The sequence below is a fragment of the Mycobacteroides sp. H001 genome, from assembly GCF_001440005.1.
GTDB lineage: Bacteria > Actinomycetota > Actinomycetes > Mycobacteriales > Mycobacteriaceae > Mycobacterium > Mycobacterium gwanakae.
Genome location: NZ_LJYH01000035.1, coordinates 1 through 57671, shown reverse-complemented (window position 1 = coordinate 57671; position 57671 = coordinate 1). Strand labels below are relative to the sequence as shown.

Genomic DNA, 57671 nt, shown 5'->3' with positions numbered 1-57671 from the left:
AGCGCACGGGACCGGCGTGCCCGGTCAAGCGGGCGCCAGCGCGGGGTTCGTCTGGGTTGGCCACATCCCACAATTGAACGGTGCGGTCATCGTCCGCTGTGGCTAACGTGCGACCATCCGGACTGAAGGCCGCCATGTAGGCGGTTCCGCCAGTAGGCAATGGTGTCGAACGTTGGTGAACATCAGTGGGATTCGACACATTCCACAATCTCAGGGTGCCGTCCCCGCTGGTTGAAGCCAGTGTTTTGCCATCAGGGCTGAACGCGACAGCGGTAACAAAACTGGTGTGACCGGTCAGCGGTGGCCCGCTCGGTGAGGGGCTGCTCGGCTCTGAGGTATCCCATAGCCGTACGGTGCCGTCGTCGCTGGCCGAGGCCAACAGCTTGCCATCCGGAGTGAACACCACTGTGTATGCCGCACCCTTGTGTCCCACCAAAGGTGTTGCCAATGGCATGTTTTGCGTGGCTTGGATCCGCAGGCGGACCTGCTGGTCATCGGGTCGCATTCTGCGGGCGACAAGCATCAGCTGGGCGGACAGTGCGGGATCATTGACCACGCGTTGGTCGGCAACGGATAGGACCTGTCGAAACAGTGCATCGGCATACTGGCGGCCAATGGCGCCGCGCGAACGCGCAGCGATCACTGCGGCGATGGAGGCCACCACGGTCAGCACCACCAGACCAATCACCGCAGTGCGTGCCAGCAGCATCAGCTGCCGCTTTCGTACACTTGAGGCAGCCGCGAACGCCGTTGCCGCAGGACTGGCGTCGTCATCGACGGACAGCCACACCAACGTGTTTTCTAGCCGCACACCCGATTGCAGGAAGGACGGATCGTAGTCGTGGTCCTTCCATGCGGCCGCGTCATCTTCAGCCCGTTGACGGATGGTCGCATACTCTCTGTCAGCCTCGACCCACTGCGCCAGCCGCGGCCACGCGCGCAAGACAACTTCGTGAGTGAAGGTCACCTCATCATCGGCGATTGTCAGCAGCCGTGCCGCCGATAAGACCTCTAAAACTTCCTCGGCAACTTCAGGTTCGGAGGTGCTGTCGACCAGAGTTTGGCGTGGTAGGCGCCGGCAGCTGTCACGTCCTGGATCTCCGATGCTGACCAGACGCATCAAGACACCGCGCGCGACGCGCCGTTGCCGATCGTCGAGGCGATCCCAGGCCCGCTCCCCCGTCTCAGCCACCGAGCCGCGCACACCACCGGCGGCCCGATAGCCGGCGACCGTCAATTGTCCTACGCGCCTCCGCGACCAGGTGCCGGCCAGCACGTGGGACAGCAGCGGAAGCCGCCCGGGTGCGTCTTCACCCTGGCCGACGCCGACATCGGTCAGGATCAAATCAACCAGCCCCGGTTCGATACGCAGCCCCGCGCCGGCTGCTGGCTGCACGACTGCTTCGCGGAGCTCCACAGAGGTCATGGGTTCAAGCACCATGCAGCGGGACTGCAACGCGCTGGCAAGCTCCGGGAACTCGACGCAGCGACCCAGCACATCTGATCGCACACCTGCGATCACTACCGCAGCCCGCCCGGTCAGCGTCGACGGCTGGCATATCTGGTGGAGCGTTGTAATAAATTGTGCCACATCGGCTCTGGGTACGCCGAGGGTGAAGAGTTCCTCGAACTGGTCGACCACGACCAGTAGTTGGCCTCTGTCCGCGCGGGCCTGTACATCGGCGCGCCCTAGCAGCTGCCGAAGTGCCGCAACCGGATCATCGCCCGGCGTCAATAAAGCAGTGGCACACCCGGCGTTGTCTCTCGGCTGTGTCCCCGATGCTTGAGGGTCTAGCGCCCCGGACCGGGCCGCGGGGATCAGTCCAGCCGACAGCACGGAGGACTTCCCCGCACCTGAGGGGCTGGTCAGGATGAAAATCCCCGGCTCGCCTGGGTCTGTTCTCGTTAGGAGACCGACGAGGTTGTCGACGGCACGGTGGCGGCCGTAGAAGCGAGAGCTGTCAGCCGAGCGGAACGGCGCTAGGCCCTGATATGGACATGCCGCGGACTCGACTACCACTTCGGCAGTGGCCGGGGCGCTAGCAGTCTCGCGCGCATCGGTCCACAACCTTTTCCAGTACTCAAGGGTGTACAAGCCGACTGCAGGGGGGGCGGGGGTCCGTTTTCGTGCTTCGGTGATCAAGGGTTGAAGCACAGCATCAATCGACTCGAACCGTTGCGGGAGTCGTCGGCCGCGACGCCAGTCACTGACACGCTGGATAGTTACTGGCGGTGCGCCGGGAGAACGGCGCTGCTGCACTGTGGTGGCCAAGGCTACCACCTTTTTCAGGGGCGGCTTCCCGGCGCAGACGAACAACAACGCAAGCGACTCAGCGAACGCTGCACGTGAAGTCTCAACATTTTCCGCCAGCGCAGCCATGCCCGATTCTTCGGGATCATCTTGGGAAGTGGACGTCGGCGACTCCATCAGCTCTGAGAATCGCCCAGGTCCGACGCTGCGATCTCCGGCTGCGGTGCGCACCACATGCCGATAAGCCCGCCAAACTCATCCCTGATCACGGCTCCGTTACCTCCTCGACCCTAGCTTTCCAGAATATCTAGTTACAGGAGCCCGCAGTGCTGGATACGGGGGCAGCACCGGGCGGTCGGCCGATGACCAGATCTGCGATACCTCGACTCGTGTCGCAAGGTGGCTAACCCCTCCATTGAGATCCCACGAACGTCGACCTGTCGGCCACTACTTCTAAAACTTCCGAAACCCTTTACATAGTGGTTCTATTTGCCCAGGTCGAAGACCTCGACCCGTGTCGTAGGTGGCTAAGTCCTCCCTCGGACACACACGACTGAAACGAGCGAAGCTGCTTTTTAGCCGCGACGCGACGTGAGATTGATCAACGGCAGATAGATGGTGTCGAACAGCTCCGCGAGCTTGTCGTCGTCAAACTGCTTGCGGGCGAAAAACAACTCATGGCGCATGAGCGCGAGAATGCTTGTCGCAACAGGCAATGGGATGTCTTCTGCGCCGATCTCACCGCGCTCGCGGGCCTCGGCCAATGCCTGCAGCACCGTTTGGTCGACCCATCCGGCAATTGCCGTGGTCATTTCTTCGGCCAACTCGTCGTCGGCCTCCGCCAATAGGCAGCGATAGTTCCCAATCCCGATGCGCTGCAGCTCCCGGAGCAAGGCCCCCAACAGTGCCAATACGTCTTCACGCAGGGAGCTGGCCGACGCGAGCCGGGTAGGTGGGTATCGCAGTGTCGGCAGCGCGTCGGCGACCATGTGCGCGCGTGATCGGTAACGGCGGTACAGCACCGGCTTGCTGGTCTTGGCTCGACGGGCCACCCCCTCAAAAGTGACCCCGGAGTATCCGTGCTCCTTCAGCTCCGCATACGTCGCGTCGCGGATTGCCGACATCAGCGCTTCGTCGCGCCGCCGTGTGCCGCCATCGGCCGGCGACGTTTCTGCGCTTTCCTTCACGCCTCCGGTAGACACGTTGCGTATCTTACGCGTGATACGATCGATCCATACAAGATACGATCCGTTTCTTATTGCACGGCCCTCGCCAGGACTGCCCGAGGAAAGGAAATCCATGAGCGTCGTTCTACCGACGGTGGCCGATTTGAGCCCCGCGCAACGGGAAGCATTCGAGCTGTTCCCCGCCAATCTGACCCGGGGCCTGGTGATGACGAAAAACAGTGCCAAGCCCTATCTCACACTGGGCCTCTCCTTCAGGGACGGCGGATTGTCCCCCGAGACCAGAGAATTGGTCATCTTGCGGGTCGGAGCGGTCACGCGCGCGCAGTACGAGATACACCACCATGCTCCCGAGGCACAGCGAGTCGGAGTGCCGACCGGGGTGATCGACGCGGTGGTGTCCGGAGCAGACTCGTTCGGCGATGAGCGCCTCGCTGCGCTCATCGGTTTCGTCGACGAACTCCTTGCCGGGATCGCGGGCCCACCCGCAAATACCGACGCCGTCCAGAAGTTCTACTCAGACAACGAAATCGCCGAAATCGTTTTGCTCACCGGGCATTACGTGATGACAGCACTCTTCCTCAAGACGCTGGGCATCACCGCCGACGGCGAGGATGCGACGCAGGACATCCTCACGACCGCCACGAACACATTGCGTGCAGAAGAAGGGCAGGAACTGATATGACACAGGACTGTGCGTTCCACAAGGGACTCGTCCAACTCGGCGGAGGCGCACACGTTTTCCTCTCCGGCGACGAGGGTTTCGGGCTCGCCAACGCGGGTCTGGTGGTCAGCGATGGCGAATCACTGGTCGTGGACACCCTTTACGATGTGCGGCACGCGCAGGAGATGCGTGATGCGTTCGGGCAGCACACCGCCAGCGCCCCGGTGCGATACGTATTCAACACGCACACCGACGGCGACCACTTCTTCGGTAACCAGGTATTCGCCAACGATGTCGAGATCATCGCCACCGAAGCCGCCAGTGCGCTCATGGTGCAAGAGCACGCCGATCTGACCGCCGAGCTCCTGGGCGGCAGCGCCGACCCGTCATCAGATATGCACGTGTTGGCCCCACTGGCCAAGCCCTTCCGCTTCGATGAAGTACGCGTCCGTCCCGCGGACACCACTTTCTCGGGCGAGAGGGCGCTTCGGGTGGGCAAGCTCGACGTCGAGTTGCACGAGCTCGGTCCGGCCCACACCGTCGGAGACGCGATCGCCTTCCTCCCCGAACACAAGGTGCTTTTCTCCGGTGACCTACTGACCCACGGCATCGTGAAAGTCGTCTGGTCGGGTTCGATCCCCAACTGGATCGCCGCGCTGGAGCGTATCCGCGCCTTTGGCGCCAAAACCGTTGTGCCCGGTCATGGTCCAGTGCTGGTCGGGGGCGAGATCGACGCGGCCATCGATCGCGGCATCGCGTTCTGGTCAGATTTACACGAGCAAGCGAACCGTCTCTACGACCAGGGCACCCCCGTCGAGGACGCGACAGCCCGCATGGACGTCACGAAATATCCTGAAGCGGCGGTCACCCTGCCGATCATCGTCGCGGCCATCTACCACGAACGCGACCCCGAAATCCCTTTCCAAAGCCTCACCCAGGCACTGGAATCCATCTCAGGACAGCTCACCAAGGCCGCAGCCGGCCCGAAGTAGAAGCGAGTCTGGGGTCAGCCTGCCGCGTTGGTACGCAGCGGCGGGCATTGCCCTTCGGCATCCGCGGTGAGCTCGTAGTGCCACTTCTCGTTGGCGAAGACCTGGCACAGGCCGAATTGCGTGCTGTGCGCCAGCATCCACCCGTAGGCCGATGCGGGGCCGATATCGACGGCCTTGCCCTGCACATGATGCGATTCGTCGGGAGTGGCCACCCACTGCCGTGCTACCGCCAGGCTTCCGTATGTCTGTACCGCGTCATCGAGTAACTGCTGCTGGAAAGCCCGCGACCGCCAGCCCGACGTGATCACAAGTGTCACACCGTCGGCCGCCGCGCTATTGGCGGCATCCTGGACAGCGCGCAGCAGCGGAGGGTCCAGCCTGATGACCGCTAGCGACGTGGTGTCGAATGGGCTTACCGGAGCGGACAATGCTCCCCCGTCCGGCTCCTCACCCAGCGTGCCGGACGAAGGAGGCTGCGGGACGGTCGTCTGGGCCGTCACCAAGACAATGCCGGCCACCGCATCCGAGTGTCCACCCGCAGCGGGCTCGGCGGCGTGGCATGCCGACAGTGCGAGCGTCGCGGCGATGGCCACGCCCACGACAGCGCTACGCGACATCTGGCAAGGTCCGGTCACGAGCGGTGTGGCTCGTCCTCATCATCGTCGTCGACGTCGAATTGCTCGTAGGTCTCTTCGGCCGAGGGGTGGTGGTGCGCCGCGGTGGCGACCTCCTTGAGGCTCACCGCGGCAGCGGCAGAGGAAGACGTCTCCGACACCCGTGGGATCACGGATGTCTCGCTTGGATCAGCTTCCGCCACATCGGCTTTCGCGTCACTCTCGGCAGAGTCGGCGGCAGGTTCCCCGGAATCTGCGCCTTCGGGCTCGTTCTCGCCTGCCTCGGCGTCCTGGTCGGACTCCTCGTCGGATTCCAGTGCACCGGCATGCCGGTCCCGGATCGCATCGACGATCATGAGCACCACGCCGACGGCGGCCGCGGCGATACAGACAAAGGCAAGAACCTCATTACTGGTGACCACCGCGGTCACCAGGGCCGCCAGACCGACTGCGGCCAATACCAGTGCGACGATCAGCATCGCGAATCACTCCTCATACGTGCCGCGAGCATAGACCGATCTAGATCAGTAGTTGTTCCCACGGTTGAACTGGCCGAAACCGGCTTCCTTGGATGCGTTTTCATTCGAGGCGCCCGCATCGACGGGTGCAGCCGAACCGCGCTGGCCAAGCTCCTCGAGCTGAGACTCCAGGTAGGTCTTGAGCCGGGTGCGGTACTCGCGCTCGAATGTACGCAACTGCTCCAGACGACCTTCCAGCACCGTGCGCTGCTGATTGATGGTGCCCATGATCTCCGAGTGCTTGCGCTCGGCATCGGATTGCAGGGCATCGGCCTTCTCCTGCGCCTGGCGCAGCTGGGTCTCGGAACGGGTCTGGGCATCCGAGAGTAGCGCCTCGGCCTTGGACCGTGCCTCGGTGACCGTCTTATCGGCGGTAGCGCGGGCCTCGCTGACAATCTGGTCCGCATTTGCGCGAGCATCGGCGAGCAGCTTTTCCGACTCGGACTTGGCGTTCCCGGTCAGACGGTCCGCGGTGTCCTGCGCCAGACCCAAGATCTTGGCCGCGCGGACATGGTGCTCCTCGGTCGACGCCGCGACGGGAGCGGCCGCCACAACCGGCGCCGGCGTGGGCTCGGGCTTAGCGGGCTCCGGCTTCTTCTCGGGCTTGGGCGCCTCGTAGACGGGGGCGGCGCCGCCACCCTTGCGGGCCTCGACCAGCTCCTGGTCCAGCTCCTGAACCCGCTGACGCAGATCCGAGTTCTCCTCGATCAGGCGGGCCAGCTCGTTCTCCACCAGGTCGAGGAAGGCGTCAACCTCATCCTCGTTGTATCCGCGCTTACCGATGGGTGGCTTACTGAACGCGACGTTATGTACATCAGCTGGTGTAAGCGGCATTGCCTGCCCCTATCAAGTCTCGACGTCTGGAATCGTATTGCAGTGTAAAGCGAACGTGGCGTCTCACTGTAACTGGCGTCCATCCTGTCACATCCGACCCGCCGGTCGCAGCAGAGCTTGTTAAGTATCCCTCTGACGTGCATAAAAATACTCTGAGGCTTTGGATATGACGCGCATTCGTATCCAGATCGATGTGAGTTGAATACCGAAATTCAGCGTCGCTGGAGGCTTAGCCAGCGGCCATCAGGAACGCCACCCGCATGCCAAAGAATCCGACCAAAAGCAACAAAGTAATGGACAAATCGAATCGCACCGCGCCAAGGGAGAGGGGCGGAATGAGACGGCGCAATAACCGCACCGGAGGGTCGGTGACCGTGAAGATGAGCTCCAGAATCACCACCGTGGCACCTCGCGGGTGCCAGTCACGGCTAATGGACTGAATCGTCTCGATCACTATGCGTGCGAACAGCAGCAAACAGAAAAGCAGAAGCGCATAGCCAATGATCTCAAAAAACAGTGCCAAGGGATCCCTCACCAACCAAGCGTGAAAACCACGCGCGGGCTTCTCTAACAACAGTCGCAGCCTACCGGCAGGCCCCACCGGACCGCCTGTCACACAACGAAACCCCTGGGCCATGCCACAGGTGCCACCACTAGCAACCAATGGTTGCATATCATTGAGCCGCCCCCTATGCTGAAACGCAACCGATAGTTGCGAGTAGGGAGAGACATGTCATACGAACGCATCGAGCGCGAGCTGTACATCGACGCCCTACCGGAGGTCGTCTTCTCCGTCATCAGCCGCCCGGAGCATATGAAGCAATGGTGGCCGGACGACGCCGAGTTCGCCCCGGCTCCGGGCGCCCGGGGCCAGATCTCCTTTCATGGCGAGGAAGCCGGTGAGGTCCATGTCTACGGCCTGACGCTCGTCGACGTGGAGCCGCCGCGGCTGTTCTCATTCCGTTGGTGTTATCCAGAAGGGCACTTGGCGAACGACGGGAATTCGCTACTGGTGACATTTGAGCTCACGCCCTCGGGCGCGGGCACGCGGGTGCGCATGACCGAAGTCGGCTTCCGGGAACAGGGACGCACCGAGGCCGAGGTCGTCGAACAGTACGAGTCGCATGAGGAAGGCTGGGCGCAGCACCTGCCCCGGCTGGCTCCCTGTGTGGGCGAGCTGGCAGGGCGGTCATGACTGCAGTAATCGACGACGACCTGTGGGCGGCGGTCGGCGATCCGACCCGGCGGCGGGTCTTCGACCTCATCCTCAACGACGGCGTGGCGACGGCCACGACACTGAGTGAGCGCCTGCCGGTCACCCGCCAGGCCGTGACCAAACATCTCGCGGTCCTCGACAAGGCGGGCCTGGTCCGCGCCACCTCCCAGGGGCGGGAGAAGCAGTATCGCGCCAACGGCGAGCAGGTCGCCCGCATCGCCGAGCAGCTCAGCGCCGTGGGAGCGGCATGGGATCGCCGACTGACACGAATAAAGCACCTCGCCGAGACCATAGAGAAGGCAACATCATGAAGACACCCCCGATCGTGTCGGCACCGGAATGGGACATGGCATACCAGCAGATGCTCGTCGAAGAGAAGGCATTCACCCGGGCGCGTGACGCATTGGCCGCCAAAAGACGGCGCATGCCCTGGACCGAGGTGAACGCCTCCTATCGGTTCGAGGGTCCGGAGGGGCCGATGAACCTCCTCGAGTTGTTCCAGGGGCGCCGTCAGCTCATCGTGTACCGCGCCTTTATCGATCCCGGTACCGGAGACTGGCCCGCACACGGCTGTACCGGCTGCTCGTTGATGGCCGACCACATAGGCAACCTGGCGCACCTGAACGCACGCGACACGACACTGGCCTATGTCTCGCGTGGGTCCCAGGCCGACCTGGAGCGGATCAAAAACCGCATGGGATGGAAAATCCCTTGGTACACAATAGTTCCCGAAAGCACCTTCGATCGGGACCTGGGCGTGCACGACTGGCACGGACACAACGCGTTCATCCGCGACGGCGACCGTGTGTATCGCACTTACTTCATCAACAACCGAGGCGACGAGGCGTTCAACAACACCTGGACCTTCCTCGACATGACGGCACTGGGCCGCCAGGAGACATGGGAAGACTCCCCGCCGGGCTACCCCCAATCCCCCGCGTACGAGTGGTGGGACTGGCATGACGAGTACGGATCACATGAACCGTCGCGATGGTTCGGCGACCCGGACCCCGACGACCCGCATGATCCGCGGCCTGTGAAGCCCTGCCACTAAAGCGAATTCGGGCGAGAAGATGCAGTTCGCATCTTCTCGCCCGAATTCGTCAGAGGTCTACTGGTAGGAGTAGAAGCCGCTCTCGGCGATCCGGCGGCGCTCCTCGGCGCTGACGTCGATATCGGCCGGAGACAGCAGGAAGACCTTCGTCGCCACCTTGTCGAACGAACCGCGCAACGCGAACGCGAGTCCGGCCGCGAAATCCACCACGCGCTTGGCATCGGCGTTGTCCATCGACACCAGGTCCATGATGACCGGGGTGCCGTCGCGGAACCGCTCACCGATGGTGCGTGCCTCGCTGTAGTCCTTGGGGCGCAGCGTGGTGATCTTGGACAACGGGCTGCCCTCTTCGAAGATCGCGGCGCGGCGCGGATCCATGGCCAGCGCGCCACGGGTGGGAGCGCTACCCCTCAATGAGCCCAAACGCGGTGCCGGACGGTCGAACTCACGCGGAGCAGGGTGCCGGGCGGCAAAGCGATCCTCCTCGGCGTAACCACCAGGACCACCGGAACGGTAGCCGGGCTCGTCGTAGCCGTACTCGGCATCGTCGGCGAACCGCTCGCCACGGCGCGGGTACCGGCGATCCTCGGCGGACGCGCGCCGGGGCGCATGCGCGTCGACGTCGTCGTAGTACTCGTCGTCGTAGTCGTCCATGGGAGCCATGCCGAAGTAGGCCTTGACCTTGTGCAGCGTGCTCATCGCGTGACCTTCCGTGCGTGGGCTATATGGAGTTCAGTTGTTCGCTCGGTCTCTACAGCTGTGTTGCAAATGTGACTGGAGTGACGATCTACCGTGACGTTAGCGGTCGTTGCCCCATCAGCGCCGTTCCGACACGCACACAAGTGGACCCATATTTAATGGCGGTCTCCAGGTCGTTGGACATTCCTGCCGATAAGTGATTCGCCTGCGGATAGCGCCGCTGAACGCGTTCGTGTTCTTGCTGGAGTCGACGAAAGGCCTGGTCGGCATCGGCCTCACGAGGAGGCAGAGCCATCAACCCGGCAAGCTCGAGATGCTCGCTGGCGACCACCTGCGCGCACAGCTCGTCGACTCCGGCCACGTCAGCGATATCCACTCCGCCCCGAGCGGTATCGCCATCGAGGCTGATCTGGAGGTACACGTGCAGTGGCTCGCTGCTGTCCCCCGCTGCGCGCGCTGTATCCAGCGCGGCGACCAGCCGCGAATTGTCCACCGAATGCACCGAATAGGCCCAGTGGGCAACCGATTTCGCCTTGTTGCGCTGCAGATTGCCCACCATGTGCCAGTGAATATCCGCATGGCCCACCTCCGCCACCTTGGCGGCAGCCTCCTGATCCCTCGATTCCCCGAACGCGCGGCAGCCCAACGAGTACAGCTCCTGGACGTCGGCCGCCGGGAAAAACTTGGTGACGGGCAGCAGTTCGATCTCTTGCGGGTCGCGATCAACAGCCTCGGCGGCAACGCGGACTCGCTCGCGCACCGCGGCCAGTGCGGTGCTCAGCTCATCGGCACGCGTCATCAACTGAGCCAGATCACCGAGGCCAGCCGGCCGGTACGCGGCTCACGGCGATAACTGAACAAATCCGGGTCCTCGACCGTGCAGCGCGGATCGATGTCGATTGCCCGCACACCCAATCCGGAAAGCTGCCGGGCGATTCCGGCCCGCAGATCCAGGCCCGGCGTGCCGGCGCCGGTCGTAGTGCGACTCCCCGGCAGCGCCGTCTCGACATCCGCGGCCATATCGGCCGGCACTTCGTAATACCGGCCGCTTACCGCCGGCCCGAGAAAGGCCGAGATACGGCCTACCTCCGCACCGGCTTCCACCATGGCTTCGACGGTGCGCGGCACGATGCCGAGTTTGGCGCCGACCCGACCGGCGTGGGCACCCGCGATGACTCCCGCGCTCGCATCGGCGAGTAGCACCGGGACGCAGTCCGCGGTCAGGACCGCGAGCGCGATACCGGGTTCGGTGGTCAACAGCGCGTCGGTGTCCGGGATAACCGATGTTCCGGGCCCCTCGACGCGGTGCACGTTGTCGCCGTGAACCTGCTGCATCCAGATCAGATGATCGTCCGGCAAGCTCAGCGCACCCGCGAGGCGTGACCGGTTAGCAGCCACCGCATCGGGGTCGTCACCAACGTGATCGCCGAGGTTGAAACTGTCAAAAGGAGCACGTGACACGCCACCGCGCCGGGTGGTGGTGACACGTCGAACTCGAAAACCCATACGTCAGAGGGTAGTTCGTCGGTTAAGTAGCAAGCCGTCAGCGCCGCATGAAGGGCGGCACATCGACATCGTCCTCATCGCCGCCACCGAGCGTCACCGTAGAGCCGTTGGTGTCCCTGGGCAGGCTCTGTGCGTCGATGGTGTCGAAAATGCTGGTCCCGTTGGAACCGTTGACCTGGCCGGCCTTCCCGGGAGCCACCGTGCCAGGCGCTGCCGTACCGCTGATCGGCTTGCGGCTGGGACCACCGGCGTCGAAACCTGCGGCGATGACGGTGACGCGCACCTCGTCACCGAGCGAGTCGTCGATGACGGTTCCGAAGATGATGTTGGCTTCGGGGTGCGCCGATTCCTGCACCAGCGAGGCCGCCTCGTTGATCTCGAACAGACCCAGGTCGCTGCCACCGGCGATCGACATCAGCACGCCCTGAGCACCTTCCATCGAGGCCTCGAGAAGCGGTGAGTTGATGGCGGTCTCGGCGGCCTTGAGCGCCCTGCCGTCGCCACGGGAGGACCCGATGCCCATCAGGGCGCTACCGGCGCCGGACATCACGCTCTTCACGTCGGCGAAGTCGACGTTGATCAGACCCGGCGTGGTGATGAGGTCGGTGATGCCCTGAACACCGTTGAGTAGCACCTCGTCGGCGCTGCGGAACGCGTCCATGAGCGATACCGCGGCGTCGCCCATCTGCAGCAGGCGGTCGTTGGGAATGACGATCAGGGTGTCGCAGCTTTCCCGCAACGAGCCGATACCGAGCTCGGCCTGGCCGCTGCGGCGCTTGCCCTCGAAGGAGAACGGCCGGGTGACCACGCCGATGGTCAGCGCACCGAGCTTGCGGGCAATGCTGGCCACCACGGGTGCGCCACCGGTTCCGGTGCCACCACCCTCACCGGCGGTGACGAAGACCATGTCGGCGCCCTTGAGGAGCTCCTCGATCTCGTCCTTGGCGTCCTCGGCGGCCTTGCGGCCCACGTCGGGGTCCGCACCCGCACCCAGGCCGCGCGTGGAATCGCGACCGACGTCGAGCTTGACGTCGGCGTCGCTCATCAGCAGCGCCTGCGCATCGGTGTTGATCGCGATGAACTCGACCCCCTTGAGGCCGTGCTCGATCATGCGGTTGACGGCGTTGACGCCGCCGCCCCCGATGCCGACGACCTTGATCACCGCGAGGTAGTTGTGTGGAGGCGTCATGGTCGCCTTCCTCCCTGGTTGCTGCCGTGGTCTGAGTAGCTGGAGCCTCTCTGCAAACTCTCAACCTCTACCTCAGGCTTAGAGTTATGTCAGGTTGTCCCGCTGAAACAGAACGGTAGGGGGCGCGGTTAGCCGCGCCCGGGAGGCGCGCCGATGGATCGCTGGATTTTCCCGTGGCTATTTCTGGAAACCGCGAGCAGTCCGGTCACCTACTTGACCGTGGGCAGGTCCGGGCTGGACACGTCGTACATGCGACCGGGCTGGGTAAGCAGGGCCCCCAGCTTTTCCGCCTTCTCCGCGGTGCGGTCGGTGGTCCCCCAGACGATGGTGCGACCGTCGTCGAGAGTGAGCGTGATCGACGACACCGACGGCGCAGCGATCTTGGCGACCTGTCGCGCCAGGTCGGGTGCCAGCGAGGTGAGAACCTGCAGTGCCGCCTTGGTCGTCGGGTCCTGCGGGCCTGGAGCCACCACGTCCAGCACCGGGATGCCAGGCGGCGGCGGTTCGTTGGCGAAGTCCACCCCGTCGCGGTCGATGAGGTGCGTCCCGTCGCCGCCCGCCCACGCCGCAACCGGGACCCGTTCGACGATGGTGACGCGCAAGGTGGACGGGTACTCGCATTGCACACGCGCGCTGGCCACCCGGCGGATGCTGGCCACCCGGTCCGCGGCGGCGGCGGTATCGATCTGCAGCAGCCGCGTGCCCTTGGCGATGTTCAGTTCTCGAAGGACGTCCTCTTGGGTGACCACCCCGGTGCCGGTCACCACGGTCTGGCGCACGGACATCAGGGGCGTGAAGTACAGGATCGCCCCCAGCCCCACCGCGATCACGGTGAGCAGCACCGCGAGCAGCAGGGTGTGCAAACCCTGAACCTTCCCGCGTCCCGCGCTCTTGCCCTGATCTACCTGCTTGCCCTTGGCGGCCGCCTTCGCCTCACGCCGCGCCTGTTCCAGGGCGATGGCGCGCCGCTGTGCGTCGCGGCGCTCCATCCGCTCGCGCCGGGCCCGCATCCGCGGCCCCTCGGCGGACTCGTCGGCGCCCGCCTGCTCGGCACTGGCATCCTCGTCGATCGCCTCGGCAGCGGAATCCCCGACCTCGTCAGACACTGGAGCGGACTCCGCCGCCTCCTCGGAAGTCTTGTCCGGCTCGCTCATTGACCGTTCCTCGGGGGCGGCCAGTCATTGGCACGCGCACGCAACGCGCGCACGATCTCCTTGCCCTGCAGCGTGACATCGCCCGCACCCATCGTGATCACCAGGTCCCCCGGCGCCGTGGCCGCGGCGACATGCGCAGCCACCGTCGACAGATCGGGCAGGTAATGCACCGGCACCCCGGAGATCTGCTCGACGATCAACGCACCGCTGACACCCGGCAGCGGTGCTTCGCGCGCGCCGTAGACATCGAGCACGAACACCAGATCGGCCACACTGAGCGCCTCGGCGAACTCTGTTGCGAAAGATGCTGTGCGGGAGTACAAATGGGGCTGAAAGACGACGACGGAGCGTCCAAATCCCTGTTGCGCGACGATCCCGGAAACCGCCTGCAGCACCGTGCGGACCTCGGTGGGATGGTGCGCATAGTCATCAAAGACCCGGACGCTCTCGACCTGACCGACCAATTCGAATCGGCGGCGCACACCTTCAAATCCGGCCAGCCCATCGAGCACATCCTCGACAGAGGCCCCGATCTCGGCGGCCGCCACCACAGCGGCCAGCGCGTTCAGGGCCATGTGCCGACCCGGCACCGACAGTCGCATGGTGCGCGAGGTCTTCTCGCCCGCCAGCTGGATCTGCGCGAACGCTCCGGTGTCCTTGAACTGCCAATCACGCAGCCACCCGGCCACCGGGACACCCGCGGCGTCGGCCTGTTCGGCGCTGCCGTAGCCACGTACTCGTAGGCCGCGCTCGTGGGCCCGGCGTGCCAACGCCGCGGACCCCGGATCATCCAGACACACCACCAAGACCCCTTCGGGACCTAAAGTTTCGGTGAATTCGTCGAATACCGCGGTATAGGCCTCGACACTGCCGAAGTGATCGAGATGGTCTGCCTCGATGTTGGTCACGACGATGAGATCCGGCCGGTACTGCAGCAGCGAACCATCACTTTCGTCGGCCTCGGCCACGAACACGTCCCCACTGCCGTGGTGGGCGTTGGTGCCGGCCTCGTTGAGTTCACCACCGACCGCGAACGATGGGTCGTATCCGCAATGCTGCAGCGCCACAATGAGCATGGAGGTGGTGCTGGTCTTGCCATGTGTTCCGGTCACCATGAGGGTGCGGTATCCGGCCATCAGGTCCGCGAGCACAACCGGGCGCAGCAGGACCGGTATTCCACGCCGATGAGCTTCCACCAGTTCAGGATTCGTCTTGGGAATGGCCGCGTGGGTGGTGACCACCACGGTGGGACCGCCCGGCAGCAGATCCAAGGCGTCGCCGTCGTGGCCGATATTGACCAGGGCACCGCGGGTACGCAGCGCGAGCACGCCACGAGATTCCTTGGCATCGGAGCCCGAAACCTGCGCTCCCCTGTCCAGCAGGATCCTGGCGATCCCCGACATTCCGGCACCGCCTATGCCGACCATGTGCACGCGGCGCAGATGCTCCGGGAGTGGGCCGATGTTCATCGCGATGCACTCCGTCCCTGAGATCGCTGCTGTCGTGCGACTTCGAGCGCCACCTGAGCCACCTGCCGTGCGGCGTCCGGATGTCCCGACAGCGCGGCGGCCGACGTCATCTCGGCAAGCTTGCCGGAATCGGAGGCGATTTCGATCACCATGTGTGCCAATGTCTCCGGAGTGAGGTCACGGTCGGCGACGATCACACCACCTCCGGCCTCGACGACCGGCAGCGCGTTGAGCCGCTGTTCGCCGTTGCCGATGGGCAGGGGCACGTAGATGGCGGGCAACCCGACCGCCGAGACCTCGGCGACGGTCATCGCGCCGGATCGGCACACGGCGATATCGGCCGCGGCGTAGGCCAGGTCCATGCGGTCCAGGTATGGCAGAGCCACATATTTGGGGGCACCCGGAACATCCCGCGGACCGCCCTGTGGCAGCTCGATCGTATTCTTCGGCCCGTGTGCATGCAGCACCGAAACACCGGCAGCGGCAAGGTCATTGGCTGCGGCCGAGACGGCATTGTTCAGGGACACCGCGCCCTGGGACCCGCCGAATACCAAGAGCACGAGAGCATCGTCGTCGAATCCGTAGTGAGCACGCGCCTCCTGCCGCAATGCGGTGCGATCCAGCGCTGTGATCGATCCACGAACCGGCACCCCGACCACCTCGGCATGGCGCAGTCCCGAATCCGAGACGGCCGACAGCACGCGCTGCGCGCTGCGCGCCCCGACCCGATTGGCAAGGCCGGCACGTGCGTTGGCCTCGTGAATAACCACCGGAACACGAGGACGGCGCAGCGGTCCTCGACGAGCCGCCAGATAGGCGGGCAGCGCCACGTAACCCCCGAAACCGATGACCACGTCCGCTCCGACGTTGTCGAACACCGCCCGGGTCTGCCGCACTGCCCGGCGCACCCGCAACGGCAGCCGCACGAGGTCACCGGTGAGGCGGCGCGGGAGCGGCACCGGCACGATCAGTTCCAGGTCGTACCCACGGTCGGGCACCAGCCGCGTCTCCAGGCCACGCTCGGTACCCAATGCGGTGATCCGCACCGACGGGTCGATCTCACGCAGTGCGTCGGCAACCGCCATGGCGGGTTCGACGTGTCCCGCGGTACCGCCGCCGGCCAGTACCACCGAAAGCGGCCGAAGTTCGTCACTCACTCCGGGAGCATCCTTTCGGTCTGGCGGCAATCACATGTTCAGCAGCTATCGATGGCTTCGGGCCCGTGAACTCCCGGCCCGGGATTGCTCACGGGACCGGCCGCTCGCGCGCGCGCCCGAGGCCCTGCGCACCTGCTGTACCTGCCTATGATGCCCTGCGTCGCTATCGGTACGTGCACGTGGCTTGCGCTTGCCCCCCTGCGCCGATTCTTGCTGCCATGTGCGCTCGGGCCGCCGATCGGCAGTCTCGGCGCCTCGTCCGGCCGACTTGGCGCGCAGTCGATCGCGTGCGGTGTCGATGCGCGGCGCCACATACGGCTCCGGCGCCGGGAGCCGCAGCAGCCTGTTCATCCGGTCACCCGAACCCGCACGCAGTGCGGCGACGGCCTCGGGTTCGTGGCGCGCCGCGTTAGCGATCAGACCGATCATGAAAAGGGCTGTGGCCGTGGCAGTACCACCCGAAGAAATCAGCGGCAGCTGGATACCGGTCACCGGCAGTAGGCCGATCACGTATCCGATGTTGATGAAGGACTGACCGATGACCCACATACCGGCGGTGGCGGTCAGCATCCGCAGGAACGGATCGGCACTGCGTTTGGCGATGCGCATGGCGGTGTATGCAAAGACGCCGAACAGCGCCAGCACCCCCATGCAGCCGACAAATCCGAGTTCCTCGCCGATGATCGCGAAGATGAAGTCGTTGTGGGCGTTGGGCAGGTAGTGCCATTTCGCCGAACCCTGCCCCAGACCCTGGCCGAAGAAACCACCCTGGGCCAGCGCGAATCGAGCCTGACGCGACTGATAACCGGTGGCCTGCGGGTCCGCCGACGGATCCAGCCACGCCTTGACCCGATCAGAGCGGTACCCGGCGGAGACGGCAAGGATTGCCGCGGCCAGTACGGCGGCGATCACCGAACTGAGGAACACCTTCAGCGGCAGCCCGGCATACCAGAGCAGCGCCAGCAAGATGATGCTCATGGACACCGTCTGCCCCAGGTCGGGCTGAATGACGATGAGCACGAGGGCGATGAGCGCGGCCGGCACCAACGGAACCAGCATCTCGCGCAGCGAGGCCTTCTCCATGCGGCGCGAAGCCAACAGGTGCGCACCCCAGATCGCGAAGGCGATCTTGGTGAGCTCCGAAGGTTGCATCGACATGCCGCCGTAGACGAACCAGCCACGAGAACCGTTGGAGTACGTGCCGATTCCGGGCACCAGCACCAAGGTGATCAAGACGATGGTGAAGACGAATGCCGGGAACGAGTACTTGCGCATCACCCGGATCGGCGTGCGCAGCGCGATGTAGAAACCGACCAGACCCACGCAGACCCAGAGCACCTGCTTGCCGAACACCGCCCACGCAGACCCGTCCACGTCATAGGACTCAACGCCCGAAGCGGACAACACCATGATGAGGCCCAGTGTGGTCAACAGCGCGGCCGTCGCGATGATCAGGTGAAACGAGGTCATCGGCCGGTTCAGCCAGGCACCCAAACGAGTCCGGGCCACCAACCCAGCGGTCTTCGCGTCGGACGATTTCTTGGCAGGCTTGGCCGCCGTCTTCGCCGCAGCGCGGTTCTCGGAGCGGAAAAACCTGGTGAACGGAGCGGTCAGGGTCGACACGGCGCTATTACCTAACCGGTAAGTGCGCGCACCGCCGCGGCGAATCGATCGCCACGCTCGGAGTACCCGCTGAATTGGTCGAAGGATGCGCCGGCCGGAGCCAGCAGCACGGTGTCGCCAGGCAGGGCCACAGCGCTGGCGTGCCGGACGGCCGCGGCCATGACCCGGGTACCCAGATCAGCGCCACCCCCATCCGCCTCATCAGTCACATAGACCACATTTGCCTCTTGCACCCCAGCATCCTCGCGCGTCACAACCGCAACAACGGGTACATCCGGCGCGTGTCGCGCCAAAGCCTCAGCAATCACACCCCGATCGGTGCCGATCAGCACAACCGCACCGAGCCGGTCGGCACATTCGCGCACCAGATCATCGACCGCCGCTCCCTTGAGCAACCCCCCGGCAATCCAGATGACGCGCCGATAGGCCGCGATGGACGCCGCGGCAGCGTGCGGATTGGTGGCCTTCGAGTCGTCCACGTACGAAACATCGTGTCGCTGCGCCACCAGCTCGGCACGGTGCCGCCCCACCTGGAATGCCTCCAGCGCCCTCGCAACAGCCTCCGCGGGCGTACCCACCGCACGCGCCAGCGCGGCGGCCGCCAGCGCGTTGAGCACACCGATCGGACCCGCGACCGGAAGCTTGGCCACCTCGATCAGGGGTACATCCGGCCCGAACGCCCGGTCCACCAGCAGGCCGTCACGCACTCCGAGCTCCCCGGCCCCGGGTTCACCGGTGCGGAACCCGGCCTTGATCGGTGCCGCCGCGCCGTAAAGCAGTCCGGCCGCCACCCCGTCATCGAGACCGACGACGGCGACCTCGCCGTCGAGCACTCGCGCCTTGTCCCGGGTGTAGGCGTCCATTCCCCCGTGCCAGTCCAAGTGATCCTCGGCCACGTTGAGCACCACGCCGGCGGTCGGCCGCACCGAGGGCGCCCAGTGCAACTGGAAGCTCGACAGCTCGACGGCCAGGTAGTCGACATCGCGATCCAGCACGTTCAGCACCGGGTCGCCGATGTTCCCGCACAGCGCACTGGTGCGGCCCGCGGCCGTCAGCATGTCGTGGACCATGGCGGTGGTGGTGGTCTTTCCGTTGGTTCCGGTCACCACCAGCCATCGCTTGGGCGGCCCAAACCGGCCGGAAACATCCAGACGCCATGCCAATTCGACATCACCCCAGATGGGCAGCCCGGCATGCACCGCGGCCAGCACGATCGGCGAGGAAGGACCGAAGCCGGGACTGACGATCACCAGATCCTGATCGGCCATGTGGTGCTGCGCCTCGGCGGTGGTGAGCGCCCCGCGCCCCGCATCGCGATGGCCCCGCAGGGCGTCCTCATTGTCGTCGCAGACGGTAATGCGCAGGTCGAGGTCGGCCAGCCCCGTCAACGCCGCGACCACGGCATCGCCTGTGACACGCGCGCCGCAAACCAGAACCCTTGCTCGGCTGGGCAGTTCGTCCATCTCAGAAACGGTCATCGCCGGTTAGTCACCGATCGTGGCGAGCCACTCGCCGTAGAACAACGCCAGACCGAGACCGCAGGCAATCGCGGTCAACAGCCAGAACCGGATGATGACTGTCGTTTCCGCCCAACCCAATAGCTCGAAATGATGGTGGAACGGCGCCATCCGGAACACCCTGCGGCCGGTGGTACGGAACGCGGCGATCTGCAGGACCACCGACACGATCTCGGCGACGAACAGTGCTCCCAGCACCACCGCGAGCAGCTCGGTTCGGGTGGTCACCGACAGGCCGGCGATGATGCCGCCAAGAGCCAGCGATCCGGTGTCCCCCATAAAAATCTTGGCGGGTGCGGCGTTCCACCACAGGAACCCGATACATGCACCCGCCGTCGCCGCGGCGATCACGGCAAGGTCCAGCGGGTCGCGCACGTTGTAGCACGCCACACCGGGATGCGTGGAGCAGGCGTTGCGGTACTGCCAGAAGGTCACGATGACATAGGCGCCGGTCACCATGGCCATGCATCCGCCGGCCAGCCCATCCAGTCCGTCGGTGAAGTTGACCGCGTTCGACCACGACATCACCAGGATCACGCAGAAGAGCACGAAGATCACGGCGGGCATCGCCACGGTGGCGATCTCACGCACGTAGGACAGCTGCGCACTACCAGGCGTCAACCCGTCCGTATTGCGGAACTGCAGCACCAGCACGCCGAACACCAAGGCCGACAGGATCTGACCGACCGTCTTGGAGGTCTTGTTGAGGCCGAGATTGCGCGCCTTGCGAATCTTGATGAAGTCGTCGATGAAACCGACACCACCGAGCATGGTGGCCAGCGCAAGCACCAACAGCCCAGAGGCCGAGGGGCCATCGGATCCGAACGCAATACCGATCAGATGAGATCCGAAGTACCCGGCCCACATACCCGCCAGGATCGCGACGCCGCCCATCGAGGGAGTGCCACGCTTCTTCTGATGATGTTGCGGTCCGTCGTCCCGGATCTCCTGACCGAAGCCCTGCCGCGAGAACACCCGGATAAGCACCGGGGTCAGCATGATGGAAACCAGGATCGCGATCCCGGCCGCGATGATGATCTGCCTCATGCGTCACCCACCTTCAGCAGCTCATCGGCCACGACCCACAGCCCGGCCGACCGCGACGCCTTGACCAGCACCACGTCACCGGCCGCCAGCTCGTCGGCCAGCAGTGTGGCGGCTGCCGCAGGATCGTCCACCAGCACCGCCTCGGACCCCCACGACCCCTCCATCACTGCACCCGCATGCATTGCCCGCTGCGACCTCCCGGTTCCGACGACTACCAATCGACTGACATCTAAGCGCACGGCGGCCCGTCCGATGCGGTCATGCTCGGATATCGCATCGGGCCCCAGCTCGGCCATCTCGCCCAGCACCGCCCAGCTGCGACGGGGCTGCGCACCGTGACGAGCCATCGACACCAGGGCCTTGAGCCCGGCCATCATCGAATCCGGGTTGGCGTTGTACGCGTCGTTGATGACCGTCACCCCGTCATCTCGGGTGCTGACCTCCATGCGGCGCCGCGAGACCGGACCAGCCCCCGCGAGCGCTTCGGCAACCTGTGCCAGCGTGGCGCCGCATTCCCGCGCGACCGCGGCGGCCGCGAGTGCGTTGCTCACCTGATGCTCGCCGTGGACAGCCAATTGAACCGGTACGGCCTCGTCACCGGCATGCAGGGTGAAGCGGGCACGCGCCAGGTCGTCGACGCTCACGTCTGTCGCCCAGATATCGGCGCTGCCGTGCGCGCTGGTGCGGACCACCCGGGCCCGGGTCTTGGCTGCCATGGCGGCCACCGCCGAGTCGTCAGCATTCAGCACCGCCACACCATCACTGGAAAGTGATTGCGGCAGTTCACCCTTGGTGTCGGCAATGGCCTGTCGCGAACCGAACTCACCCAGGTGTGCCGTACCGACGTTGAGCACCACACCGATTGACGGCGGCGCGATGGCGGCCAGGTCCGCGATGTTTCCGGGGCGTCGAGCCGACAGCTCCAACACCAGAAACCTGGTCGAATCCGTCGCCCGCAGCACGGTCCAGGGATGGCCGAGCTCGTTGTTGAAGGATCCGGGTGGCGCCACCACCTCACCGAGCGGCTCGAGCACCGCGGCGATGAGGTCCTTTGTCGACGTCTTGCCCGACGACCCGGTGACACCCACGATGCGCAGCCCCCGCCACGAGAGCCGGCGGGCCACCTCGGCCGCCAGCGCTGCGGTGGCGGCCAGCACCGCGGCACCCGACCCATCCGAATCATGTTCCAGCGCAGATACTTCGGTACGCGCTATGCCAGTCGGCGGCACCACGATGGCGGGCACACCCACCGGCCTGGCGGCCAGCACGACCACGGCACCCGCCGCGATCGCACCCTCGGCATGATCGTGACCATCGACCCGGGCACCCGGCAGCGCCAAGAACAGTCCACCGGGCCCCACCTGGCGTGAATCGAATTCGACGGTGCCCGTGACGGTGGTATGCAGGGCTTCCTCGGCACTGATTCCGTCGAGACGTCCACCGACGATCTCCGCGATCTCGGCGACAGTCATCTCAATCATTCAGACTCCCGAGTCCTTTCGAGCTTTCCAGCCCTTCCAGCGCGACACGAAGCTCCACCCGGTCATCGAACGGGACCGAAACCGCGCCGACGCGCTGCCCGCTCTCGTGCCCCTTGCCCGCGATCAGGACGGTATCCCCCGGGTGCGCCCACCGTGCGGCGAAGCCGATAGCGGCACGCCGGTCGCCGATCTCGATCACTTCGGCAGCTGAACCAGTTGTGCCGGAGACGATTTCCGCGCGAATGGCGGATGGTTCCTCATCGCGCGGGTTGTCATCGGTAACCACCACGAGATCGGCCAGCTCGGCTGCCACCTGCCCCATATCTGCACGCTTGCCACGGTCTCGGTTACCGCCCGCGCCGAACACCACCCCCAGCCGTCCGTCTCGATGGCTGCGCAGACTCTCCAGGACGGCGCGCAGTGCGCCCGGTTTGTGGGCATAGTCGACAACAGCGAGAAACGGCTGGCCTGCGACCACCGACTCCATACGTCCGGGCACACCGGCGATCGCGATCCCCGGCGCCGCGGTCACCGCTGCGATCCCGAGCAATTCCAAGATCGCAATGGCCACAATACAATTGGCCACATTGTAGTGACCCGGCAATGCGATACCGAGCTCAACGCTGCCTGCCGGACCATTCGCGGCAAACCGCTGACCGCCGTCGGGGCCGACCTCCACGTCCGAACAGGTCCAGTCCGCGACGGCACCGTCGCCTGAACTCACCGTGACGGTACCGGGACCCGCCGCGCGCGCCAGTTCGGCCATGGCACGCCCGGCGTCATCATCGACACAAATGACCGAGCGCTGCGCCCGCTGCGGCGAATCACGCTGGAACAGCCGGGCCTTCGTCGCGAAGTAATCCTCCATACTGGGATGAAAGTCCAGGTGGTCTCGCGAAAGATTCGTGAACGCCCCCACCGCGAAACGCGTACCGTCCACACGGTTGAGCGCCAGCGCATGACTGGAAACCTCCATGACCACGGTGTCCACGCCACGCTGCACCATCTCGGCCAACAGCTCCTGCAGAGCGGGCGCCTCGGGTGTGGTTAGGGCGCTGGGGACATCCTCGCCGTCGATGCGTACCCCGACTGTGCCGATGAGACCGACCCGCTTGCCCGCCGCCCGTAGCCCTGCCTCGACCAGATAGGTGGTCGTGGTCTTCCCGGAGGTTCCGGTGACGCCGACCACCTGCAGCTGGCGGGAAGGCTCCCCGTAGACCTTCGCCGCAAGCGCACCGAGCACCGCGCGGGGAACCGGGTGGACCAATACCGCGATATCCGAGAAATCCGGGCTCTGCTCGGCCAGCAGCTGTGCCCCGGCGGCATCCGTCAGCACGGCAGTAGCTCCCGCAGCGATCGCCTCGGACGCGAACTGTGCGCCATGGGCGCTACTACCGGGCAGCGCCGCGAAGAGGTCACCCGCCCGCGCGTCCTGGGCTCGCAGCGTGACGCCGGTGACGGTCGCGGCACTGGGCCCACGCAGTTCCGCCGAAATCAATGAGGCGAGGTCGGAGACCGGCTGCGGGCGCGTTGAGGGAAGGAACCGGTGGGTTCCGGATGCCGCCACCTGCGATCACCTCCTGCCGTTCTTCTGCTGCCCATGGCCTCCGGGCGTCAAACGACAGTACCGGGCGAGCAGTCGTCCCCTCATCGGATGAGGACCGGCTCAGGTCGCCTGCAAGATCAACGGTGGTCCGGGATCGGGTGACAACGGCACGTTTTGGCGCCGCATCAACCACGACGCGATGTTGTGGAACAGCGGGGCCGCAGTCATGTGCGGCGATCCGTCGGACCCGCGTTTCGGCGCGTTCATCTCGATACCGATGACGTACCGGGGATCATCGGTGGTGGCGATGCCGGCGAAGGTGATCCAGTAGACGTCGTCGAAGTAGCACCCGCAGGCCGGGTTGATCTGCTGGGCGGTGCCGGTCTTGCCGCTCAGCTGATAGCCCTCGACAGCGCCGGACGCGCCGGTGCCGTTCTGGATCTGACGCGCATCCGGTTGCAGCACCGCGCGCAGCATGTTCCGCACGGTGCGCGCGGTTCCGGCGTTGACCACCTGTACCGGCTCGGGGCGTGGCTCTTCCTTACGGGTGCCATCAGGTGCGGTGATGCTCTTGACGATGCGCGGCGGCATCCGCACTCCGTCGTTGGCGATCGCCTGATACATACCCGTCATCTGCAGCAGCGTCATCGACAAGCCCTGACCGATCGGGAGGTTCGAGAAGGTGCTGCCCGACCACTGCTCGATCGGCGGCACGATGCCCGAGCTTTCGCCGGGCAGGCCGACGCCCGTGCGCTGGCCCAGACCGAACTTGTCCACCAGATCCATGAACCGTTCCGGGCCGACCCGCTGGGCCAGCATCAGCGTGCCCACGTTGGACGATTTCCCAAAGACACCGGTAGTGGTAAACGGCACTGTTCCGTGTGGCCACGCATCCCGCACGGTGACGCCACCCATGTTGATAGAACCCGGAACCTGCAAGACCTCATCGGGATTGGACAGATCGTTCTCGATCACCGCCGAGGCGGTGATGACCTTGTTGACCGATCCGGGCTCGAACGGTGAAGACACCGACAGATTGCCCATCTCGCGGTTGCCCTGCTTACCGAGGTTTTGCGACGGATCAAAGGTGTTGTCGTTGGCCATGGCCAGGACCTCACCGGTCTTGGAATCAAGTACGACCGCCGACACCGTCCGCGCCTCGGACAGGTCCTTGGCCTGCTGAACCTGCTGCTGCACGTAGAACTGGATGTCGTTGTCCAATGTGAGCTCGACGGTGGATCCGTTGACGGCATTGTGGCGGTCCCGATAACTGCCGGGAATCACCGCGCCATCGGAGCCGCGGTCGTAGGTTTGGGAACCGTCCTTACCGGCCAGCGCGCTGTCCAGCGAATCCTCAAGCCCGAGAAGGCCATACCCCTCCCAGTCGATGCTGCCCACAATATTGGCGGCCAGCGATCCGCCGGGATACTGGCGAATGTCCTGCCGCTCGGCGCCCACCTCGGGGAATTCTTTGACGATCTCGGCGGCGATCGCCGGGTCTACCGAACGCGCCAGGTACGCGAAGGTGTCGTCGCTGCGGATCTTCTTCAGCAGGCTCTTGGCATCGGGCTTGTTTCCGAGCTTGGCCGACACTCCGGCAGCGATATCCTGCAGCCGCCGTTCCGGATCGACCGCCCGTGTTTTCGCCGCCGCGGCCTTAACGGCGTCGCTCTTCCCGGGGTCCTGGAGGATTTTCAGGCTTTCCTCCCACGACTTCTTGAGCTGCTCACGAATCTTCTTCGGCTGGAAGGTGAGAGCACGAGCCTCGATGGTGAAAGCCAGTTTGTTGCCCACGCGGTCAACGATGGTGCCACGCAACGCCTTCTCGGTCTCGGTGACCTTCAGCTGTCCCGAGGCCTCGGCACGCAGACCCGCCGCGCGCGGTCCCTGCAGAGTGAACAACTGAAGGGCGACGACGGCCAACGTCAGAAAAATGATGATGTTGCCCGTGCGATGACGGAAAGCGAATCCAGCGGTCCGCGACACGGCAGACGCCGGACGCCGGACACGGCGAGCGCCGACCGGCCGGGAGCGATCCTGCCGGTTCACGCCGTCGGGTGGGGACTCGTTGTTGCCACGGGATTGAATTGTTCCCCGGTAACTGGAGAATTCGCGATATTTGATGCTTGCGGCGCGTCGGCCACTGGGGGCGGTATCACGGCGGCGGGGTCCGGTGCGGCGACCACAGGAGCGGGCATGACCGGAGCCGGCGGCGCCAAGACAGGTTCCTGCCCCGCAGGAGCTTCCACTACAGGCGCGGGTACCGCGGCCGGCGGGGGCATGTGGGGCACCACAGCCACCGGAGGCGGTACGGGTGGCAGCTGTACGGGGACCTCGACCGAGTTACCGGCCTTAGGAACGGCATCGGCATCGTCGGGGATCACGGAGTTCAGCGGTGCCGGCGCAACACCCTCAGCTGGTTTCGGGGCGCCCACCAGCAGCCAATTGCCCTGCGGGTCCCGTACCAGATGCGCGATATCACGCGATGGGATCATGCCGAGGTCGCGCGCCGAATCCGCCAGCGCCGGCGCCGATTCCGCACGTAGCACATCGCGCTCGAGGGCTTCCTTGCGTTGCAGCAGCTGCTCGTTGGTGCGCCGCTGAGTGCCCAGCTGATAGGAGCGTTCCGCGGCGTCGGTCGAGAGCCACAATGTGATGGCCAAGCCGACACCCAGGGCACCGATAACCAACACAACAAACGGCACCTTGGCGATCCACACATGCGGCCGCAGGTCCACCTCGGAGAGGCGGGTAAGGATCCGTTCGCGTAGCGGTATCCGAATGACTTTGGGCGCTTTGGCCTTACGGGCCTTCGCGCGAGCCTTCGCCTGTTGTGTGCTGGTCGCCGGGCGGATCTTCTCGGGAGCCTTGCGCTGCACCGGGATCGGCATGGTCTGCGGGGCGGAACGGCGCGGACGCGGCGACGGGCCGGCGCCGACCGACTTGGGAGCGGCACCACGACGTTTAGCGGGCTTGGCGGGATTGCTCTTCTTGGGGGACTCGCCGGCTTTCTTGCGCACCCCAATCATGCGCTCCTCCTGTCCGCAACTCGTTCGATTGCCCGCAACCGCACTGGCGCGCTCCGTGGATTGACTTCTATTTCCGCCTCGTCGGCCCGCTCGGCACCGCGGGTGATCGCCGCGAACTCCGGCGCGTCACCGGGCAGCTCGACCGGTAGGTCGATCGGTGACCGAGATGCGATGGCGGCCGCAAATTCCGCCTTGACGATCTTGTCCTCCAGCGACTGATACGCCATGACCGCGATACGACCACCCGGACGCAGCGCTGCCATGGCGGTAGGTATCGCGGCCGCAAGGGATTCGAGCTCGGCGTTGACTGCGATCCGCAGTGCCTGGAAGGTTCTTTTCGCCGGATGACCCCCGGTACGACGGGTGGCCGCTGGGATGGTGTCGTACAGCAGCTCAACCAACTGCGCACTGTGCGTAAAGGGTTGGGCGGCGCGGCGCCGGACGACCTCGTCTGCAATTCGCCGCGCGAAGCGTTCCTCGCCAAATCTACTGAGCACCCTGGACAATTCGGGTGCCGTATAGGTGTTCAAGATGTCGGCGGCGGTCAGCTCGTCGTGCGAATTCATCCGCATGTCCAACGGGGCGTCGACCGAATAGGCGAAACCACGATCGGCCTGATCGAGCTGCATGGATGACACGCCCAGATCGAAGAGCACTGCGTCAACTGAAGATGTTGCGCGGTAACCCAACCCGTCAAGCGCGTCCGCCAGACCGTCGTAGCGGGTATGCACTCCGGTGAATCGCTTCCCGAAGGCCTCCAGCCGCTTCCGGGCGATCTCAAGGGCATTGGTATCACGATCGAGGCCGATCACCGTCAGGCCCGGCAGCACGGAGAGAAAGTGCTCGGTGTGCCCGCCGGCGCCCAGAGTGGCATCGATCAGCACCGCACCCGCCCCATCCGCGGACCTGGCGGTCAGCGCCGGAGCGAGCAGCTCATAGCAGCGGCCGAGCATGACCGGAACATGGCCGAATCCAGCCCCGGAGCCAGCCGGAAAATCGTTGTCAGACACGGCGGTACCCCTCCGGGAGCGGAAAACGCCCCAATGGGAGCGCTGGTAGGTGCGAGGAGCCCGCGCAGCCCGGTCCCTGCCCGATGGTGCGAACCTGGCGTCGGGGAAGTACGCCAGGGCCGTATCGGACAGAGGCCGCGCTTCGCGGGCTCGCTCAGAAGATGCCATTGAGGGATTCATCGCTGGCCGCCGAGAAGTTCTCTTCGTGTTCCTCCAGGTACTGCTGCCACTTCGCAGCATCCCAAATCTCTAGGTAGTCAACGGATCCGATGACAACGCAGTCCTTGGACAAATCCGCGTATCGCCGGTGATCGGCGGACAGGGTGATGCGCCCCTGCGCATCTGGATGCTGTTCGTCGGTGGCCGCCGCCAGGTTGCGCAGAAAGGCACGGGCCTCAGGGTTGCTCCGAGAAGCCGTGGCGGCCTTACGGGCCAGCTGCTCGAACTCGGCCCGCGGGTAGACGGCGAGGCTGTGGTCCTGGCTTTTGGTAACCATCAACCCTCCCGCTAGCGCGTCCCGAAACTTGGCGGGCAATGTGAGTCGCCCCTTGTCGTCGAGCTTGGGCGTGTAGGTACCGAGAAACACCTCGACACCTCCCTGCCCGGAACCCTTCGGAGCTACCCTTCCCTCCGATAGGCGCCACTTTACCCCACAATCCCCCACTTTGAATCTGATTTGCCGCGTGTCTCCCCACCATGCGCCCACCAGAAGGTCGACGAATGGCTTCGGCTTGCCGTTTCCCCAGGTCAAACCCGTGGGGGCGAGTGGGGCACCGGCATCCGGACGAGTTGATAACGATTTGGCCTGCACGGGCGAACAGGCTTGCGAGCGATCACCCCATGGCGAGTCGTCCCAGAGTGGGACTGCTCAGGCAGCAACGCATACAGCAACAGACCCGCGCCGACTGCGCGGGTCTGTGAGTCCGGACTGCTTTAGATGAGGTTTGTCAGTTGTCGAAGCGGCGGCGGAACCGCTCTTCCATGCGCTGCGCGAACGATCCGGCAGCGCGGGGGCGACGGGTGCGGCCGCTGGATGCGCCCGGTCCCCCTTGCCCGGCGGCACTCGCCTCGGAGCGCCGGCTTCCGATGATCGCGAAAACCGCGGCCCCGAACATGACGACGAATCCGATCACGCTCAGGACCGGGAAGTTTCCGATCTGAGTAGCGGGCACGGCGACACCGATCACCAACATCGCCAAGCCGATGCAGAAGAGCGCCGCACCCTGCAGACGGCGGCGACCGGAGGTCGCGCCCAGGCGTCCTCCGCGCACGCTCGACGCAAACTTGGGGTCCTCCGCGTACAGCGCGCTCTCGATCTGGTCGAGCATGCGCTGCTCGTGCTCGGAGAGTGGCATCGGTCCCTCCCTCTGGCGCATCGCAACCGGTTGAGTATGTCGTGTCGTTTTATCAAGGGTGCCGCGGTTACAACACCCTCACGTTCATAATACGAGGTGAATACCCGCTATACCACCCGGTTCACCCACCAATCTCCCAGCCACACCGACCGGGCAACCGACACGGCGCGGCGCGCCGACGGACTCGGCGAAAACAGAGACAACGCCCAGGAATGGGCAGAGCGTGATAAACCCGGCGGTACACCCGAAGCCCATATAGAAACCAAAAGGACGCACGTTGACGACCTTCCTGGCCGACTTGTCGCAACGCGATATGCAGCGCAGGCTCAGCGAAGCACTTCGTGTCTACGTCATCGCCATGGGCTATCCGCATGGCACCGAGGACCAGCGTGCTCCGATGTGGCTCGAACACAGCCGCAGACGGGGCTGGCAGGCGGCCGCGATCTTTGATTCTCCGGTCGACCCATCCTCTGACAGCGCCGGATCCATCCAGGATCACATGGACCAGGCACGCATCGTCGGGATCGCCTATGGCTACCGCGGTGCCGCCGACCAGTGGTGGCACCAACAGGTCAGCCAGGGACTACGCAAGTCCGGGGTGCCCCGCGACCACATCAGCGCCCTGCTCGATCAGTATTTCGAACTGACGGAATTGCACGTCGACCCAGGACTCCAGGGCCACGGCTTCGGTGAGGCGTTGGCGCGGCGGCTGCTGGCCGGTCGCTCCGAATCGCATGTGCTGCTGTCGACCCCCGAGATCACCGGCGAGTCCAACCGGGCGTGGCGGTTGTACCGCCGACTCGGGTTCACCGATGTCATCCGGCAACACCAGTTCGCGGGAGACCCCCGACGATTCGCAGTGCTTGGCCGGGCTTTGCCGCTGGAACCCGGATATCGACAGGCCGACGTGACCGCCGTCTGGCACGATGAGCCGCGATGACTAGCCCTGGGCGTGCGGCGCGTATTGCCGCAGTGCTGTTGTTGACGACGTTGCCGCTGCTGTCGGGATGCGTGCGCGTCAAGGCCTCGATGACCGTCACCACCGACGATCACGTCTCGGGGCAACTGATCGCTGTCGCCAAACCGCAAGGTAAAGACGACAAGGGCCCTCAGCTCGAACGCAACATGTCCTTCGCCCAGAAGGTTCAGGTCAGCGAGTACGAAGAGAACGGCATGGTGGGGTCGCGCGCCATCTTCAACGATCTGACGTTCGCCGAAGTCCCCCAGTTGGCCGGGATGAACAAGAACGCCGCCGGATTCGATCTCACCCTGCGCCGCAACGGCGATGTGGTGGTACTGGAAGGTCGTGCCGATCTCACCGCACTGGAAGACACCTCAGATGCCGATGTGTCGCTGGCCATTTCGTTTCCCGGCGATATCGAATCCACCAACGGGGAGATGCTCGGCTCCGACGCCGTGCAGTGGAAACTCACTCCCGGCGTGGTCAGCACGTTCACCGCGACCTCCCGCTACACCGACCCCAGCACCCGCTCCTTCAACGGAGCCGCGATCTTCATAACGATTTCCGCCCTGCTAATCGGTGCCCTGGTGGCGTCCCTGGCCTGGCTGGACCGCGACCAGTCCCCTCGGTTTACGCCCGACCAGTTCCCGGAGTAACCCGCACTCCGAGGTTCTCCAGCACCTCGGACGTGGCCCGCGCGAAGTTCAGGGTCATGAAGTGCAGGCACGGAACACCCTCGGCGACCAGCCGCGCTGCCATCGACGTGGCGACCTCGACACCGACCTTGCGGACCTCGTCGCGGTCCTCTTCGGGTCCGTCCCCGGCTGCACGCAAGAGCTGTTCTTCCAGCGCAGCGGGCAGCGTGGACGAGGAGAGCTCCACCTGCCGGCGCACCGACCGCAGCGACGTAATGGGCATCAGCCCGGGAACGATCGGCTTGGCGCCCTGTTCGGGGTCGGCGGCCACCACCCGATCGCGTAGCCGCAGGTAGTCGTCGACGTCGAAAAACATCTGGGTGATGGAGTACTCCGCTCCGGCCCGCAGCTTGTTCACCAGATTGGCAGTGTCGCGCTCCAGATCGATCGCCTGCGGATGGCCCTCCGGGAAAGAGGCGACACCCACGTGGAAGTCACCCAGGTCACGAACCAGCCGCACCAATTCCTCGGCATAGGTCAGGCCACCGGGGTGCGGAATCCATTCAGCATTCACATCCCCAGCCGGATCGCCCCGCAGGGCAAGGATATTGGTGATCCCACGGTCCACGTATGCGCCCACCATGGCCCGCAACTCATCGACGGTGTGCCCGACGGCCGTCAGGTGCGCAACCGGCAGCAAGGTGGTGTTCTCGGCCAGCTCACCGGTCACCCGCACCGTGCGATCACGCGTGGAGCCACCCGCTCCATAGGTCACCGAGACGAACACCGGCTGATACCGCTCGAAAACTCTTGCCGCCCGCCACAACCGCGCCTCGGCGGCCTCGTCGCGAGGCGGCATGAACTCCACCGAGAACGCGACATCACCGGGCTGAACCCCGGCCAGTCGATCGGCGATCGACCCCGGATCCTGCAGCTCGGCGACCGATGCGTCATGGTCGAGCGGGTTGGTTGTCACCCGTTCAGGATAGGTGGGATTACTCTAGGTTCACTCTCGGAGACCTGTAGGCATCCGGGACCCACCACCACACCCTGAGAGGACGCACCGCTGAGTGTCAACGTAGCCGCTGCCAACGCCCGGCACCTGACCGACGCGGTAAGCGACCAACTGAGCCAGTTCCTGGCCGAATGCCGTGAGCACACCGCGCATATCGGCCCGAACTATGAGCATGCGATCACAGCCCTCGACCGGTTTGTGCTGCGTGGCGGCAAGCGGCTGCGACCGGCGTTCGCCTACTGGGGCTGGCGAGCGGTCACCGACGACCCCGACCCGTGGAACCCCGAGGTGCTGCGGGTGTGTGCCGCACTGGAACTGCTGCACACCTGCGCGCTCATCCACGACGACGTCATCGACAGCTCCGCCACCCGGCGCGGCGAACCCACCATCCATATCGAATTCGCCGCCCTGCACCGTGAGAACGGCTGGTCCGGCTCCCCCGAACAGTTCGGCATATCTGCGGCGATCCTGCTCGGCGATCTGGCACTCACCTGGGCTGATGACATGGTGGTCGGCGCACAGCTGTCCCCTCAAGCCCATGCGAGGGCCCGAGGTGTGTGGTCGATCCTGCGCAGCGAGGTGCTCGGCGGCCAATATCTGGACATCCTGTCCGAATCCTCGGGCGACGAATCCGTCGAGACCGCCATGCGCGTCATCCGCTTCAAGACCGCCGGTTATACGGTGCAGCGGCCCCTGCAGCTGGGTGTCGCGATCGCGGCCGAGAACCCGGAGACCTCGCGACTTCTCGGTGACGTCGGACTGGATATCGGTGTCGCGTTCCAGCTGCGCGACGATGTGCTCGGGGTATTCGGGGATCCCAAGGTGACCGGGAAACCCGCCGGGGACGACCTGCGTTCCGGAAAGCGCACCGTGCTGCTGGCCGAAGCCCTGCGTCTGGCACGCCTCAACGACAACGCCGCCGAGGACATGCTTCACTCCTGGATCGGCACGCCACTCACCGATCATCAGGTCGCCGAAATGTGTTCACTCATCGTCGACTTGGGTGCACTCGCGGCAGTGGAGTCTCGTATCGAGGAACACACGCACCGCGCGCTGGAGCAGCTGTCCAGCGCCGATATCGCCGATGATGCCCGTGTCGCGCTGTCCGATCTCGTCCGATTGGTGTCCAACCGGAGCGCATGATCACGTGAGCACATCATCAAAGGCGGTGCAGCCTCCCCTGGAACCGAACCCTGAACCGGCACCTGCGGTACTCGATCCGGGTGCCGGGTGGACAGCAGCCTTCCTGAGGTCCCCCGCCGGCCGCGCGGCAGTCACCGGATTCGGTGGCGCCATCCTCATCGCCATCGGCGGACTGGGTGCGGGTAGCACCCGGCAGCACGACCCGCTGCTGGAATCGGTTGGGCTGTCCTGGTTGCGTTTCGGCCACGGGTTGGTGGTGTCCTCGATCTGCATGTGGCTCGGAGTGGTCCTCATGCTGCTGGCGTGGCTCGGGCTGGGCCGCCACGTGATCGCGGGCAAGGTGACCAAAGAGTCCCTCCTGGTCGTCATTCCGTGCTGGCTGCTGCCACTGCTCGCCTCGGTTCCGGTGTTCAGTCGGGATGCCTACTCCTATCTGGCGCAGGGCGCGTTGCTACGCGACGGATTCGATCCCTATCTGGTGGGCCCGGTCGAAAACCCGAACGCGTTGCTAGAGAACGTCAGTCCGATCTGGTCCACCACCACCGCGCCGTATGGACCACTGTTCATCCTCATCGCACGATTTGTCACTCAGATCGTCGGTGATGATGTGGTGGCCGGAACCATGCTGCTGCGCCTGTTCATGCTGCCCGGATTGGCGCTGCTGGTGTGGGCCACCCCTCGAGTCGCCCGCTGCCTTTCGGCCAACGCCAGCAAGGCATTGTGGATCTGTGTGCTCAACCCGCTGGTGATCATCCATCTGATGGGCGGTGTACACAACGAGATGCTGATGGTCGGCCTGATGATGGCAGGCATTGCCCTCGTCCTTGAGCGCCACCATGTTTGGGGCATATCGGTGGTCGCGTTAGCGGTGGCTGTCAAGGCCACCGCGGGTCTTGCGTTGCCTTTCCTGGTGTGGATCTGGATGCGTCGTCTGGTCGAGAACGCCGATGCGGACTCCCCACAGCGCCACCCGGTGACCGCGTTCGCGATGGCATCGGCAGCCTCGGTGTCCGTCGTTGTCGCGGTGTTCGCGCTGTTGTCCTGGATCGCCGGCGTCGGCCTGGGATGGCTGACCGCCCTGGCCGGTTCGGTGAAGATCATCAACTGGCTGACAGTGCCGACCGCCGTCGCCAACATCATCAACGTCGTCGCCGGTCTTTTCGTGACCGTAAATTTCGATGCTCTTCTGGAGATCACCCGCATCATCGGGGTCATGGTGATCGCGGTCAGCCTGCCCGTGGTGTGGTGGCGGCACCGACACAACGATCGCGACGCAATGTTCGGGATCCTGTGGGCCATGGTGATCGTGGTGCTCATGGCACCGGCGGCACTCCCCTGGTACTACACCTGGCCGCTGGCCATCGCAGCGCCGCTGCTGCAATCACGCATCGCGATCGCAGCCATCGCCGGGTTCTCTACCTGGATCATGGTGATCTTCAAACCCGATGGCTCCCACGGCATGTACGTGTGGATACATGTACTGATCGCGGCAACCTGCGCTGCCATCGCCTGGCGGATGATCAACACCGCGCCGGAAGCTCGCGATCCCCGCGAGTACTAGTAGGCCATCGCCTGCGCCCGCCGCAGCACCTCGCGGGCCTGGTGACCATGCAGCGCATCGACCGGGCGGGCCGCCTCGATTCGTTCGGTGGTGCCGTCACGGGTCACAGTGAGCGACTCGTCACCGGTGAACAGCCAACGCATGATTTCGGGCTCGTGATATCCCCCGTCCCGCAGCACCGAGAGCAGCCCGAACAGATGCTTCACCACAGGGCCTTCGGGGCTGAAAAAGATGACGGGAACCTTGATTTCGCCATCGCGTCGCACTGCGATGAGTTCACCGTCGCGCAAGTACTGCTGAACCTTGGAAACCGGTACCCGCAGGCGCGTGGCCACCTCTTTGAGGGAGAACAGCGGCTCGTCGGCGTCGAGAGTGTCGGCAACGTATGGAATGGCGCTCATAACGAATGACGCTAGTCGCCTCGCACGCCACCGTCGCCCAAAAGCGTCCTCCGGGTGTGGTGACGCGCGTAACCTTCGGACCGTGACGAGTTCCGGCGATCCGACATCGGTCACCCACAGCGAGTACTACCCCTACCCCGTCGAGAAGGTCTGGGATGTTCTCGTTTCCCTAGAGCTCACCGCTTCACAGGTGAAAGAGGTCAACGACGCACCCGTCGAGGTCGGCGAGACACGCGTCCTGATCACCCATCCGCAGCCCGCCGTCGGCTTCGATGGCGTGCTGCGGACCACCTACACCAGCGTGGTGCCTCACGAGCACATCGAACAGGTGTTGACCGCCCCGGGAATCGAAGTGACCTCCCGCTGGAACCTGCTCCCGGAGCCCGGCGGCACCCGGCTGCGCGTCACGTACAGCCGGTTCGACCCGGCCATTGCCCTGCACCGTCAATGGCGGACCATGCTGTTCTCGGGCGCCGGGCCGACGCTCAACTCCGTCCGCGAAATGCTCGACAAGCGGCGTTGACGCCAGGGCACTCCCGCATCACTGGATACCATCGATGCGATGACATCGCCCAAGACCCCGACCCACCGCCACGATCCGATGATCGGGACGGTGCTCGATAGTCGGTACCGCATTGAGGCGCCGATTGCGACAGGCGGCATGTCGACCGTGTACCGGGGGCTGGATACCCGGTTGGACCGTCCGGTCGCCGTGAAGGTGATGGACAGCCGCTACGCCTCCGACACGGGGTTTCTGGCACGGTTCCGGCTCGAAGCCCGGGCCGTCGCACGATTGCGCCACCCAGGGCTGGTGGCCGTGTTCGATCAGGGCATGGACGGTAAGCACCCCTTCCTGGTGATGGAGCTGATCGACGGCGGCACCCTGCGCGAGTTGTTGCGCGAACGTGGCCCCATGCCGCCCCATGCCGTGGCGGCGGTGTTCAATCCGCTGCTCGGCGGCTTGGCGGTCGCACACCGATCGGGACTGGTGCACCGCGACGTCAAACCCGAGAACGTGCTGATTTCTGACGACGGCGAGGTCAAGCTCGCCGATTTCGGGCTGGTGCGTGCCGTCGCCGAGGCCGGAATCACCTCGACCAGCGTGATCTTGGGCACGGCCGCGTACCTGTCTCCCGAGCAGGTGCGCACCGGCTCGGCCGGCCCACGCAGCGATGTCTATTCGGCGGGCATCCTGATGTACGAATTGCTCACCGGTTCAACACCGTTCACCGGGGATACGCCGCTGGCCCTGGCCTATCAACGCATCGATCGCGATGTACAGGCACCCAGTGAGGCCATCGACGGCATTCCGGAAGAGTTCGACGAACTGGTGCTGCGCGCCACCTCCCGCGACCCGGACGCGCGCTACGCCGACGCCGCTCAGATGGGCGCCGAGCTGGACGCCATCGCCGCGGATCTGCAACTGCCCACCTTCCGCGTCCCCGCACCCCGGGATTCTAAACAGCATGTCGCCGAACAGCTTTACCGCAGCCGACTGATCGAGACCGGCGGACGCACCACAGGCAATCTCAGCGCCCCCGGCAAAACGGATGCCGCCGACACCGCCTCGGCCGCCGCGGCCCTGGGTGTCTCACCACGGCCCAGCGTCTCGGCACGTCCCAAGGTGCCCAATCCCACGCGGATGATGGACCCGGTGCCCGCCTACGATCCCCAATACGATCCCGAATTCGACAGTGACCCTGACGAATCAGCGTTCTTCGCCGATATCGACGACTCGGAGTACCGGTACGAGCGTCAGCAGAGCCGCCGCGCGATCTTCATGTGGCTGGTGATCGTCCTCATCATCACCACCTCGGTGGCGGCGGGATGTTGGTCGCTGGGCGCCAACATCACCAACCTGCTTTAGTCCCTGAGCATCTCCGCGACGAGGAACGCCAGCTCCAGCGACTGCTGGGTGTTCAGACGCGGATCGCACGCCGTTTCGTAACGACCGGCCAGATCGTCATCCGAAATGTCCTGTGCCCCACCGAGACATTCGGTGACGTTCTCACCGGTGATCTCGACGTGAATACCACCGGGGTGCGTGCCGAGCGCGTTGTGCACCTCGAAGTATCCCTGCACCTCATCGACGATCCGATCGAAGTGCCGCGTCTTGTAACCGCTGGGCGACTCGTGGGTGTTGCCGTGCATCGGGTCACACTGCCAAACGACCTGATGTCCGGTCGCCTGCACCTTCTCGATGATCGGCGGAAGCAGATCGCGCACCTTCGAGTTGCCCATCCGCGAGACGAACGTCAGGCGGCCCGGCTTGTTGTGCGGGTCAAGACGTTCCACGTATTCGACGGCCTGATCGGGCGTGGTGGTCGGGCCGATCTTCATCCCGATCGGGTTTGCGATGATCTCCGCGAAGGCCACATGCGCGTGATCGAGCTGCCGCGTGCGATCTCCGATCCACAGGTAATGCGCCGACAGGTCGTACAGTGCCGGCTCGCCGTTCTCGTCCTCTGACAAACGCAGCATGGCGCGCTCGTAGTCGAGCACCAGCGCCTCGTGGCTGGCGTAGATCTCGGCGGTGTCCAGGTTCGAATCCGCCACACCGCAGGCACTCATGAACTTCAGCCCGCGATCGATCTCGGAGGCCAGTGCCTCATACCGGGCACCGGCAGGTGAGGTACGGACGAATTCGCGGTTCCAGTCGTGCACCAGTGCCAGCGAGGCCATCCCCGAGCCGGTTACCGCGCGCACCAGGTTCATCGCGGCGCTGGCGTTCGCGTAGGCGCGCACCAGACGCGACGGGTCGTGCTCACGCAGTGCCGCATCGGGGGCGAATCCGTTCACCATGTCGCCGCGGTAGGACCGCAGCCCCAGTGCGTCGGTGTCGGAGCTGCGCGGCTTGGCGTATTGGCCGGCGATACGGGCCAGCTTCACCACCGGCATGCTCGATCCGTACGTCAGCACCACCGCCATCTGCAGCAGTGCGCGGATGTTGGCCCGGATATGCGGCTCGGTGTTGTCGGCGAAGGTCTCGGCGCAGTCTCCGCCCTGCAGCAGGAATGCCTCACCACGTGCTACCTGGGCCAGCTGGCCCTGCAAACGCTGGATCTCCGCGGGGACGGTGATCGGGGGCACGCTTTCCAGCACGGTCCGCATGGCGGCGGCCTGATTCGCGGGCCAGCTCGGCTGCTGAGCAGCAGGTTTGGCGAGCGCGGCATCCAGGCGCTGACGCAGATCGGCCGGGAGCGGCGGCAGCTCCGGCAATTGGTCGATGGGGACGTCGACTGTCCAGTTCACGTACCCATCTTAACCGCCCCTTACCAGCGGATTTTCACCCGGGATTCGCGGTGATCAGCCCGGCGGAACCATCGCGCGGTAGCGGGCCAGGTTGTAGCGGGCATCAACCAGGGCATCGTGTGAGTCGGCGGGCCGTTTCGGCACCGCCGGGCGGCCCAGCTCGTACCACAGCTGCTTGAGTTCGAGGGTGAACCGGGGAACCGGCTGCGGCAGCTCCGTCATGGCCCCCCACAGCTGACACAGCGCCACGTGGTCATAGGCACCCACCCAGGCCCACAGCTCGATCGGGTCGGCCGGCCCGCCACCGTTCAGTCCGAGGAACTCGGCCAGCTCGTCGCGAATCTGCCCGCGTGAGCGCCACAGCGGCGACGACAGCGCGGGCAGTTTGGGCAGGACGTTCTGGCGCACCCACGGACCCGCCTGCTGCGGGTCGAAGGCGGTGGAGACGGCGTAGTACTCACGGCCGTCTTCGCACACCATCCCGATGGAGATGAGTTCGATGGTGCGGCCATCGTCGATGAACTCGGTGTCGTAGAAGTAACGCACGCGGGCCGCCTAGTTGTGCGCCGGAGAAGCCGGCGTCAGCTCATCGGCCTGTGTCGGCTCATCTTCGCGCACAACATCGTTCACGTCCGTCGGATCACGCCGCAGCCAAATCCAGCTGGCCACGAGCACCCCGAGATGAACGAACACATACAGACTGGGGATCAGATCGTTCAGGACGCCGCCGGGTCGTAACGTCAACGCGCCGGAGTCCGGCGTCTTGCCGCTCAGGCTGGTGAACCACGCCGCGAACACCGCACAGAATGCCCACATCGTGATCGCGGACGCCCGTTTACCCAGCACGTAGCCGCGGTAGCCCAGATGAACGACCAATGGCACGAACCACACCCAGTGATGGCTCCAGCTGAACGGCGAGGCCGCAGCCGATGCCATGCCCACGATCGAGATCGCCAGCAGCAGCTGATCGCGCCGGTAGGCCAGGACCGCGACCACCAGGCTCGCCACGATCACCAGCACCGACAGTGCAGTGGCCGTTCCGGCCGACAGGTTCAATCTGAGAAAAAGCCCGCTGATGCTGGTGCTCGCGGTGGGATCGCGGGTGATGCGGCTGATCTTCTCGAAGGCACGGTCCATCCAGTAGTAGTGCGAGGCGGACGGCAGGAAGATGAAGCCCAGACCGATGGTGGCGATCAGCGTGATGGCCGCGACGACGGCCGCGCGAATCCGCCCCACCAGGAACAAGAAGACGATGAAGATCATCGGGGTCAGCTTGATGCCGGCCACGATGCCGATACCGATCCCGGCCAGCTTCCACCGTTTGGGCGCCAGGAGGTCCGTCACGACCACCGCCAGGATCAACAGATTGATCTGGCCAAGCTGGATGGAGAGCCGGACCGGCTCCAGCCACGAAACCAGACCGACCAGCAGGGCCAGCAGCCCCCATAGCCCGGCCTTGGCGGAGACATTCAGCCAGGCCAGCATGCGCCACACCGAGTAGACGAGCAGCGCCGGGAAAACCACGAGCGACAGGATCTGCGCGGTGAAATCGGTGATGAAGGCCAGCGGGGTGAACACCAGCGCCGCGAACGGGGTGTAGGTGAACAGCAGATCGTCGATCTCGCCGTTGCGCCCGATCGAGTAGAGGTCCAGTCCGTCCAGTACGCGTGTGCCACCGAATCGATACACCAACACGTCGATCTGCAGTGCGTATGTCGGCCAGTGAATGAAGACGACCGCGTGCAGCAGCAGGGCGACAGCGAGGACGAGCGGGCCACCCCACGTGATCCATCTGGCAACTCGACGAACGGAGCCGCCGTCCGCGATGGCGGTTTCGTTTATTGAATTCGGCACGGCCCTCGCATCTCTCAGTTCTCCCGCGGGTGGCCTCAAGAGTAACGGTACCGGCGCGGATAGCTGACCCACGCCCCACGGCGAGGTGTTACCTCAGATGCAGGGACGATGCACGGAACCCCGATTAACCGGCGGCGCTCTCCGGGATGCGGTCGGGTTGCTGCGGGGGTTCCGCGGGCTTGTCCTTGAGCGACGCCGCGTAAATGTCGACGTACTCCTGACCGGACAGCTGCATCAGCTCGTACATCACCTCGTCGATGACCGCTCGCTCGATGAAGCGGTTTCCGGCCATCCCGTCGAAGCGGGAGAAATCCAGCGGCTTGCCGATTTTCACGGTGACCTTGGAAAAGTGCCAGCGCGCCGTGCCCGGCGGGTTCATCACATTGGTGCCGACCATCGCGATCGGGATGACGGGCACCCCGGTGGCCAGCGCCATGCGCGCCAGGCCCGTCTTGCCCTTGTAGAGACGGCCGTCCGGGGAGCGGGTGCCTTCGGGGTAGATGCCCAGCAGCTTGCCCTCGCCGAGTAGCCGCTTGGCGGTGCTCAGCGCGTTCTCGGCGGCGTCGGCGCTAGTTCTATCGATCGGGACCTGTCCTGATCCGCCGAAGAAGACCTTCTTGAGCCAGCCCTTGAATCCGGGCTCGGTGAAGTACTCACTCTTGGCCAGGAAGGTCACCCGGCGCGTGGAGACCAACGGAAGGAAGAAACTGTCGACCACGGCGAGATGGTTTCCGGCCAGGATCGCCGGCCCGGACGATGGAATGTTCTCCAGACCTTCTACCTTGGGTCGGCCCATCAGCTGCAAGATCGGCCCCATGAAGATGTACTTCAGCAGCCAATAGAACATCGCGCGCATCCTCTCCCGATCCCCATGAGCAGCACGGGGCTGGCGCCGAGCTTACCCTCGGCGACGGCCAATCTCCGTGGAGTGTCAAAGGTCCCGGAAATATGGGACGCCATGTCCCAGAACAGGCACGGGTGCTCGTCACTCGTCGATGTCGACCGGGATGGGTTGGTACCCAGTCGATTGCGAGCTCGGCGGCGGGGCCGGGAACGGACTGCGATAACCACCCTCGGGGCCGTCATCGGGATCGTCAGGGCCCCCCGAGCCCTCGGCCTCCAACATCGCCCGCACCACCATCACCAGCGCGAGGCTGTGTTCGGCGATCGTTGCCAACAGCGGGTGATGCTCACCTTCCACCAGGGCTGCCAACGCACAGACCGGGCAGAACAGCTGGTTGCACTTTCCGGGAGCCGCACCGTCGGCAGGAGCGCGAGCGGCCTGCCGCAGCGCCGGGTCGAGCTTGTCGAGGATCGACGCGGCCAACGCCCGCAGTTCGGGGGCGAGTTCCGGATGGGTACCCGTCACGTAGGCCACACCTCCGGATCCGCTCTAAACCGTATGGTCAGCTCGCCACCGACAAGCCGGGCATCGACAACCACACAGCGCCGCAGCACGGAGGCCAGCCGGACCCGCCGGCGCATCCCATTTGCACCGATGACCAGGTCATCTCCCACCCGGCCGAGGCTCAACGTGGCCGGATCGATCTGCGGTAACTCTAGCCGTAACAGATATACGGTGTCCGCTCCGGACCCGGATTCGCGCTCGACAATGGTGGCCAGCGGCGCCGGAGGCTTGGCCCCATCGCGCCGCCGGACCGACTCGGCCAGTTCACCCAGGGCCTCCGGCCCGATGGGCTCGCGCGGCAGATGCGGCACCAACAGCATCTCCACGTCCCCGATCGCCTCCCCCATCTCATCGAGCACCGCGGCCTGATCGGCGATGCGCTGCATGTACCAGTCGAATGCCGGATGCGCGGGCAGATTGTGGTACTCGTACGAATCATCTTGAATGAGAACCTGATTGACGATCACTTGATCGATGCGCACACCCATCAGCGCCAGCGCCCCCACGGTACGAATGGCCTCGGCCACCACTACCCGTTCGGGAGTCAGCACCAGATGAGCCCCCACCCGTTCGGCGTCCGAAAGCAAGCCCGCAAGCCGATCCGCCGACGCCGCAACGCGTTCTAGTAGTTCGGCCAGTATCTGGGCGCGAGGCGTGCCGATACCGCCGAGTCGGCGATGCCGCGGCCAAGCCCGTTCCAGATACATCGCGAAGGTTCCGGGCAGAGTCAGCATGCGCAACGCGTCTGCTGTCGAGGCACAGTCGACGACGACGACATCCCATTCGCCGGTGTCGGCGAGTTGTTGAACCTCATGCAGTCCAAGCATTTCCTGCACACCCGGCAGCGCGGAAAGCTCTTCGGGGGCAAGCGATCCGATGTCCGATTCGGGATACTGCTCGGCGATCGTCGCGGCGATGTCACCCCAACGCTGCTCCAGCAGCCCCAGGGTATCCAGGGCCATCACGTCGAGTTGTCCCCCATACGGGTCCTCGATCACCCGTACGCAATGAGCCCCCGGGGTGGGATCCACCCGGACACCGAAGACGTCGCCGAGGGAATGCGCTTGGTCGGTCGACACCGCGAGGACCCGCTGCCCGGCGCGCGCGTAGCGCACCGCGGTGGCACCGGCCAGCGTCGACTTACCCACACCCCCCTTGCCGACGAAAAGGCCGATGGTGGCTGTCAACGGCGCGTGGACATCGGGGGCGACGTCTGCGGGGTGGGACACGAGATCCTCCCCGACGTCGCTAGCGGTCAGATTCGACTCGCTTCTTCAAATCCTTGAGTGCGGAGTCGGTGATCTTGCGTTCGGCCTTGCGCTTGAGCATTCCGATCATCGGAATTTGAAGGTCGACCGCGAGCTCATACGTCACCTCGGTACCAGACCCCTTGGGCGCCAAAAGGTATGTCCCTTCCAGCGAACGTAGGAGGGAACTCTCCGCCAAGGTCCAGGTGACCTTGCGGCCATCCGGAGACCACACGTACTCCAGGACCTGGGTGTCCTTGAGGACACCGGCGTCCAGCACCAACCGGGCACGTTTGACCCTGCCCTCGGTGTCGGTGTCGAGCACCTCGGTTTCCTTGTACTCCGACACCCATTCCGGGTAGGCGCCGATATCGGCGATCACCGCCATCACTTTGCCGGGTTCGGCATCGATGGCAATCGTTTGGGTAGTCTTCTCAGCCACCTGACAGACGGTACCCTTCTCCCTGGCGCTCGGATACTCCCATCCTGGCAATTCGCCGCAGCTGCGCGAAGGAGAGACGCCCATGAGCCGTCTGGTAGCGAAGGTGCTCGGCGTGCACCAGAGCATCTACATCGCATCGAAAGGCTATCTGGGTCATCACGTTCCGGGAATGGCCCCCAACCTGCTGCTGACCTCCATCGGCGCCAAGACCGGGGCACAGCGCGTCAACTCGCTGACCTATGCCAAAGACGGCGACAATCTCGTCATCGTGGCCTCTAACGGTGGCGCGCGGCGCAATCCTGCCTGGTACCACAACCTGAAGGCCCACCCGGAGGTACAGGTGCAATTGGGCCGGCAACGGCGCCGCGTCCGGGCGACGGCACTCCTGCCCGGCGACACGGATTACGAGCGGTTGTGGAAGTTAGCCGACACCAACAACTCTGGCCATTACAGCGCCTACCAGCGGGCGACGTCCCGCCCCATACCGCTGGTCGTGCTCGCTGCCGCCTGATCAGGCCTGCGGCACCCACGATTCGCCGATTGTCCGGCCTGCCTCGAGCCGCTGCTTGACCCCGAAGGCGAACCGCTTGCCGGTGACCCGACGCGCGTGATTGAGCTGGGCCAGATTCAGCTTGGCCACCTGTGCGGCGCTGGCTCCGGTCGGCTCTGCGTGCAGGAAGTAGTGCAGGATCGCCCCGTCCAGCGCGGGCTCCAGCCACACCTCCATTGTTCCGGTGAGCGGCCCGGCAACCGTCCAGCGGATGCCCTTTTCTCCGCGCTCCTCGACAACATTGAGCTGCAGGTCAGGCCACCAACGACGCCAATCGGCAGGGTTCGAGATGGCGCGGCCGATGTCCGCGGGATCCGCGGCGATAAAGGTCTGGTCGGCGACCTGAATGCTGTTCATCGCGCACTAGCTTAAGCCTCGCCGCCGAAGGAAATGCGGCAACGTCTTCGACGATCCTGAGGCCACGACTAGTCTGAGCAGGTGCGAGAGTTCAGCGTTCCTGCCCCATTCACTGTCGAGGACAACGCATCGGTTGTTCATGCCGTCTACGACTACGAGCGTGAAGACCCCAACCAGGCGGCATTCTCCCGTCTCATCGACGACACGTGGACGCCCGTCACCTACGCGGAGGCCGCCGCGCAGATCCGTGCGGTGGCCAACGGTCTGATCGCCAAGGGCGTGGCGCCCGGGGATCGCGTGGCACTGATCTCGGCGACACGATACGAGTGGACGATCATCGACTACGCAGTGCTGTCGATCGGCGCCATCACGGTTCCCATCTACGAGACGTCCTCGGCCGATCAGGTCCGGTGGGTGCTGCAGGATTCCGCGGCGGTGGCGCTGTTCGTGGAGACCGATGCCCATGCCAAGATCGCCGAAGAACTAGCACCCGAACTCCCCAACCTGCACACCGTGTTTCACATCGCCAGTTCGAGCGCCCCCGCAGCTCTCGATGAGCTCGCCGAGGCTGGATCCAGTGTTGACCCCGCCGAGCTCAGCGGCCGACTCCGCGCCATCAAGGCCAGCGATCCCGCGACTCTCATCTACACCTCGGGAACCACCGGCCGGCCCAAGGGCTGCCAGCTCACCCACTCCAACCTGGTGTACGAAACCCGCGGTGCGCGTGCCGTTTTCCCTGATTACTTGCAGAAGGGCAGCCGGACGCTGATCTTCCTGCCGCTGGCACACGTACTGGCGCGCGGTATCGCGATGGCGTGCTTCCAGTCCAAGGTCAGCGTCGGATTCACCAGTGACATCAAGACGCTGGTACCAACGTTCGGGATCTTCAAGCCCACCTTCATCGTCTCCGTCCCCCGCATCTTCGAAAAGGTGTACAACACCGCTCGCCAGAACGCCCAAAACGACGGCAAGGGAAAGATTTTCGACGCCGCCGCCGACACCGCCGTCGAGTACAGCCAGGCGCTGGACAACGGCGGACCGGGCATCGTGTTGCGCGCCAAGCGCGCCGCCTTCGACAAGCTCGTATACGGCAAGCTGCGCGCGGCACTCGGCGGAGAATGCGTGGCATCGATCTCCGGTGGAGCGCCGCTGGGTGCCCGACTCGGTCACTTCTACCGCGGCGTCGGCCTGACCATCTACGAGGGCTACGGGCTCACCGAAACGACAGCAGCCTGCGCGGTGAACGTGATCGGTGGGCTCAAGATCGGCAGTGTCGGTAGGCCGTTGCCCGGTAACGCCGTGAAGCTCGGCGACGACGGCGAACTTCTGGTGTCCGGCGGCGTCGTGTTCAGCGGGTACTGGAACAACCCGACCGCCACCAGCGAGTCGATCGTGGACGGCTGGTTCCACACCGGCGACCTGGGCGCGATCGATGAGGACGGGTTCGTCACGATCACCGGCCGCAAGAAGGAAATCATCGTCACCGCCGGCGGTAAGAACGTCGCACCCGCGGTGCTGGAGGATCAGCTGCGCGCCCATCCGTTGATCAGTCAGGCGATGGCCGTCGGCGACAAGCAGCCGTTCATCGGTGCGCTCATCACCATTGACCCCGAAGCCATCGACGGCTGGAAGCAGCGTAATGGCAAGCCCGCCGAGGCCACCGTCGCCGACCTGGTCCAGGATCCCGATCTACTCGCGGAGATCGAAACCGCCGTCAAGGCAGCCAATCAGGTTGTCTCCCATGCCGAAGCCATCAAGAAGTTCCGGATCTTGCCGGTTGACTTCACCGAAGCCACCGGCGAGATGACGCCGACGCTCAAGGTGAAGCGCAATGTGGTGGCCGAGAAGTTCGCGGCAGACATCGACGCGATCTACTCGGGGTCACCCGAGTAGATCGCCCATCCCTGGACCTTATGCGGAGCCGCTGACCAACTCGGCGAACCGGGCGGCCTGGTGATCCCAGCGCCAGTTGTCGGTCACCCAGGTGCGCCCCGCCTCCCCCATAGCCGCGGCCCGCACGGGATCGGACAGGATCTGGACGATGGCGTCCGTGATCGCGGGTACCGATCTGCCATCGACGACAAACCCCGTCTCGCCGTCACGCACGGTTTCCGGTGCGCCCCCCGAGTTTCCGGCGACCACCGGGACACCGCACGCCGACGCCTCCAGGAACACTATCCCCAAGCCCTCCACGTCGAGCCCCGCTCCGCGGGTACGGCAGGGCATCGCGAAGACATCGCCCATCGCGTGATGCGCAGGTAGCTCCTCCCATGGCACTCCGCCGGTGAACACCACATGCTCATCAACACCGACTCGACTGGCCAACGCCCGCAACGGCTCCGCGGACGGACCGCCGCCCACGATCACCAGCGCCGCGCCGTCGACGCGCTCCCGGATCGCCGGCAGTGCCTCGATGAGCATGTCTTGCCCCTTACGTGGAACGAGCCGGGAGACGCACACGATGGTCGGCCGCTCGCCGAGCCCGTAGCGGTGGCGCAGCTCCTCGCGTGCCGCGGGGTCGGGGCGAAACCGGCCGGTGTCAACACCGGAGGGCAGATGTTCCAGTGCCGCACGCGGACCGAAGGCCGCGGCGAAGCGTCTGCGTGTGTAGCGGCTGACATAGGTGATGACATCGGTGCTCTCGCCGATCTGCCGCAGGGCAGACCGTGCCAACGGGAGCATCGACCAGCCGACCTCGTGCCCGTGCGTGCTGGCGGCTGTTACGGCGGCTCCCGCCGCCTTGGCGGCCGACGACAACAGTGCCAATGGCGCGGCCGCGCCGAACCACACCACGTCGGAGTGCTGCGATCTGATGAGATCCACCATGCGCTGGCGGACACCAGGGCTCGGAAGCATCAACGAGGTCGGGTGCCGCACCACCTGATAGTCGGCGGCGGCGTCGTATCGCTCGCATCCTTTCCACCGCGGCGCATAGACGGTCACCTCATGCGATCCGGCCAGGTGGGTCACCAGCTCTTGCAGGTAGGACTGAATACCCCCGGGCCTGGGCGGAAAATCGTTGGTGACCAACAGGATCCGTCGCCTCGGGCCGCCAGGCTGAAATGTCACGACGCCTACCGTAGTGGACGGGAGCCGAGCCAGCTCTGCCACTGCCTTACCAGTGTCGCCTCGTCGATGCCCAATGCCTGCTGGATGGCCACACCCGCCGTACTCGGCGAGATGCCGGCCCCATACCGGTACAGCTGTACCAGCTTCGGTTCGCCGAAGGTTTCGGCCACGTACTGGGCCACCGACCAAGCCTCCTCGTACGCCTGTGTGCGTTTCGTTCCCGGACTCCCGAGGTCGTCGTCAGTGGGTAGATGGTCCGGAATCCGTCCCGCGGCAAGAGCACTGGCCAGTGTGGGTGCCGCGTTCCGAAAGGGGGTACCGCTGCCGCGGCGCCCGTTGTAATCGGCCACCCCCTCCACCAACCAGAGAGGTGCGTGATCGCCGGTGACCGTACGGGCGGCGGCATGGAAGAGCTCATGACGCAGCACCACACGGAACTGATCCGGTGGCAGTCCTGCCGAGCCCGGTGCAAAAATCACCCGTTGCCCCACCGCGACTCCGCTCTCGACACGGTCGGCGACGGCGGCGGCGGCTATTCCATCGGTATCTTCGCCCCCGACAAGAGCAGCGAATTCGGCGTCTGTATCTGCCGCGACCAGCAGCACTCCCGCCTGCCACCACGGTCCCCAGAATTCCGACAGCGCCGTCAATGCTCCGGGGATCTCGCCGGCAAGACGTGGCGCCACCGCCGAACCCGGATGCCCGAGCACCACCACCTCCCGGTCCCCCATCCTGCTGCGCGTCTCCACTGCGGGCGCGAACTGCCACGGCACCGCGACCGCGCCGGCGTCGACCAACCGCCAGGCGTCGTTATCGTGCAGCACCCCGACGGTGGCAGGGCGCCGGACCGCAACCTTGTCCACTCCGCTGACCGCATAGAACAGCGCCACATCCAATGTCCATTGTTGGTGCGGTGCAACAGGATCGGCCGGGACGTCGGCCGCCAGCCGATACTCGAATGTGTCTGTCTTCAGCCCCGACAGGTTCTTCTGCAGCCGCCGCTGCGCCTGCTGGGATCCGCCGGGAACGAAGACGGCATCCAGTGCCGCGATATCACCACTGCGCAAGCTCGCGGAGTAGCGCGTCAGCAGTGCCTGAATCGCTGCGCGCACATCGGTGGCCGGCGCGGCGGGCTGTGCACGACAACCGCAGAGAATCAGCAGAACCACCGTGAGCAGCGATGTCCAGCGTGCTCCCCCGGACACCCGCGCGCGACGGCCGCGGCTCAGTAGCGGCGCGCGTTGTAGATCGGGCCGGAGGAGGTGATCGGCGCGACCGCGACGGGAACACCATAGGTGGAGGCGTGCACCATCATGCCGTTGCCGACATAGATACCGGTGTGTGAGGCGTCTCCGTAGAAGTTGATGACATCACCCGGCTGCAGATCACTCAGCGCCACGGGCGTGCCACCACGGGCGAGCGCCTGGCTGGAGTGCGGCAGCGATACACCCTGCTGCCCGTAGGCCCACATCACCAGGCCCGAGCAGTCGAAGGCGTTGGGTCCGGAACCGCCCCACGAGTAGGGCGCGCCGATCCGGGTCAACGCCGCGGCTACGGCGTTCGCACCGACGGCCGAACCTCCACCACCGACGGCGACTTCCGGTGCGGGCGCAGCAGCCGCAGCCTGCATCAGCGGCTCGGGAGCGTCCGGGGCCTCGCCCGGCTCGGCCGGAGGTGGCGGGGGCACGGGTGCCAGTGCCGCCAGCTGAGCGCGCTGGCCGGGGTTCAGGGTGTTGTACTGCGACTTGACGACCGCGATCTGCACCTGCAGCTGACTCTGCTTGGCCTGCAGCGAGGCGCGAACATTCTTGGCCTGTTCGGCGGCCACCCGGGCCTGCTCGACGGCGTCACGGGACCGTCGCTCGGCTTCATCGGCCGAGGACTGCGCGGCGCGGTAGCTGTCCATCCGGCTACGCATCTCGGTTCCCACCGTGCGCTGCACCGACAACTGGTCGATGAGGTTCTGCGGAGAGTTGGAGGTCAGCACGGCGCCGTAGCCGCTGGTGTTACCACCCATGTACGCGGCGACCATCGCCTTGTTGACGTCAACTTGGTACGTGGAGACCGCCATGCGCGCAGCCTTCGCGACAGCCTCATCGGCGAGAACCGCCTTCTCGGCATCACGCTGAGCCGCCAGCTTGGCGTCGAGATCAATCTTCGCCGAGTTAGCTGCTTCGGAGGTTGCCTCAGCCTGGCGAGACAGCTCGTTAAGCTTCTTCACGGCGTCGTTGTTGGGGTCGGCAGTCGCAACCTGACCACCCGCAAATACCCCGCCGACCAGCGCGGCAGCAGTCATTGCAAGCATCGTGCGCCGGAGAGGTGAGGGCGTCGATCGATCCGAATGATTTCGAAGAAGACGCCCGACACTCAAGACAACATCCCTTTACTGCAATGTGATCGCCGCGAACTACGGCGCCAATAGGTCTCAGATAGGTTACGAAATGGCATCGACGTTGTCCACCGCAGTGGGAAACGACGTCAGTGTCGCGTAAGTGTCGGTTCTCCTCCCCGTTCCCGGGGTGGGCCATCAAGCACCTGTTTCGAGTGTGCCCTATGCGACTCCGGCATCGGGCGTCTTCGCCGAATCAGGCGTGTCGTAGGTGCGCTGAATCGGCACCAGACGCAGCCTGGGCGCCATCCCGGCCTCGGCCAGGACAGCCAGCGCCGCACGTTCATCGTCGGCAAGCCTCTGAGGCACCCCCAGCAGCACGCTGACCACGCAGTCATCGCATCCCGGGCCGCGCATCGCGCAATCGTCGCAATCGATAAGCATGGCTCCTCCTTTCCCATCAGTCGTTTCTTTCGGGTTCAGGCGGACGGTAACTGCGCCCACCGACAAGTAGGCGTCGCCTGGCACCCTTGCGGTATGACGGAACAGTCGCAACCAGCGCATACCGACCGCCGCCGGGCCGAATCGTTTGGGGGCTCCGCCGACGCCTACGACCGTCACCGCCCCCGGTACCCGCAACCTCTGATCGACGAGCTCGTGTCCGGTGGTCATACCCGCGCCCTCGATGTGGGAGCGGGAACCGGGATCGCGGCAGCACAACTGGCCGCGGCCGGCGCGGAGGTGCTGGCCGTTGAACCGGACGCACGCATGGCACAGATCGCGGCCGCCAAGAGCATCGACGTCGAGGTGGCCACATTCGAGGACTGGCAGCCGGCCGGCCGGACATTCGACCTCGTGCTCTTCGCGCAGTCTTTCCACTGGGTAGAGCCCAGCGCGGCGCTGCGGAAGGTGTTGACCGTGCTTCGCCCGGGAGGCCGCCTCGCACTGGTGTGGAACCGCATCGTGCCCACCTCCCCGACCCAGCAGGACCTGGACACCGTCTACGCCGATTTCATGGACACCACCAAGCGCCCCTCCATCAACACCGAGGACACCGTCTCGGCGACCATCGAGAAATCGGGCTACCACGTGCGCCACTCGCACTTCCTGGACCGCCCGCACTTCTCTACACAGGCGTACCTAGACATGGTCTTCACCTACTCCAATCACCTCACCCTGGATGCCGCCGCGCGCAGCGTGTTGCGGTCCCGGCTCGAGGAGACGATCGGCGACCGTGGCGTCGACACCACCAACGACGCGCTCGCGTTGATCTGTACCCCCGTGGCGTGACCCCGGTATGTCGGTCCCGGGTCATACGGTCAGGTCATGACTCAGCTGACCTTCGATGAGGTGCACTCCTCACCGGGGTCGTCGGCGCAAGCCCCGTCGGTACAAGCACTGCGTGACACCACCTTTGTGGTGGTAGACCTGGAGACGACCGGCGGAAGCGCGGAAAACGACGCGATCACCGAGATCGGCGCGGTCAAGGTGCGCGGTGGGGAGGTGCTCGGAGAACTGGCCACCCTGGTCGACCCGAAGCGATCGCTGCCGCCGCAGATCGTCCGCCTCACAGGCATCACCTCGGCCATGCTGGTGGACGCTCCGCCCATCGAACAGGTGCTGCCGACGTTTCTCGAATTCGCCCGCGGAGCAGTACTTGTCGCACATAACGCCGGCTTCGATATCGGTTTCCTCAAGGCAGCGGCGCGGCAGTGTGGGATCGACTGGCCGCAGCCCACGGTGCTGTGCACGGTCCGGCTGGCCCGCCGGGTGCTGACCCGCGACGAGGCACCACGGGTCAGCCTGGGCGCGCTGGCTCAGCTACTCGGCGCATCGACCACCCCCAATCACCGGGCCCTGGATGACGCCCGGGCCACCGTCGACGTGCTGCATGCCTTGATCGGCCGGGTGGGCAACCAGGGCGTCGACACCATGGCAGAGCTGCACCGGTACCGCACCCAAGTGCCCAACGCCTTGCGGGGCAAACGTTCACTTGCCGATGGAATGCCTTACGCCCCAGGCGTTTACCTGTTTCGCGGGCCGTCCGGCGAGGTGCTGTACGTGGGCACCGCGGTCAACCTGCGCCGACGGGTGCAGCAGTACTTCACCGGCGCGGACCCGCGAGGCCGGATGCGCGAGATGGTCACCATCGCCACCTCGGTGGACCACGTGACGTGTGCGCACCCGCTGGAGGCCGCGGTTCGCGAGCTGCGACTGCTGGGTGCCCACGCACCGCCGTACAACAGGAAGTCGCGATTCCCGCATCGCTGGTGGTGGGTGGTGCTCACCGAGGAACCATTCCCCCGTTTCGCCGTGGTCCGGACCACGAACGGGCGCCGGATGCTGGGCCCGTTTCGTGCCCGGGGTGATGCCACGGCTGCCGCCCTGGCGCTGGCCCGGTTCACCGGCGTGCGTACGTGTGCCGCGCGTATCGGCGCCACGGGGCGGCACGGTCCCGCCTGCAACGGCCAGTCCTACCCGCACGACACCGCCTCCCCGTGTCCGGCCCCCGCCGGCATGGACGCCACCGAATATGGGGACGCCCTCATGACCGCGCAGGCGGTCCTCAACGGCATCGAGGGAAAACCGCTGCACGTCATGTGTGACCGAGTTGCCGAGCTCGGTGCGCTGCGCCGCTATGAAAGCGCCGCGCGGCAACGTGACGCGACGGCCGCCCTCATCGAGGCACTGACCCGTCAGCACCGCCTGCAGGCCCTCGCGCGCATCGAGGAGCTGATCGCCGCGCGTCCCGACGGTGACGGCGGATGGCAGATCGCGGTGATGCGACATGGTCAGTTGGCCGGTGCCGCGGTCGCGCGCCGCAGTGTCCCCCCGATGCCGGTGGTGGCGGCCGCATCCGCGTCGGCCCAGGTGGTGCTGCCGTCTGCCGAACCGTTCGGCGGGGCCGCGCCCGAGGAGACCGGACTGATCACCCGTTGGCTGGCCGAGCCCGGGGTACGCATCGTGTCCTCGACCGACGGTTATGCCGAGCCCACGGGATGTTCAGGGCCCCTGCGAGATTGGGCCTTGACCGCACGCAGCGCGCGCATGGCCAGCGCCGTCCTCCGTGACGACTGGGGCATGGCCGAGCTAATCAGGCCCGGACTTTCTACTGCGCCCCGAGCCGCTGGCTGACGACGATCCACTTGTCCAGCAGCGCGGCCGCTGCGCCGGAGTCGATCGCGGTGGACACCCGGGTCAGCGCGTCCTCCCAGGCAGGCACCCATTGGGCGTCGCTGGCCAGCCCGGCGTGGGCAACCATGGCGCCCGCGGCGTTGAGCACCACCGCATCCCGGACGGCACCGGTACGACCCCCGAGCACCGCCCGTACCTCCGCGGCGTTGAACTCCGGATCGCCGCCGACGAGCTCCTCGAGCCGGGCTCGCGCGAAACCGAACGCCGCCGGATCGAACCGCAGCGTGTCGACGGTGCCCGCCTGAACCCGCCAGATGGTGCTGGTCGTGGTGGTGGTCAGCTCGTCGAGCCCGTCGTCACCGTGCACCACCAGCACGCTGGATCCGCGGCCGGCGAAGACACCCGCCGTCACCTCCGCCAGATCGGCGAACGCGCAGCCGATCAGGCCCGCCCGCGGACGGGCCGGGTTCGTCAGCGGGCCAAGCAAATTGAACACCGTGGGGACACCGATCTCGCGACGCACCACAGAGGCATACCTGTAGGACGGATGAAAATGCGGCGCGAAGCAGAAGCCGATCCCCACCTCGGCAACGCTGCGCATCACCGCTTCGGGCCCCAGATCGATACGTACGCCCAGCGTCTCCAGCGTGTCGGCGCCACCGGCCAGTGAGGACGCGGCCCGGTTGCCGTGCTTGACCACCGGCACTCCGCACGCCGCCACCACAATGGACGCCATGGTGGACAGGTTCACCGTGTTCGCGCCGTCACCGCCGGTGCCGACGATGTCCACGGCGTTCGCGCCGATCTGGCCATCCGGTCCGTCCGACGGAAACTCGATCGCGTGCGACAGCATGGTGTCGGCCAGCTCACCGACCTCATCGGAGGTTGGGCGCTTCATCCGCATCGACACCCCGAAGGCCGCGATCTGAGCGGGGGTGGCCGCGCCGGTCATGATCTGGTCCATGGCCCAGGCCGCTTGACCCGCGGACAGGTCGCGACGGTTGGTCAGCTCGCCCAGTACCTGGGGCCAGGAATGTTCCAGCACGCCGCAAATGGTCCCATGGAGACAATCCGGACAACAAAGGACTAAATGCCTCCCAGGCGGGCCGCGACACGCCGGACGCAGGTCACCGGCACCACTCTCATCAGAGGCCACACCCGTTGTCGGGAGTCGGTCACAAATCAATGTCGGACCCGGGTGGCTCTCGACAACTACAAAGCGTCATACTTACGACGTGACGACCGCAGCAGCCCCAGGATCGCCGGCGGGAACCGCCATTACCCAGCGGGTTCATTCACTGAACCGGCCCAATATGGTGAGTGTTGGCACCATTGTGTGGCTTTCCAGTGAGTTGATGTTCTTTGCTGGACTCTTTGCGTTCTACTTCACCGCCCGGGCGCAGTCCGGCGGCAACTGGCCGCCGGAGCCCACCGAGCTGAACTTGGGTCTTGCCATCCCCGTGACCGCCGTGCTGGTCGCCTCATCCTTCACCTGTCAGATGGGTGTGTTCGCTGCAGAGCGCGGCGATGTTTTCGGACTGCGCCGCTGGTACGTCATCACTCTCATCATGGGCACCTTCTTCGTCCTCGGACAGGGTTACGAGTACATGAACCTCGTGCACGAGGGCACCACCATCGCGAGCAGCGCCTATGGCTCAACCTTCTACCTGGCCACCGGCTTCCACGGTCTGCACGTCATCGGCGGTCTGGTCGCATTCGTCTACCTCCTGATTCGCACCCGGATGAGCAAGTTCACTCCGGCCCAGGCCACCTCCGCGATCGTCGTGTCCTACTACTGGCACTTCGTCGACATCGTGTGGGTCGCATTGTTCGCCACCATCTACTTTGTCCGCTGACAGCCCCATGACGAAGCCCAACCCGGTGAAGGGAGCCCCACAGTTGAGCGTGGAGCCCGTAAACAACACAGCCGCCAAGAATCGCGCGCGCCGCAAGTTCCGCCGTCGCATCTCAGCAGGTTTGCTGCTGCTGATCGCGCTGGTGGTTGCCGGTGGCTTGGCCTCTACCTTCACGCCCACCCCGCAGGTCGCGGTGGCCGACGAAGACAAGTCGGCGCTGCTGCGCACCGGTAAGCAGCTGTACGAAACCTCGTGCATCACCTGTCACGGCGCCAACCTGCAGGGTGTGCCCGACCGCGGCCCCAGCCTCATCGGCGTGGGTGACGCGGCCGTCTACTTCCAGGTGTCCACCGGCCGTATGCCGGCGATGCGCAACGAGGCCCAGGCCCAGCGCAAGGACCCGATCTTCGACGAGGAGCAGACCGACGCCCTCGGTGCCTACATCCAGGCCAATGGCGGCGGACCCCAGGTCATCCGCGACGGCGACGGCGCGATTGCTCAGGAGTCGCTGCGCGGCAACAACATCGCTCGAGGTGGCGATCTGTTCCGGTTGAACTGCGCGTCCTGCCACAACTTCACCGGACGCGGCGGCGCCCTCTCGTCAGGCAAGTTCGCCCCCGAGCTCGACCCGGCCAATGAGCAGCAGATCTACACCGCCATGCTGACCGGCCCACAGAACATGCCCAAGTTCTCCGACCGTCAGCTGACCCCCGAGGAGAAGCGGGACATCGTCGCCTACGTCAAGGCGTCGAGCGAGACCCCCGACCCGGGTGGTTACGGCCTGGGCGGCTTCGGCCCGGCTTCTGAGGGCATGGCCATTTGGATCATCGGCATCGTCGCCGCCATTGCCGCGGCACTGTGGATTGGAGCGCGCGCGTGAGTGGCGATCCCAAAGTAGAGATTCCCTCCGACGAGCAGCTCGCGGCCATGAGCCGCGATGAGCTGGTCAAGCTGGGCACCAACCTCGACGGTGTCGAGATCGTCTACCGCGAACCACGTTGGCCCGTCGAGGGCACCAAGGCCGAGAAGCGCGCCGAGCGTCTAGTCGCCCTGTGGTTCGCGCTCGGTGGTGTGTTCGGTCTGGCCCTGCTCGGGGTGTTCCTGTTCTGGCCTTGGGAGTACAAGCCGTTCGGGGATCCGGGCAACGCCATGTACAACCTGGCGACGCCGCTGTACGGCCTGACCCTGGGCCTGTCGGTGCTCTCGCTGGGTATCGGCGCGGTGCTCTACACCAAGAAGTTTGTCCCCCAGGAGATCTCGATCCAGGACCGCCACGACGGCCCGGGCTCGTCCGAGGTGGACCGCAAGACCATCGTCGCGCAGCTGCAGGACACCCTGGAGACCTCGACACTCCCCCGCCGCAAGATGGTGATCCGGGCCCTCGGGTTCGGCGTCGGCGCCATGGGGGCCGGCACCGCGGTCGCCTTCATCGGTGGCTTGATCAAGAACCCCTGGGCCCCCGTGGTCCCGACCGCCAACGGCAAGCAGCCGGTGCTGCTCACCAGCGGCTGGACCCCGCGGTACAAGGGTGAAACCATCTACCTGGGCCGGGCCGTGGGCAGCAGCTCCCAAATCCTGCTGAAGATCCGGCCCGAGGACATCGACGCCGGCGGCATGGAGACCGTGTTCCCGTGGCGCGAGTCCGATGGCGACGGCACCACCGTCGAATCGCACGAGAAGCTGTCGCATATCGCCATGGGCGTGCGTAACCCGGTGATGATCATCCGGGTGCGGCCCAGCGACATGGGCAAGGTGATCAAGCGCAAGGGACAGGAAAGCTTCAACTACGGCGACCTGTTCGCGTACACCAAGATCTGCTCGCACCTGGGTTGCCCCACATCACTTTTCGAGCAGCAGACCTACCGCATCCTGTGCCCGTGCCACCAGTCGCAGTTCGACGCACTGCACTTCGCCAAGCCCATCTTCGGGCCGGCTGCCCGTGCGCTGGCACAGCTGCCGATCACCGTCGACAAGGACGGATACCTCGTCGCCAATGGCGACTTCGTTGAACCCGTCGGACCCGCATTCTGGGAGCGCAAATCATGAGTGATCGAGCCACGGACACCGTCCAAAAACCCTCTCGCATAGGCAAGATCGCCGCCGCCCAGGGCGAGGCGATGGACTCTCGGTATCACCTCGCCGCCGGAATGAAGCGGCAGATCAACAAGGTCTTCCCCACGCACTGGTCGTTCATGCTCGGTGAGATCGCGCTGTACAGCTTCATCATCCTGCTGCTCTCGGGCGTGTACCTGACGCTGTTCTTCGACCCGTCGATGGCCGAGGTCACGTACAACGGCGTCTACCAGCCGCTGCGCGGTGTGCAGATGTCCAAGGCGTACGAGACCGCGCTGAACATCAGCTTCGAGGTGCGCGGCGGCCTCTTCGTGCGACAGATCCACCACTGGGCGGCGCTGATGTTCGCGGCCTCGATCATGGTGCACCTGGCCCGCATCTTCTTCACCGGCGCATTCCGCCGCCCCCGCGAGGCCAACTGGGTCATCGGCTCGCTGCTGCTGATTCTGGCGATGTTCGAGGGCTACTTCGGCTACTCGCTGCCCGACGACCTGCTCTCCGGTATCGGTCTGCGCGCCGCGATGTCCTCGATCACCTTGGGCATCCCGGTCGTCGGCACTTGGATGCACTGGGCGCTGTTCGGCGGCGACTTCCCCGGCAACATCTGGATCCCGCGCATGTACGCGCTGCACATCCTGTTGATACCCGCGATCATCCTGGCGCTCATCGCCGTTCACCTGGCGCTGGTGTGGTACCAGAAGCACACGCAGTTCCCCGGACCGGGCGCCAAGGAAACCAATGTCGTCGGCGTGCGCATCCTGCCGGTGTTCGCGCTCAAGGGTGGAGCGTTCTTCGCCTTCACCACCGCCATCCTGGCGCTGATGAGTGGCCTGCTGCAGATCAACCCCATCTGGTTGCTGGGCCCCTACAAGCCCTCGCAGGTCTCGGCGGGCAGCCAGCCCGACTTCTACATGCAATGGACAGAGGGCCTGGCCCGTCTGTGGCCCGCATGGGAGCTGTACATCTTCGGGCACACCGTGCCCGCGGTGTTCGCGGTCGCGATCATCATGGGTGTGGTGTTCGGTCTGCTGACCATGTACCCATTCATCGAGAAGAAGCTGACCGGCGACGATGCGCATCACAACCTGCTGCAGCGTCCGCGTGACGCTCCGGTCCGCACCGCCATCGGCGCGGCGGCGATCTCGTTCTACATGATCCTGACGCTGGCCGCGATGAACGACATCATCGCGTTGAAGTTCCATATCTCGCTGAACGCGACGACGTGGATCGGCCGTATCGGCATGGTCATCTTGCCGATCGTCGTGTACTACCTG

57 protein-coding genes (1 of these 57 running past the window's edge) are annotated in these 57671 nt (G+C 65.3%); 19 read left to right on the top strand and 38 right to left on the bottom strand.

All coding sequences use genetic code 11. The features are described 5' to 3' along the window. Positions 1-2380, bottom strand: the 5' portion of a protein-coding gene (locus tag AOT83_RS17515) for a PD40 domain-containing protein (protein ID WP_070943077.1). Its footprint begins 1535 nt before the window's first position; 2380 of the gene's 3915 nt are visible here — the first part of the coding sequence; the start codon lies at positions 2378-2380; its stop codon lies off the left edge, out of view. A gap of 446 nt (positions 2381-2826) precedes the next feature. Beyond that, positions 2827-3375, bottom strand: a complete 549-nt coding sequence (locus AOT83_RS17510) for a TetR/AcrR family transcriptional regulator (RefSeq protein WP_057964754.1) — start codon at positions 3373-3375, stop codon at positions 2827-2829. Between the two features lie 175 nt (positions 3376-3550). Here AOT83_RS17510 and AOT83_RS17505 point away from each other — a divergent pair, with 175 nt between their 5' ends. Both AOT83_RS17505 and AOT83_RS17500 read left to right on the top strand, forming a co-directional pair. Further along, positions 3551-4120, top strand: a complete 570-nt coding sequence (locus AOT83_RS17505) for a carboxymuconolactone decarboxylase family protein (RefSeq protein WP_057964678.1) — start codon at positions 3551-3553, stop codon at positions 4118-4120. Further along, the gene (locus tag AOT83_RS17500; protein ID WP_057964677.1) at positions 4117-5091 is read left to right on the top strand and encodes an MBL fold metallo-hydrolase; all 975 of its coding nucleotides are present in this window, start codon (positions 4117-4119) and stop codon (positions 5089-5091) included. The genes AOT83_RS17505 and AOT83_RS17500 overlap by 4 nt, the downstream gene beginning before the upstream one ends. A 14-nt stretch (positions 5092-5105) precedes the next feature. On the opposite strand, the gene AOT83_RS17495 is transcribed toward AOT83_RS17500, so the two are convergent. From AOT83_RS17495 to AOT83_RS17480, 4 genes are all read right to left on the bottom strand, one after another. Then, the gene (locus tag AOT83_RS17495; protein ID WP_057964676.1) at positions 5106-5708 is read right to left on the bottom strand and encodes a M15 family metallopeptidase; all 603 of its coding nucleotides are present in this window, start codon (positions 5706-5708) and stop codon (positions 5106-5108) included. Between the two features lie 14 nt (positions 5709-5722). Then, complete coding sequence (locus AOT83_RS17490) at positions 5723-6184, bottom strand: hypothetical protein (RefSeq protein WP_030095512.1); 462 nt, start codon at positions 6182-6184, stop codon at positions 5723-5725. A gap of 45 nt (positions 6185-6229) precedes the next feature. After that, positions 6230-7057 (bottom strand): DivIVA domain-containing protein, encoded by an 828-nt coding sequence (locus AOT83_RS17485; protein ID WP_030095511.1) that lies wholly within the window; start codon positions 7055-7057, stop codon positions 6230-6232. 229 nt (positions 7058-7286) lie between these two features. Then, a complete protein-coding gene (locus AOT83_RS17480; protein WP_030095510.1) occupies positions 7287-7580 on the bottom strand; it encodes a YggT family protein in 294 nt (97 codons plus the stop codon). Between the two features lie 207 nt (positions 7581-7787). On the opposite strand from AOT83_RS17480, the gene AOT83_RS17475 reads away from it, so the two are divergent. From AOT83_RS17475 to AOT83_RS17465, 3 genes are read left to right on the top strand one after another with little or no spacing between them, the layout of a single operon-like run. After that, positions 7788-8252 (top strand): SRPBCC family protein, encoded by a 465-nt coding sequence (locus AOT83_RS17475; protein WP_057964675.1) that lies wholly within the window; start codon positions 7788-7790, stop codon positions 8250-8252. Further along, positions 8249-8584, top strand: a complete 336-nt coding sequence (locus AOT83_RS17470) for a metalloregulator ArsR/SmtB family transcription factor (RefSeq protein ID WP_030095508.1) — start codon at positions 8249-8251, stop codon at positions 8582-8584. Before AOT83_RS17475 ends, AOT83_RS17470 begins: the two co-directional genes overlap by 4 nt. Beyond that, positions 8581-9327 carry a DUF899 domain-containing protein gene (locus AOT83_RS17465; RefSeq protein ID WP_057964674.1) on the top strand — a complete coding sequence of 249 codons (747 nt, stop codon included), beginning with the start codon at positions 8581-8583 and terminating at the stop codon, positions 9325-9327. Before AOT83_RS17470 ends, AOT83_RS17465 begins: the two co-directional genes overlap by 4 nt. A gap of 57 nt (positions 9328-9384) precedes the next feature. Here the strand turns inward: AOT83_RS17465 and AOT83_RS17460 are convergent, their stop codons facing one another. From AOT83_RS17460 to AOT83_RS17380, 17 genes are all read right to left on the bottom strand, one after another. Further along, complete coding sequence (locus tag AOT83_RS17460) at positions 9385-10026, bottom strand: cell division protein SepF (protein ID WP_030095506.1); 642 nt, start codon at positions 10024-10026, stop codon at positions 9385-9387. A gap of 88 nt (positions 10027-10114) precedes the next feature. Next, positions 10115-10825: a YggS family pyridoxal phosphate-dependent enzyme gene (locus AOT83_RS17455; RefSeq protein ID WP_057964673.1), complete on the bottom strand. Its 711-nt coding sequence runs from the start codon at positions 10823-10825 to the stop codon at positions 10115-10117. Continuing rightward, a complete protein-coding gene (pgeF, locus tag AOT83_RS17450; RefSeq protein ID WP_030095504.1) occupies positions 10825-11532 on the bottom strand; it encodes a peptidoglycan editing factor PgeF in 708 nt (235 codons plus the stop codon). Before pgeF ends, AOT83_RS17455 begins: the two co-directional genes overlap by 1 nt. Positions 11533-11569: 37 nt before the next feature. Then, positions 11570-12721, bottom strand: a complete 1152-nt coding sequence (ftsZ, locus tag AOT83_RS17445) for a cell division protein FtsZ (protein ID WP_030095503.1) — start codon at positions 12719-12721, stop codon at positions 11570-11572. Positions 12722-12930: 209 nt separating this feature from the next. Further along, on the bottom strand, positions 12931-13875 hold the full coding sequence (locus tag AOT83_RS17440) for an FtsQ-type POTRA domain-containing protein (protein WP_057964672.1): 945 nt from the start codon (positions 13873-13875) through the stop codon (positions 12931-12933). After that, positions 13872-15344 (bottom strand): UDP-N-acetylmuramate--L-alanine ligase, encoded by a 1473-nt coding sequence (gene murC, locus AOT83_RS17435; protein WP_030095501.1) that lies wholly within the window; start codon positions 15342-15344, stop codon positions 13872-13874. The genes AOT83_RS17440 and murC overlap by 4 nt, the downstream gene beginning before the upstream one ends. Next, positions 15341-16474 carry an undecaprenyldiphospho-muramoylpentapeptide beta-N-acetylglucosaminyltransferase gene (gene murG / locus AOT83_RS17430; RefSeq protein WP_057964753.1) on the bottom strand — a complete coding sequence of 378 codons (1134 nt, stop codon included), beginning with the start codon at positions 16472-16474 and terminating at the stop codon, positions 15341-15343. The genes murC and murG overlap by 4 nt, the downstream gene beginning before the upstream one ends. Before the next feature lie 72 nt (positions 16475-16546). Beyond that, positions 16547-18124 (bottom strand): putative lipid II flippase FtsW, encoded by a 1578-nt coding sequence (ftsW, locus tag AOT83_RS17425; RefSeq protein ID WP_057964671.1) that lies wholly within the window; start codon positions 18122-18124, stop codon positions 16547-16549. An 11-nt stretch (positions 18125-18135) separates the two neighbouring features. Next, on the bottom strand, positions 18136-19602 hold the full coding sequence (murD, locus tag AOT83_RS17420; RefSeq protein ID WP_057964670.1) for a UDP-N-acetylmuramoyl-L-alanine--D-glutamate ligase: 1467 nt from the start codon (positions 19600-19602) through the stop codon (positions 18136-18138). Positions 19603-19608: 6 nt separating this feature from the next. Continuing rightward, a complete protein-coding gene (gene mraY, locus AOT83_RS17415; RefSeq protein ID WP_030095497.1) occupies positions 19609-20688 on the bottom strand; it encodes a phospho-N-acetylmuramoyl-pentapeptide-transferase in 1080 nt (359 codons plus the stop codon). Next, positions 20685-22169, bottom strand: a complete 1485-nt coding sequence (gene murF / locus AOT83_RS17410) for a UDP-N-acetylmuramoyl-tripeptide--D-alanyl-D-alanine ligase (RefSeq protein ID WP_057964669.1) — start codon at positions 22167-22169, stop codon at positions 20685-20687. Before murF ends, mraY begins: the two co-directional genes overlap by 4 nt. Then, positions 22162-23736 (bottom strand): UDP-N-acetylmuramoyl-L-alanyl-D-glutamate--2,6-diaminopimelate ligase, encoded by a 1575-nt coding sequence (locus AOT83_RS17405; protein WP_057964668.1) that lies wholly within the window; start codon positions 23734-23736, stop codon positions 22162-22164. The genes murF and AOT83_RS17405 overlap by 8 nt, the downstream gene beginning before the upstream one ends. Before the next feature lie 99 nt (positions 23737-23835). Continuing rightward, a complete protein-coding gene (locus AOT83_RS17400; protein ID WP_044104426.1) occupies positions 23836-25764 on the bottom strand; it encodes a penicillin-binding protein 2 in 1929 nt (642 codons plus the stop codon). Next, entirely contained in the window at positions 25761-26744 is a 984-nt protein-coding gene (locus tag AOT83_RS17395; protein WP_030095493.1) for a hypothetical protein, read from the bottom strand. Before AOT83_RS17395 ends, AOT83_RS17400 begins: the two co-directional genes overlap by 4 nt. Next, positions 26741-27922: a 16S rRNA (cytosine(1402)-N(4))-methyltransferase RsmH gene (gene rsmH, locus AOT83_RS17390; RefSeq protein WP_256364558.1), complete on the bottom strand. Its 1182-nt coding sequence runs from the start codon at positions 27920-27922 to the stop codon at positions 26741-26743. The genes AOT83_RS17395 and rsmH overlap by 4 nt, the downstream gene beginning before the upstream one ends. After that, positions 27909-28340, bottom strand: coding sequence for a division/cell wall cluster transcriptional repressor MraZ (mraZ, locus tag AOT83_RS17385; RefSeq protein ID WP_030095491.1), 432 nt, complete (start codon positions 28338-28340; stop codon positions 27909-27911). The genes rsmH and mraZ overlap by 14 nt, the downstream gene beginning before the upstream one ends. A gap of 361 nt (positions 28341-28701) precedes the next feature. Then, a complete protein-coding gene (locus AOT83_RS17380) occupies positions 28702-29109 on the bottom strand; it encodes a DUF3040 domain-containing protein (RefSeq protein WP_030095490.1) in 408 nt (135 codons plus the stop codon). Between the two features lie 277 nt (positions 29110-29386). On the opposite strand from AOT83_RS17380, the gene AOT83_RS17375 reads away from it, so the two are divergent. Together AOT83_RS17375 and AOT83_RS17370 are read left to right on the top strand one after the other, a co-directional pair. Beyond that, on the top strand, positions 29387-30049 hold the full coding sequence (locus AOT83_RS17375) for a GNAT family N-acetyltransferase (protein ID WP_057964666.1): 663 nt from the start codon (positions 29387-29389) through the stop codon (positions 30047-30049). Then, entirely contained in the window at positions 30046-30726 is a 681-nt protein-coding gene (locus AOT83_RS17370; RefSeq protein WP_030095488.1) for a DUF3153 domain-containing protein, read from the top strand. The genes AOT83_RS17375 and AOT83_RS17370 overlap by 4 nt, the downstream gene beginning before the upstream one ends. Here AOT83_RS17370 and metF read toward each other — a convergent pair. After that, positions 30701-31681 (bottom strand): methylenetetrahydrofolate reductase [NAD(P)H], encoded by a 981-nt coding sequence (metF, locus tag AOT83_RS17365; RefSeq protein WP_057964665.1) that lies wholly within the window; start codon positions 31679-31681, stop codon positions 30701-30703. The genes AOT83_RS17370 and metF overlap by 26 nt on opposite strands. Positions 31682-31807: 126 nt before the next feature. Here metF and AOT83_RS17360 point away from each other — a divergent pair, with 126 nt between their 5' ends. Both AOT83_RS17360 and AOT83_RS17355 read left to right on the top strand, forming a co-directional pair. After that, positions 31808-32863 (top strand): polyprenyl synthetase family protein, encoded by a 1056-nt coding sequence (locus tag AOT83_RS17360; protein WP_165589963.1) that lies wholly within the window; start codon positions 31808-31810, stop codon positions 32861-32863. Between the two features lie 37 nt (positions 32864-32900). Beyond that, entirely contained in the window at positions 32901-34424 is a 1524-nt protein-coding gene (locus tag AOT83_RS17355) for an alpha-(1->6)-mannopyranosyltransferase A (RefSeq protein WP_057964752.1), read from the top strand. Here AOT83_RS17355 and AOT83_RS17350 read toward each other — a convergent pair. Beyond that, positions 34421-34825 carry an Rv2175c family DNA-binding protein gene (locus tag AOT83_RS17350; RefSeq protein WP_030095484.1) on the bottom strand — a complete coding sequence of 135 codons (405 nt, stop codon included), beginning with the start codon at positions 34823-34825 and terminating at the stop codon, positions 34421-34423. The two genes, AOT83_RS17355 and AOT83_RS17350, sit on opposite strands and share 4 nt — an antisense overlap. Before the next feature lie 82 nt (positions 34826-34907). On the opposite strand from AOT83_RS17350, the gene AOT83_RS17345 reads away from it, so the two are divergent. Both AOT83_RS17345 and AOT83_RS17340 read left to right on the top strand, forming a co-directional pair. Beyond that, the gene (locus tag AOT83_RS17345) at positions 34908-35348 is read left to right on the top strand and encodes an SRPBCC domain-containing protein (RefSeq protein ID WP_030095483.1); all 441 of its coding nucleotides are present in this window, start codon (positions 34908-34910) and stop codon (positions 35346-35348) included. Between the two features lie 39 nt (positions 35349-35387). Beyond that, positions 35388-36692, top strand: coding sequence for a protein kinase (locus AOT83_RS17340; protein WP_070918071.1), 1305 nt, complete (start codon positions 35388-35390; stop codon positions 36690-36692). Here AOT83_RS17340 and AOT83_RS17335 read toward each other — a convergent pair. From AOT83_RS17335 to AOT83_RS17305, 7 genes are all read right to left on the bottom strand, one after another. After that, positions 36689-38077: a 3-deoxy-7-phosphoheptulonate synthase class II gene (locus AOT83_RS17335; RefSeq protein WP_030095481.1), complete on the bottom strand. Its 1389-nt coding sequence runs from the start codon at positions 38075-38077 to the stop codon at positions 36689-36691. The genes AOT83_RS17340 and AOT83_RS17335 overlap by 4 nt on opposite strands. A gap of 54 nt (positions 38078-38131) precedes the next feature. Continuing rightward, positions 38132-38623, bottom strand: coding sequence for a polyadenylate-specific 3'-exoribonuclease AS (locus AOT83_RS17330; RefSeq protein WP_046253403.1), 492 nt, complete (start codon positions 38621-38623; stop codon positions 38132-38134). Between the two features lie 9 nt (positions 38624-38632). After that, positions 38633-39931, bottom strand: a complete 1299-nt coding sequence (locus tag AOT83_RS17325; RefSeq protein WP_057964662.1) for a glycosyltransferase 87 family protein — start codon at positions 39929-39931, stop codon at positions 38633-38635. Between the two features lie 124 nt (positions 39932-40055). Beyond that, positions 40056-40778 carry a lysophospholipid acyltransferase family protein gene (locus AOT83_RS17320; protein WP_030095478.1) on the bottom strand — a complete coding sequence of 241 codons (723 nt, stop codon included), beginning with the start codon at positions 40776-40778 and terminating at the stop codon, positions 40056-40058. 138 nt (positions 40779-40916) lie between these two features. Next, on the bottom strand, positions 40917-41300 hold the full coding sequence (locus AOT83_RS17315; protein ID WP_030095477.1) for a hypothetical protein: 384 nt from the start codon (positions 41298-41300) through the stop codon (positions 40917-40919). Further along, complete coding sequence (locus AOT83_RS17310; protein ID WP_075907650.1) at positions 41297-42568, bottom strand: ArsA family ATPase; 1272 nt, start codon at positions 42566-42568, stop codon at positions 41297-41299. The genes AOT83_RS17315 and AOT83_RS17310 overlap by 4 nt, the downstream gene beginning before the upstream one ends. A 19-nt stretch (positions 42569-42587) precedes the next feature. Further along, positions 42588-43028 carry an SRPBCC family protein gene (locus AOT83_RS17305; protein ID WP_057964661.1) on the bottom strand — a complete coding sequence of 147 codons (441 nt, stop codon included), beginning with the start codon at positions 43026-43028 and terminating at the stop codon, positions 42588-42590. Between the two features lie 82 nt (positions 43029-43110). On the opposite strand from AOT83_RS17305, the gene AOT83_RS17300 reads away from it, so the two are divergent. Then, positions 43111-43539: a nitroreductase family deazaflavin-dependent oxidoreductase gene (locus AOT83_RS17300; RefSeq protein ID WP_030095474.1), complete on the top strand. Its 429-nt coding sequence runs from the start codon at positions 43111-43113 to the stop codon at positions 43537-43539. On the opposite strand, the gene AOT83_RS17295 is transcribed toward AOT83_RS17300, so the two are convergent. Then, a complete protein-coding gene (locus tag AOT83_RS17295; RefSeq protein WP_030095473.1) occupies positions 43540-43935 on the bottom strand; it encodes a hypothetical protein in 396 nt (131 codons plus the stop codon). Positions 43936-44016: 81 nt separating this feature from the next. On the opposite strand from AOT83_RS17295, the gene AOT83_RS17290 reads away from it, so the two are divergent. Beyond that, the gene (locus AOT83_RS17290) at positions 44017-45828 is read left to right on the top strand and encodes a long-chain fatty acid--CoA ligase (protein WP_057964660.1); all 1812 of its coding nucleotides are present in this window, start codon (positions 44017-44019) and stop codon (positions 45826-45828) included. 18 nt (positions 45829-45846) lie between these two features. Here the strand turns inward: AOT83_RS17290 and AOT83_RS17285 are convergent, their stop codons facing one another. The 4 genes from AOT83_RS17285 to AOT83_RS17270 form a co-directional block, all read right to left on the bottom strand. Beyond that, the gene (locus AOT83_RS17285; protein ID WP_057964659.1) at positions 45847-47004 is read right to left on the bottom strand and encodes a glycosyltransferase family 4 protein; all 1158 of its coding nucleotides are present in this window, start codon (positions 47002-47004) and stop codon (positions 45847-45849) included. A gap of 5 nt (positions 47005-47009) precedes the next feature. Then, positions 47010-48164: a hypothetical protein gene (locus AOT83_RS17280; protein WP_057964749.1), complete on the bottom strand. Its 1155-nt coding sequence runs from the start codon at positions 48162-48164 to the stop codon at positions 47010-47012. 65 nt (positions 48165-48229) lie between these two features. Continuing rightward, positions 48230-49309 (bottom strand): peptidoglycan hydrolase RipC, encoded by a 1080-nt coding sequence (gene ripC / locus AOT83_RS17275; RefSeq protein ID WP_057964658.1) that lies wholly within the window; start codon positions 49307-49309, stop codon positions 48230-48232. Between the two features lie 246 nt (positions 49310-49555). After that, positions 49556-49777, bottom strand: coding sequence for a hypothetical protein (locus AOT83_RS17270; RefSeq protein WP_030095468.1), 222 nt, complete (start codon positions 49775-49777; stop codon positions 49556-49558). 93 nt (positions 49778-49870) lie between these two features. On the opposite strand from AOT83_RS17270, the gene AOT83_RS17265 reads away from it, so the two are divergent. Continuing rightward, positions 49871-50623: a class I SAM-dependent methyltransferase gene (locus AOT83_RS17265; protein ID WP_030095467.1), complete on the top strand. Its 753-nt coding sequence runs from the start codon at positions 49871-49873 to the stop codon at positions 50621-50623. 36 nt (positions 50624-50659) lie between these two features. Beyond that, positions 50660-52468: a DEDD exonuclease domain-containing protein gene (locus tag AOT83_RS17260; protein ID WP_057964657.1), complete on the top strand. Its 1809-nt coding sequence runs from the start codon at positions 50660-50662 to the stop codon at positions 52466-52468. On the opposite strand, the gene trpD is transcribed toward AOT83_RS17260, so the two are convergent. After that, on the bottom strand, positions 52443-53513 hold the full coding sequence (gene trpD / locus AOT83_RS17255) for an anthranilate phosphoribosyltransferase (protein ID WP_030095465.1): 1071 nt from the start codon (positions 53511-53513) through the stop codon (positions 52443-52445). The genes AOT83_RS17260 and trpD overlap by 26 nt on opposite strands. A gap of 190 nt (positions 53514-53703) precedes the next feature. Between trpD and AOT83_RS17250 the strand changes: the two genes are divergently transcribed. The 4 genes from AOT83_RS17250 to AOT83_RS17235 all read left to right on the top strand — a co-directional run. After that, positions 53704-54324 carry a heme-copper oxidase subunit III gene (locus tag AOT83_RS17250; RefSeq protein WP_044104423.1) on the top strand — a complete coding sequence of 207 codons (621 nt, stop codon included), beginning with the start codon at positions 53704-53706 and terminating at the stop codon, positions 54322-54324. 7 nt (positions 54325-54331) lie between these two features. Continuing rightward, complete coding sequence (locus tag AOT83_RS17245; protein ID WP_030095463.1) at positions 54332-55204, top strand: cytochrome c; 873 nt, start codon at positions 54332-54334, stop codon at positions 55202-55204. Further along, positions 55201-56370 carry a ubiquinol-cytochrome c reductase iron-sulfur subunit gene (locus AOT83_RS17240; RefSeq protein WP_030095462.1) on the top strand — a complete coding sequence of 390 codons (1170 nt, stop codon included), beginning with the start codon at positions 55201-55203 and terminating at the stop codon, positions 56368-56370. The genes AOT83_RS17245 and AOT83_RS17240 overlap by 4 nt, the downstream gene beginning before the upstream one ends. Beyond that, a partial coding sequence (locus AOT83_RS17235; protein ID WP_057964656.1) for a cytochrome bc complex cytochrome b subunit occupies positions 56367-57671 on the top strand: 1305 nt, incomplete at its 3' end. The genes AOT83_RS17240 and AOT83_RS17235, both read left to right, overlap by 4 nt.

What these genes read in the sequence shown, in the direction of transcription:
- AOT83_RS17455 (WP_057964673.1), bottom strand. Translation starts at nt 10,825, where the DNA reads ATGACGCGTGCCGATGAGCTGAGCACCGCACTGGCCGCGGTGCGCGAG.
- AOT83_RS17440 (WP_057964672.1), bottom strand. Translation starts at nt 13,875, where the DNA reads ATGAGCGAGCCGGACAAGACTTCCGAGGAGGCGGCGGAGTCCGCTCCA.
- AOT83_RS17350 (WP_030095484.1), bottom strand. Translation starts at nt 34,825, where the DNA reads ATGAGCGCCATTCCATACGTTGCCGACACTCTCGACGCCGACGAGCCG.
- AOT83_RS17395 (WP_030095493.1), bottom strand. Translation starts at nt 26,744, where the DNA reads ATGATTGGGGTGCGCAAGAAAGCCGGCGAGTCCCCCAAGAAGAGCAAT.
- mraY (WP_030095497.1), bottom strand. Translation starts at nt 20,688, where the DNA reads ATGAGGCAGATCATCATCGCGGCCGGGATCGCGATCCTGGTTTCCATC.
- AOT83_RS17320 (WP_030095478.1), bottom strand. Translation starts at nt 40,778, where the DNA reads ATGTTCTATTGGCTGCTGAAGTACATCTTCATGGGGCCGATCTTGCAG.
- ftsZ (WP_030095503.1), bottom strand. Translation starts at nt 12,721, where the DNA reads ATGACGCCTCCACACAACTACCTCGCGGTGATCAAGGTCGTCGGCATC.
- AOT83_RS17340 (WP_070918071.1), top strand. Translation starts at nt 35,388, where the DNA reads ATGACATCGCCCAAGACCCCGACCCACCGCCACGATCCGATGATCGGG.
- AOT83_RS17490 (WP_030095512.1), bottom strand. Translation starts at nt 6,184, where the DNA reads ATGCTGATCGTCGCACTGGTATTGGCCGCAGTCGGTCTGGCGGCCCTG.
- ripC (WP_057964658.1), bottom strand. Translation starts at nt 49,309, where the DNA reads ATGCTTGCAATGACTGCTGCCGCGCTGGTCGGCGGGGTATTTGCGGGT.
- AOT83_RS17475 (WP_057964675.1), top strand. Translation starts at nt 7,788, where the DNA reads ATGTCATACGAACGCATCGAGCGCGAGCTGTACATCGACGCCCTACCG.
- AOT83_RS17380 (WP_030095490.1), bottom strand. Translation starts at nt 29,109, where the DNA reads ATGCCACTCTCCGAGCACGAGCAGCGCATGCTCGACCAGATCGAGAGC.
- AOT83_RS17295 (WP_030095473.1), bottom strand. Translation starts at nt 43,935, where the DNA reads ATGAACAGCATTCAGGTCGCCGACCAGACCTTTATCGCCGCGGATCCC.
- AOT83_RS17460 (WP_030095506.1), bottom strand. Translation starts at nt 10,026, where the DNA reads ATGAGCACGCTGCACAAGGTCAAGGCCTACTTCGGCATGGCTCCCATG.
- murD (WP_057964670.1), bottom strand. Translation starts at nt 19,602, where the DNA reads ATGACCGTTTCTGAGATGGACGAACTGCCCAGCCGAGCAAGGGTTCTG.
- AOT83_RS17505 (WP_057964678.1), top strand. Translation starts at nt 3,551, where the DNA reads ATGAGCGTCGTTCTACCGACGGTGGCCGATTTGAGCCCCGCGCAACGG.
- AOT83_RS17500 (WP_057964677.1), top strand. Translation starts at nt 4,117, where the DNA reads ATGACACAGGACTGTGCGTTCCACAAGGGACTCGTCCAACTCGGCGGA.
- AOT83_RS17245 (WP_030095463.1), top strand. Translation starts at nt 54,332, where the DNA reads ATGACGAAGCCCAACCCGGTGAAGGGAGCCCCACAGTTGAGCGTGGAG.
- AOT83_RS17470 (WP_030095508.1), top strand. Translation starts at nt 8,249, where the DNA reads ATGACTGCAGTAATCGACGACGACCTGTGGGCGGCGGTCGGCGATCCG.
- AOT83_RS17370 (WP_030095488.1), top strand. Translation starts at nt 30,046, where the DNA reads ATGACTAGCCCTGGGCGTGCGGCGCGTATTGCCGCAGTGCTGTTGTTG.
- AOT83_RS17510 (WP_057964754.1), bottom strand. Translation starts at nt 3,375, where the DNA reads ATGTCGGCAATCCGCGACGCGACGTATGCGGAGCTGAAGGAGCACGGA.
- AOT83_RS17465 (WP_057964674.1), top strand. Translation starts at nt 8,581, where the DNA reads ATGAAGACACCCCCGATCGTGTCGGCACCGGAATGGGACATGGCATAC.
- AOT83_RS17485 (WP_030095511.1), bottom strand. Translation starts at nt 7,057, where the DNA reads ATGCCGCTTACACCAGCTGATGTACATAACGTCGCGTTCAGTAAGCCA.
- AOT83_RS17270 (WP_030095468.1), bottom strand. Translation starts at nt 49,777, where the DNA reads ATGCTTATCGATTGCGACGATTGCGCGATGCGCGGCCCGGGATGCGAT.
- AOT83_RS17260 (WP_057964657.1), top strand. Translation starts at nt 50,660, where the DNA reads ATGACTCAGCTGACCTTCGATGAGGTGCACTCCTCACCGGGGTCGTCG.
- murC (WP_030095501.1), bottom strand. Translation starts at nt 15,344, where the DNA reads ATGAACATCGGCCCACTCCCGGAGCATCTGCGCCGCGTGCACATGGTC.
- murF (WP_057964669.1), bottom strand. Translation starts at nt 22,169, where the DNA reads ATGATTGAGATGACTGTCGCCGAGATCGCGGAGATCGTCGGTGGACGT.
- AOT83_RS17300 (WP_030095474.1), top strand. Translation starts at nt 43,111, where the DNA reads ATGAGCCGTCTGGTAGCGAAGGTGCTCGGCGTGCACCAGAGCATCTAC.
- AOT83_RS17495 (WP_057964676.1), bottom strand. Translation starts at nt 5,708, where the DNA reads ATGTCGCGTAGCGCTGTCGTGGGCGTGGCCATCGCCGCGACGCTCGCA.
- pgeF (WP_030095504.1), bottom strand. Translation starts at nt 11,532, where the DNA reads ATGGGTTTTCGAGTTCGACGTGTCACCACCACCCGGCGCGGTGGCGTG.
- rsmH (WP_256364558.1), bottom strand. Translation starts at nt 27,922, where the DNA reads ATGGCATCTTCTGAGCGAGCCCGCGAAGCGCGGCCTCTGTCCGATACG.
- AOT83_RS17265 (WP_030095467.1), top strand. Translation starts at nt 49,871, where the DNA reads ATGACGGAACAGTCGCAACCAGCGCATACCGACCGCCGCCGGGCCGAA.